Source organism: Variovorax sp. dw_308, assembly GCF_019207085.1.
Taxonomy (GTDB): Bacteria; Pseudomonadota; Gammaproteobacteria; order Burkholderiales; family Burkholderiaceae_C; genus Variovorax.
This window is the reverse complement of record NZ_JAATOM010000001.1, coordinates 509,943-567,123: the sequence shown is the minus strand read 5'-3', so window position 1 is coordinate 567,123 and position 57,181 is coordinate 509,943. Positions and strand designations below refer to the sequence as shown.

Here is a 57,181-nt window from a genome sequence, read left to right as displayed (position 1 = left end):
GGGCCCGAAGCGATCTCCACGGTCTCCGGGCGCGGCTACCGCTTCAACTTCGACGTCCTCCGCGACACGGCCGCGCCAGCGCGCGCCTCGCAGCCAAGGCACAACCTGCCCCAGCCCCTGACGAGTTTCATCGGCCGCGAGCGGGAGATCGCGGAGGTCAGGCAGTGGCTGGCCACCACGCGGCTGCTCACGCTCGGCGGTGCGGGCGGCTGCGGCAAGACGCGGCTGGCGTTGCAAGTTGCCGCCTCGATGCTGGAGCGGTATCCGGATGGCGTCTGGTTCGTCGAGTTGGCCCCGCTGGGCGACCCGTCGCTGGTGGCCCAGGCGATGGCCAAGGCCCTCGGCATCACGGAGCAATCCGGCAAGGACCTCATGGAGACCGTGGCCGAATGGCTCGCGCCGCGGCAGCTGCTGCTGTTGCTGGACAACGCGGAGCACCTGCTCGAGGCATGTGCGCGGCTCGCCGACACATTGCTGAGGCGCTGCGCAGGGCTCACCCTCCTCGTCACCAGCCGGGAGCGCCTGGGCATCGAGGGCGAACTCACCTACCGCGTGCCATCCCTGTCCGTCCCGCAGGCGCAATCTGACGCGACAAGCGAGGACGTCCTGTCTTGCGAGGCCGCACGCCTGTTCATCGATCGCGCGCGGCTGCAGCGACCGGACTTCGAGGTGGCGGCGAAGGACGCCGCGGCCCTGGCGTCGATCTGCCGGCGCCTGGACGGCATCGCGCTGGCCATCGAACTGGCTGCACCGCAGGTGCGCGTGATGTCGCTGCAGGCGTTGAGCCATCGCCTGGACGACCGCTTCGGCATGCTCACCGGCGGGTCTCGCACGGCGCTGCCGCGCCACCGCACGCTGCGCTCGCTGATCGACTGGAGCCACGAACTGCTGGGCGCGGCCGAGAAGGTGGCGCTTCGGCGAGTCTCGGTGTTCGCCGGCGGCTGGACGCTGCAGGCGGCCGAAGCCGTCTGCAGCGGCGGGGACATCGATCGCGCCGAAGTGCTGGAGCACCTGGCCTCCCTCGTCGACAAGAACCTCGTCACGATCGAGATGCAGGGCGACGAGACGCGCTTCGGCCTGCTCGAGACCGTGCGCCACTATGCGCAGGACCGGCTGCGCGAGAACGGCGAGGACGAGCCGCTGCGCGACCGCCACGTCGAATACTTCCTGGCGATGGCGGGCAGGCTGCTCGACCCGCTGCAAACCGATTCCGAACTCCAGGCCAAGCTGCTGCAACTCGACCAGGAACACGACAACGTGCGCGGGGCGCTGGCATGGTGCGGAGCCTCGCCCGCGCGATCCGAGAATGGCCTGGCGCTCGCGGGGCAGCTCCACTGGTTCTGGAGAATGCGCGGCCACTACAGCGAAGGGCGCGACTGGATCGCCCGCCTGCTGGCCATCGCGCCCGATGCGAAGCCGGGCGAAGCGCACGCCAGCGCGTTCCATGCAGCGGGATCGCTGGCCTATCTCCAGGGCGACTACGCGGTGGCGGAGCGGCGCCATCGGGCAGCACTCGCCATCTGGAGCCGGCTGGGCAACCGCCGGGGCAACGTCCGCTCGCTCATCAGCCTCGGGAGCATCGCCGATGCGCGGGGCGAGCCCGCGGCCGCGCGCGGGCTCTACGAGGACGCCCTGGCCATCGCACGCGAGATCGGCGATCGGCGCAGCATCTCCATGGGCCTGCACTGCCTGGGCGCGGTCGCCCACAACGCGGGCGATTACGCCGCGGCGCAGGCGCTGCTCGAGGAATGCGTTGCCGTCAGCCGCGACATCGGGGCTTGGCGGGCGGCGGTGGCACTGTCGGTGCTGGGCGAGGTACGCCATGCGCAGGGTGCGCTCGACGCGGCCGAGTCCCTGCTGCAGGAAGCGCTGAAGGGGCACCGCGAACTGGGGGACCGGCCCGGCATGGCCAAGACCCTCGTCGGACTGGCGACCGTCGCTCACGATCGCGGCGACATCGCCGCGGCTCGGTCCCGGCTCATGGAAGCGCTGGATCTCGTGCCGACCGGCGACGCCCTGTCCCATGCGACGTGGCTGGATGCCTTTGCCGGCCTCGCGCCAGCGTTCGCGGGCGCGGACTGCGCGGCGCGACTGTGGGGCTGCGCGCAGCGATCGCGCGAGGAGATCGGCGCGCCGATGTCCACGCCGGAGCGTGCGCGGCGCGACCGCATGGTGACCAGCGCGCGCGGCGCACTCGCGGACGATGCCGCGTTCGACCTCGCGTGGAACGCAGGGCGCTCGTGGACGGTGGACGAAGCGCTGCGGCATGCGCTGACGCTCTGATCGCGTCCCCGGCCAGCCGGACTCGCCAAAAGGTACGAGGACCGGACTGGACCTCTTTCCGATGCGGTGTGACGCGCCGCCCGGCACGCTATCCCGACCCTCCATGGAGATCGACCATGAACGACCCTGACCTCACGCCGGACCTGCCGACCACACGCCGCGGATTGCTCGTCGGCGGCGTCGCGGCCGCAGCGGCGCTCGGCTTCCCGCTGGTGGCTGCCGCCACCGACCCGCCCGCCGCGCCCCGACCGGGCACGCGGCGCAACCCCAACCTCCACAGCGAAAGGCGAACCATGAGCACCTTCAACACCAGGGACGGCACCCAGCTCTACTTCAAGGACTGGGGCTCGGGCCCCGTCGTCAGCTTCAGCCACGGCTGGCCGCTGAATTCAGACGCCTGGGAGTCGCAGATGTTCCACCTGGCATCGAACGGCTTTCGCTGCATCGCACACGACCGCCGCGGCCATGGCCGCTCCAGCCAGCCCTGGAACGGCAACAACATGGACACCTATGCCGATGACCTGAACGAGCTCTTCACGGCGCTGGATGTGAAGAACGTGACCATGATCGGCCACTCCACCGGCGGCGGCGAGGTGGCGCGCTACGTCGGGCGGCACGGCAACGGCCGCGTCGCGCGCGTGGTGCTGATGGGCGCGGTGCCGCCGATCATGGTGAAGACCGCGGCCTATCCCGGCGGCCTGCCGATGGAGGTCTTCGACAACTTCCGCAAGTCCTACCTGGCCGACCGGTCGCAGTTCTTCCTCGAGATCGCCAGCGGCCCCTTCTTCGGCTTCAATCGTCCGGGTGCCAAGGTGTCGCAGGGAATGATCCAGGCCTGGTGGGCGCAGGGAATGACGACGGGCCACAAGAACGCCTACGACTGCATCAAGGCCTTCTCGGAGACCGACTTCACCGAGGACCTGAAGAAGATCGACGTGCCGACCTTGATCATCCACGGCGACGACGACCAGATCGTGCCCATCGCCGCGTCCGCACTGCTGTCGGCCAAGCTGGTCCGGGGCTCGGTGCTGAAGATCTATCCGGGCGGCTCGCATGCCCTGGGCGACACCGACCGGACCAAGCTCAACGCGGACCTGCTGGCCTTCGCGAGCTCCGCCCACACCCCAAGGAGTTCATCATGAACCAGTCCATGTCGGCAGAGAAGATCCCTTCGGCGAACAGCACCGGCGCGCCCTACGTCGCCGGCAACTTCGCGCCCCTCAAGAGCGAGGTCACGGCCTTCGACCTGGAGGTGATCGGCCGAGTCCCCGAGGAACTGAACGGACGCTTCCTGCGCATCGGCCCCAATCCGATCGACGAGCTGGACCGTGTGCAGCTCGTGCGCCATCACTGGTTCGCGGGCTCGGGCATGGCGCACGGCTTGCGCCTGCACGGCGGCGAGGCGGACTGGTTCCGCAGCCGCTTCGTGCTGGACCGGGATGCCGCCAGGGTCCTGAGCCGCAAGCCGATTCCGGGTCCAGGCGAAGGCACGCGCGACGGCAACGTCAACACCAGCCTCATGAACGTGGGCGGCAAGCTGTGCGCGGTCGTCGAGGCCGGCAGCATCCCGGTCGAGCTCGACTACGAACTGTCCAGCGTGCGGCGCACCGACTTCGACGGCACGCTCGAAGCCGGCTTCACCGGCCACCCCAAGTTCGATCCGGTCGCGGGCGTGCACCACGCCCTGGCCTACGAACCCTTCCAGCCGATCCGCTACATCTCGGTCGATGGCGACGGGCGTGCCACAACGAAGGCGCGCATCGACCTGCCGCACATCCCGCTGATCCACGACATGGCGTTCACGCAGGGCTTCATCGTCGTGCCCGACTTCCCGGTGACCTTTCAACCCGAGTTGTCCCACACCGACTTCCCGTGGCTCTGGGACGAGCGCCGGGCCTCGCGCATCGGACTCCTGCCACGCGACGGCGATGTGTCTGCCATCCAGTGGTTCGAGGTGCCGCGTTGCTTCGCCTTCCACTTCGTCAATGCCTACGACGAAGGCGATCTCACCATCGTCGACCTGGCACGACACGAGCGGATGTTCCACACAGACCAGAACGGGCCCAACGAAGGCGCGCCCGTGCTGGTGCGCTGGACCTTCCACCGGCCGTCCGGCCATGTGAGCGAGACCGTGATCGACGACCGCGGCATCGAGTTCCCGCGGATCAACGGGCGCCATGCCGGGCTGCCCTATCGCTACGCCTACACCGCCTTCTGGGGCGACGACGTGGCCTTCGGCCCTGCGATGAAGCACGACATGACGCGCGGGACGACCGAGGTGCATGACTACGGCGCGGGCATGATGACCTCCGAGCCGGTCTTCGTTCGCAAGCCGGGCGCCGCCGCCGAGGACGAAGGCTGGGTGCTGTCCTATGTCTACGACCCGAAGCGCGACCTCAGCGACGTGGTCATCCTGGATGCCCAGGACTTCGCCTGCGAGCCGGTCGCGACGATCCGCTTGCCCGTTCGCGTGCCCTTCGGCTTCCACGGGGGCTGGGCGCCCGACAAGGTGACCGTCGTCGAGTGAGTGTTCAGCCGGGCGGGTCTGCCTCATTTCGGCCGTCGTTCGAGCGGCCGCTGTCGTGGCGGGCAATCCTGACGTGGGTCGCGGTGCCCGAAGCGTGGACACATGAAGGCGTCCCTGCAGCTCGCGTGCCGCATATCTCGCATCGATAAGATGAGGATGGAAGCTGGGTATGCACAGCTTGATGGCCCTCATGACATCGAACGCCGACTCCCCGCAACTCACGCAACTCACGCACCTCGCCAGCACCGGGCGGCTGGTGCGCGGGGCGCGCACGGCATTGCTGCTTGGAATTGCCCTGCTGCTCACGGCGTGTGCGGGCCTGCCATCGATCCCGCGCCCCGCTGCGACTTCCGCCATCGACGACTACGGACAGACGCCACTCGCGGCAGTCACGCAGAAGGCGCTGCCAGGCGATGGCCGATCCGGCTTCCGCCTGCTGCCCTACGGGCCCAACTCGTTCGCGACACGCATCGAACTCACCAAGGTGGCGACCCGAAGCCTCGACGTCCAGTACTACCTGCTGCAGGGAGACAACACGGGCCGCGCGCTGATGCGCGCGCTGCGCGACGCGGCCGCCAGGGGTGTGCGCGTCCGCGTGCTGATCGACGACCTGTACACGGTGGGGGAAGACGAACTGCTGCTGGGCCTCGCCAGCTATCCGAATGTCGAGGTGCGCCTGTTCAACCCCTTTCCCGCGGGCCGCGGCCACGACGCAACGCGCTTTGTCCGCTCCGGCTTCGACTTCAGCCGCGTGAACCGGCGCATGCACAACAAGCTCTTCATTGCAGACAACGTCGCCGCCGTGGCGGGCGGGCGCAACATGGCCGACGAGTATGTGATGAACGCCGCCGGCAGCAACTTCATCGACATGGACACCTTCGTCGCCGGTCCGCTGGTGCGAGACCTGTCCCACGCATTCGACGCGTACTGGAACAGCGAGGTCGTGTTTCCGGTGCAGAGCATCGCGCACAGCGACGCCGCGCCCGCCCAACTGCAGCAGGCGTTCGAACGCAGCACCAGCAACGCAAAACCGCCGCGGGCCAGCGAGATTCCGGCCGACGGCAGGCCGCTCGATCCCACAGGCGGCGAGCCGAGCGCGTTGCCGCTGGATCTTGTTCCTATGTTGAACCTGCCATTCGAGCTTGCGGCCGGGCGCTTGAGCCCGTTGATCTGGGCGAATGCCCGTGTCGTGTTCGATCCGGTCACGAAGACCGAAGGGCTCAACGATGCGCAGGACTCGATCAGGGGCACGGTGACCGAAGCGGTCATCAACTGGTTCAGGACCGCGCACAGCAACATCAAGATGGTGTCGCCCTACTTCGTGCCGACCGACAGCGGGGTGGCGAGCCTCGCCAGGGCCACGCAGGAAGGCATCGGTGTCGAACTCATCACCAATTCGCTCGCGTCGACCGATGAAGCGTGGGTCTACGTGGGGTACGAGGCGCACATCAAGGCGCTGCTGAAGGCAGGCGTGAGGGTGTGGGAACTGAGCCCTTCGCTCAGCGTCAAGCGCCACAAGCTCGGCATCTTCGGTCACCGCACGGGCGCCTTGCACATGAAGAACGCCATCGTCGACCACCAGCAGGTTTTCCTGGGATCGATGAACCTCGACCAGCGCTCGGCGAAGCTGAACACCGAGCTTGGACTGATCATCGACAGCCCGGAGATGGCACGGCAGCTGGACAGTTTCGGCGACGCCAGCAGCTCCTACGAACTGCGCTTGAGCGCCGATGGACGGAACGTCGAATGGCTGGAGGAAGGGGACGACGGCACGCAGATCGTCCACGACCAACCGCCCGAGACAACCACCTGGCAGCGTTTCTGGTTGAGCCTGATCGGGCCGTTCATTCCCGAGAAGGAACTGTGATCGGCCGTGCTCGTTGCACGACGGGCGCATAGGTGCGGGCGCTCGGAATCAAGCAGCACTCGACGGCTCCCGCAGCGGCCCGAGCTGCCCCAGCGATCACGAATCTGGTTTCAGCGCCCTTGCCAGACCGCTGTGCGCTTCTCGGCAAACGCCGCCGCGCCTTCCCGCGCATCGGACGACCGGTTGACGACCTGCGCCACCGCACGCTGCCGCTCGAACATCTCGTCGTCGCTCCAGGTCCTCGAGCCCTGGATGATCCGCTTGCTCGCCGCCACCGACAGCGGCGCATTGGCATCGATGCGCGCGGCCAGTGCCATCGCCTCGGCCAGCGCATCGCCCGGCTCGACGAGCCGATTCACCAGCCCCCAGCCTTGCGCCTGCGCCGCAGTGATCGGATCGCCGGTGAGCGCCATCTCCATCGCCAGGCCGATGGGAATCCGATGCGGCAGGCGCATCAAGCCGCCCGCGGACGCGACCAGTCCACGCTTGACCTCCGGCAAGCCGAAGCTCGCCGAGCGGCTGGCCACGATCAGATCGCAGGCCAGCGCGATCTCGAAGCCCCCCGCGACGGCATGCCCTTCGACAGCCGCGATCAAGGGCTTCCTCGGCGGCGCTTCACAAAGGCCGGCGAATCCCCTGCCCTCGATCACGGGCTCGACGCCTTCGAACGCAAAGGCCTTGAGGTCCATGCCCGCGCAGAAGTTGCCGCCGGCGCCGGTGATGATGCCCACGTGCAATGCCGGGTTGGCATCGAGTTCGGCCATCGCCGCGGCAAGGGCTTGCGCCACGGCCAGGCTGATCGCGTTGCGCACCTGCGGACGGTTGATCGTGACCACCATCACGTGGCCTTCGATGCGGACGAGAACAACGGGTTCCTGCAAGTCGCTCAAAGCACCTCCCGCGTGGTCGAGCGCAGCTTGCCGACGATGCCGCTCGGAAAGAAATAGACCGACAGCACGAACACCGCGCCGAACCACAGCAGCCAGCGGTCAGGATGGAACAGCTTGGCCAGCAGCGGCACCGACTCCAGCGAGCCGCTGACTCCGCCCATCAGGCTCTGCAGGTAGTTCTCGGCCACGACATACAGCGCCACGCCGACCACCGAGCCGTACACCGTGCCCAGCCCGCCAATCACGGCCATCAGCAGGATGTTCAGCATCACGTTGAAGCCCACCGTCGTCTGCGGGCCCACATAGCGCAGCCACAGCGCCATGAGGATGCCCGCGCAGGTCGCGAGCGCGGCCGACAGGCAGTTGATGGCGACGCGGTAGAACAGCGTGCGGTAGCCGATGGCCTCGGCGCGGAACTCGTTCTCGCGGATCGCTTCGAGCACGCGGCCGAAGCGCGAGTTGACCACGCGCAGCATCAGCAGGAACAGCAGCACCGACGACAGCAGGATCAGGTAGTAGGTCAGCACCTTGCCGTTGATCGTGGTGCCGAACACGTCGTTCTCGAACAGGCGGAAGGCCGGCGTCAGCAGTTCCGGCAGCTTGAAGGTGCGGCCATCGTCGCCGCCGGTGAAGTTACTCAATCGCATCACCAGCGCGCCGAAGGCGGAGGCCACGGCCAGCGTCATCATCGTGTAGAAGATCGCCTTCACGCGCAACGAGACCAAGGCGATGAGGAAGGAGAGCAGCACCGAAACGCCCAGGGCCGCCGCGCTGCCGATGGCCATCGCGCTCCAGGTCGGCCCCAACTTGTACATCGCGATCGCCACGCCATAGGCACCGATGCCGTAGAACATCGCGTGAGCGAAGGACACCACGCCGCAGTAGCCCAGCAGCAGGTCGAAGGAAGCGACCAGCACGACGAACACGCAGATGGTGGCCGCCACGTTGAGCGAACGCGCGCCGGAGAACAGGAACGGCGCGGTCGCGAGGTAGAGCAGGATCAGCACCAGCAGTGCCGTGAGCACGCGACTGCGCGGGAAGTCGCCGGAGAGTATTCGGTTCAGCATGGCGTCGTGGTCCGCGTCAATGTTTGTTCACGGGGTACAGCCCCTGCGGCCGCCACAGCAGCACGGCCATCATCACGAGGATGTTCGACACCAGCGCCAGGTCCGGCAGCACGAAGCTCACGTAGTTGGTGCTGAGCGCGATCAGCATCGCGCCCGCGAAGCAACCGGTGACCGAGCCGAGCCCGCCGATGATCACGATGATGAGCATCTGCACCAGCACCTCGGCGCCAATGGCGACGGTGAACTGCTCGCGGTAGAAGCCCCACATCACGCCGCCCAGCCCAGCCAGCGCCGAGCCGCCGACGAACACCGCGACGAAGATGCCGCGCACGCGATAGCCGAGCGCCTCGACCATCGAGCGGTTCTCCACGCCTGCACGGATCAGCAGCCCGACCCGCGTGCGCGTCAGCAGCAGCACCAGGCCGGCGTAGACCAGCAACCCGATCACCACCGCCACCAGCCGATAGCGCTCGATGGCCACGTCCCCCATGACGAAGGAGCCGCGGAAGGTCTCGGGCAGCGGCAGCAGCATCTGGTTGGCGCCGAACAGCACCAGCACCAGCTGCTCGATGATGATCATCGCGCCGATGGTGATGAGGATCTGCTTCAGGTGGTCGCCATACACCGGCTTGATGAAGAGCCGCTCGTAGACCCAGCCGAGCGCGGCCGTGACGAGCATGGCCACCAAGATGATCGCGGCGATGGCGACCAGGCTCAGGCCCACCTGCCCCGACTCCAGCAGGCCCTTCAGCGGCGCGACCATCAGCGTCGCGGTGTAGGCGCCGACCGCGACGAAGGCGGCATGGCCGAGATTCATCACGTCCATGAGGCCGAACACCAGCGTGAGGCCGCTGGCCATGATGAACAGCATCATGCCCATCGCGAGCGCGGCGACGGTGAGCGTGATCCAGGTCGGCACGCTGCCGACCACCGGCAACGCGAGCGCGATGAAGGCGAGGATGAGGATGCCCGGCACGAGATCGCGCTTGCGGCCCGGCAGCGCTTCGAGCGCGGCGGATTCGGGGGGTGTGGACGCGACGGGCAATGCCGACGGTGTTGCGATGGATTCGAGAGCGGCCATGTTCTTCCTAGTGCACCGCGCCGGCATGCAGGCCGAGCAGGCGCGCCTGCATCGATTCGTCGTCGGACAGCGCCTGCATGCTGCCGGCATGCACGATGCGCCCGTCGTCCATCACCGCGACGTGGTCGCCGAGCGCGCGCACGAAATGAAAGTTCTGCTCGACCAGCAGGATCGTGGTGTCATGCGCCTTCAACTCAAGGAAGGCCTGCGACAGGTTGTCGACGATGGCGGGCGCGAGGCCCTTGGTCGGCTCGTCGATCAGGAGCAGCTTGCGCGGCTCGATGATGGCGCGCGCGATGGCGACCATCTGCTTCTGCCCGCCCGACAGCGTGCCGCCCGGCCGCAGCCAGAAGCGCTTGAGCGCCGGGAACAGGCCGAACATCCAGTCGAGCCGCTGCTCGTCGAAGCGTCCGCCGATGGCCGCGAGGCGCAGATTCTCCTGCACCGTCAGGCCAGAGAAGATGCCCATGTCCTCGGGTACGAAGGCGATGCCGCGCCGCGAGATGTCGGGCGTCAGTTCCTGCGTGATGTCGTAGCCGTCGAAGCGCAAGGCACCGGCGCTCGCGTGCCATAGGCCCATGATGGTGCGCAGCGTGGTGCTCTTGCCGGCGCCGTTGCGGCCGAGCAGCACGGTGAGCCCGGCGCGCGGCACGACGAGGTCGACGCCCTGCAGGATGTGGTACTCGCCGATGTGCGTGTGCACGCCTTCGAGCGTGAGCAGGGGCGCGGCGCCGGGCAGGGTGTTGGGTGCGTCAGGCATGGGCGGGCTCCGCGCTCTTGTCGCTCATGTCGCTCATGTCGCTCGTGTCGCTCTTGTTCGTGGCCGGGCGCTTCACGCCCAGGTAGGCCTCCTGCACGATGGCCGAGGCCATCACCTCGGCCGGCGCGCCGTCGGCTACGAGCTTGCCGTTGTGCAGCACCACAATGCGGTCGGCCAGAGAGTGGATCACGTCCATCTTGTGTTCCACGAGCAGGATGGTCTTGTCGCCGCGTGCCTTGAGCCTGCGGATGAGTTCGAGGATCACCGGCACCTCGTCCACGCTCATGCCAGCCGTCGGCTCGTCGAACATCAGGATCTCCGGCTCCAGAGCCATGAGGATCGCAACTTCGAGCTTGCGCTTGTCGCCGTGAGGCAGCTTCGATGCCGCGTCGGCGCGGCGATGGGCCAGGCCGACTTCCGCCAGGTAGTGGTCGGCCTGCTCGATCAGGTCGCGGCGGCCGCGCCACATCGCCAGCATGTTGAAGCCCGCGCTGTGACGGCTCTGCACCGCCAGGCGCACGTTCTCTGCGACGGTCAGGCGCGGGAACAGGTTGGTGAGCTGGAATGCGCGGCCGATGCCGCGGCTGGTTCGCTGCGCCGCGCTCAGCCGCGTGATGTCCTCGCCCTTGAGGTGCACCGTGCCCGAACTTGCGCGCAGCTGGCCCGACAGCAGGTTGAAGTAGGTCGTCTTGCCGGCGCCGTTGGGGCCGACGATGGCCGTGAGCGTGCCCGCGCCGAACGCGGCCGTCACGCCATCGACGGCCGCGTGTCCGCCGAAGCGGATGCCCAGGCCGGTGCTGGCCAGCGCTGCGGTCGTCATGGCGCGCGCCCGGCGTTCAACGCTTGACCGTGACCGGCACCGGCATTTCCGAAGCCGGGATCTCACGCACCAGTTCCAGCAGGTCCCATTCGCTCGCCGGGTTCTTCTTCATCCTGAACTGGTACTGCGCCTGCATGGCCTGGTGGTCTTCCTTGCGGAAGGTCATCTTGCCCTTGGGCGTGTCGAAGTCCATGCCTTCCATCGCCGCGATGAGCTTGGGCGTGTCGACCGAGTTGGCCTTCTTGATGCCGGCCACGATGGCTGCCGCACTGACGAAGCCGCCCGCGGTGAACAGGTCTGGCGGCACGTTGTAGCGCTTCTGGTGCTCGGCGACGAGCCAGTCGTTCATCGCGTTCTTCGGGAAGCCGTAGTAGTAGAAGGTGCCGCCGGTCACGTCGAGGCCCTTCCACGGCTTGGTGTTCTCGAGGTTCGCGCCACCGATGGACATGAACTCGATGCCGTAGCGGCCCGGGTTCAGCTCGGAGATCTTGCGGATCGGATTGGGCGCACCCCAGATCACGACCAGGTACTTCTTGCCGGTGACGTTCTTCATGCCGTCGAAGATGCGCTGCATGGGCGCGGTGAAGTCGGTGGTGGCCAGCGGGATGAACTCCTCCTGCACGACCTTGGCCTTGCTCTTGGTCTGCGCCATCGCGTCCTTGAAGGCCTTCACGCCGTCGCGGCCATAGACGTAGTCGGGCGCGAGGAAGGCGATGTTGTCGCCGTCCTTCAGGCTGGCCGCGCTGGCCAGCGCATCCTGGAACGAGTTGCGGCTGGCGCGGAACATGAACTTGTTCCAGGCCGCGCCGGTCAGCGAGTCGGCAATGGCCGGCTCGACCATCAGCAGCTTGCCGTACTCCTCCGCCACCGGCGCCATCGCCAGCGCACCGCCCGACCACGAGGTGCCGATCGCGATGTCGGCCTTGTCGTCGGACAGCGCCTCGGTGAGCATGGCCTTCGACAGCTCGGGCTTCATCTGGTCGTCCTTGACCACGATGTCGACCTTGCGGCCGATCAGCGTCATCGTGCCGCCGGTGAGGTATTCCATGCCCAGCCGGAAGCCGCGCTCGGTGTCGCGCGCATAGGCCTCGGATGGGCCGGTCTTGCTCGCGATCAGCGCGATCTTGATCGGCTTGTTGTCCTGCGCGGCGGCGGGCAGCGCGAGGCATGCGGCCAGCGCCAACGCGGCGCCGGCCATCAATCTCTTCGTCAGCATCATCTCGTGGTCTCCTTTGAATCAGGTTGGGGTCACGCCACAGCGCGTTGCTGGTTGTGCCAATAAGGGGCGCGCAGGATGCGCTTGAGGATCTTCCCGCTCGGGTTGCGCGGCAATTCGTCAACGACATCGACGCTCTTCGGGCACTTGTAGTGCGCGAGGTTGGCGCGCATGAAATCGATGATGTCGCGCGCATCGGCCGTGGCGCCGGGCCGCAGGACAACGCACGCCTTGACCGCCTCTCCCCAGGTCTCGTCCGGCACGCCGATGACGGCGCCGTCCATCACGTCCGGGTGGCGCATCAGCACGTTCTCGACCTCGGCCGGATAGATGTTCTCGCCGCCCGAGACGATCATGTCCTTGATGCGGTCGTTGATGTAGAGGTAGCCGTTCTTGACGTAGCCGCCGTCGCCCGAGCGCAGCCAGCCGCCGTTGGCATTGCGGCCTTCGGGGTAGGCGGCAGTGGTGGCTTCGGGGTTGCGCCAGTATTCCTTCAGGTTGCGGTCGGACTCGATCCAGATCTCGCCGGTCTGGCCATCGGGCAGGTCCTGCATCGTGATCGGGTCGACGATGCGCAACCGTCCGCCGCCAATGGGCCGGCCCGCCGAGCGCAGCAGTTCGGCATCGCCCGAGCGATGGTCCTCGGGGAACAGGAAGGTGGCCGGCCCCGAGACTTCTGTGAGCCCGTAGACCTGCAGGAAGTCGCAGCCGAACAGGTCGAAGGCCTGCTGGAGCGTGGTCTCGCTGATGGGCGAGCCGCCATACGCGATGAGCTTCACGCCGGCATAGTCGTTGGCCTTGGCACCGGGCACCTGCAGCATGAACAGCAGCATCGCCGGCACGACGAAGCTGTGGGTGATGCCGTGCGTGGAGAAGGCCGCGAGGTACTGCACCGGGTCGAAGTCGGCGAACACCGTCGTCAGGCCGCCGTTCTGCAACGGCATCAGCAGCATCGTCATGCCCGCGACGTGGAACACCGGCAGCGGGTTGCCGAGGATGCTCGACTGCTCGAACTTCCATTCGCGCTCGACCACGCAGCTGGTCGACAGCAGCCCCGCATGCGAGAGCACGATGCCCTTGGGCAGGCCGGTGGTGCCGGACGAATAGAGCTGCAGCGCGGCGTCGTGCGTGTCGAGTTCGACAGGCGTCAGGTTGGGACTGGCATCGGCATACCACTGCGCGAGCGAGGGCACGTCGCCTTGCTGCGATTCGGTGCAGACCAGTCGGCGGACCAGCGGCAGCTTGGCGGCTTGCTGCACGGTCGGCATGAAGGCCGCATCGGCCATGAGGAACGGCGCCTCGCCGTTGTTGACGATGTACTCGACCTCGTGCGGAGCTAGGCGCCAGTTCACCGGCATGCAGACGGCGCCGAGCTTGCACGCGGCCAGCGTGACGAGGATGCACTCGATGTGTTGCTTGGTGAGCACCGCGACGCGGGTGCCGCGGCCGACGCCCATCGCGGCCAGTGCGTTGGCGATGCGGTTGGTGTGGATATCGACGTCGCGGAACGTGAGCCAGCGGTCGCCGTTGCGGTAGGCCGGCGCGTCGGGGCGGATCGTGGCCTGGCGTTGCAGGCATTGGACGAGGGTCTTGTCTTCCATGTCAGGTTTCCAGTGCGCGGGTTGCATGCGTTGCGCGAAGTCCGTTCGGGGCGCGTGCCGAGGGCACTGGGTATCCCCCTCCGCGAATGTCCCCCGCCTTCGGCTCCTCCTTTATTTCGCTGCGGGGGACACCCAGCACCCTCGGCACAGGACACGGTGCGTCGTGCCAGCCGATCAACAACTGCGCGTCTGGATCACGTCGATGGCGTGCTCCCCGCAGCGAAATAAAGGAGGAGGCGGCAGTCGAAGACTGACGGCGGGGGACATTCGCGGAGGGGAGTACGCCGTCGGCGTGATCCCGCCCCAAACCCAAAGCAGAGGGCTGCAGCGAGCGGCGGAAGCATCGATGCTGTTTCATGCTCAGGCGGCGCGCCAATCGGAAATGCGCTGTCCTCGCTGCGCCAGGTCGGCGAGCAGGGGCGACAAGGTCCAGTAGCCGAACTCGTTGCCGCGCACCTGCGCGTAGTGCTCCAGGCGTTCGGCGATCACGCCCAGCCCGATCTGGTCTGCCATGAACATCGGGCCGCCCTTGTGGTCCGGGAATCCGTAGCCGGCCGTCCACACGATGTCGATGTCGCCGGGCCGGTAGGCGATGCCCTCCTCCAGGATCTTCGCGCCCTCGTTGATGAGCGGATAGAGCAGTCGCTCGACGATCTCCTGCTGGCTGATGTCGTTACGTTGGGCGATGCCGTGTGCCGTCGCCAGCTCTTTCGCCAGCCGCGTGGTCTCCGGGTCGCCGACCGGCTTGCGGCCGTCGTAGCGGTAGTAGCCCGCACCGGTCTTCTGGCCGAAGCGGCCCAGTTCGAACATCGTGCGCACCATGGCGCGGTAGCTGTCGTCGGGTGGCAGGCCGCCGGCCTTGCCGTACTCGATCACCGTCTTGGCGCCCACGTCGATGCCGGCCATGTCGAGCATGCGGCACGGCCCCATCGCCATGCCCAGCGCTTCCACGGCGCCGTCGATCTCGGCCGGCGCGGCGCCTTCCATCATCAGGAACTCGGTCTCGCGCATGTAGACCTCGGCCATGCGGTTGCCGATAAAGCCGTAGCAGACGCCCGACACCACCGCCACCTTGCCAATCTTGCGGGCCAACTGCATCACGGTGGCCAGCACCTCGGGCGCGGTCTTCGCGCCGCGCACGACTTCGAGCAGGCGCATCACGTTGGCCGGGCTGAAGAAATGCATGCCGACCACGTCGGCCGGGCGGCCGGTGGCCTCGGCCAGCACGTCGACATCGAGCGTGGAGGTGTTGGTCGCGATGATCGCGCCAGGCTTGCAGACGCCGCCGAGCTTCGTGCAGACCTGCTTCTTGAGGTCCATGTTCTCGAAGACGGCCTCGATGACCAGATCGCACGGCGTCAGCGCGTCGTAGTCGAGCGTGCCGCGCAAGAGGGCCATGCGTTGCTCGACCTGTTCGGCAGTCAACCGCCCCTTGGCCGCGCTGGCTTCGTAGTTGGCCCGCACCAGAGCCAGCCCGCGATCGAGCGCCGCCTGCGAGGTCTCGACCAGCACCGCCGGGATGCCCGCATTGGCGAAGTTCATCGCGATCCCGCCGCCCATGGTGCCCGCGCCGACGATGCCGACCGACGCGACCGGTCGCAGCGCCACGTCCTTCGAGAGCCCGGGGATCTTGCCCGCCTGGCGCTCGGCGAAGAACAGGTGGCGTTGCGCCTTCGACTCGGGCGACGTGCGCAGTTCCTCGAACAGGCGCGCCTCCACCGCCTCGCCCTCGGCGAAGGGCAGTGTCGAGGCCTGCACCGCCATCACGATGTTGCGGGCCGAGGGGTAGAAGGCCTTCTTGCGCTTCGCCTCGTCGAGGGCACGTTCGAAGTAGTCCGGCGGCAGGCCGACCTGCGACACGTTCATCTCGCTGACGCGGCGCGGCCCGGCGCCACGCGCCACCAGCGCCTGCGTGAAGGCCAGTCCCGCGTCGAGGGGATCGCCCTCCTTGAGCTCATCGACGATGCCGGCCTTGAGCGCAGCGGCCGCCTTGATGGAGCGCCCGCTGGAGATCATGTCCAGCGCCAGCTCGACGCCGGCCACGCGCGGCAGGCGTTGCGTGCCGAGCGAGCCGGGCAGCAACCCCAGCTTGACCTCCGGCAGGCCGATCAGTGTGCCTGGCAAGGCGACGCGGTAGTGACACGCCAGCGCCAGTTCGAGGCCGCCGCCGAGCACGGTGCCGTGCAGCGCCGCAATGACCGGGCGGTCTTGCGATTCCAGCCGCATCAGCGTGCCGTTGTAGAGCGCGGCGGTGAAGCCGGGACTGTCGAAAGAGGTGATGTCCCCGCCCGCCACGAAGGTGCGGCCCTCGCAATGCAGCAGCAAGGCGGCGTAGCTGCGGTCGGCCTCGAAGGCATCGACGGCAGCGGCCAGGCCGGTCACCACCTGGAGCGAAAGCGCGTTGACGGGAGGGTTGGCGATGCGCAGCACGGCGACGTCGCCATGGCGGGCGAGGGAGACGAGTTCAGTCATTGGGGCAGGCTAGCAAAGGGCTGTTCATCTCTCTTGCGTCCACACGCTGTCCGGATGGGGTCTGACCCGCGCCGTGGGCATCACCAGCAGCTTGATCTGCGTGGTGGGCCGTCGCAGCGCCTCGAAGGCCTCGGGTAACTGGTCCAGGGTGACGGTGTCGGTGACCATCGGCGCCGGGTCGACCCTGCCCGCGTCGAGCAGGTCCAGCACGCGGCGCCAGTCGGGCTTGCCGTAGCCCATCACGAACTGCAGGCTCAGTTCCTTCGCCATGGCGCGCTGCGGCAGCACCCGGTCCTCGGTCGGGCAGACGCCGACCACGACGACGCGGCCACGCGGCTTCGACAGGTCCACGCATTGCTGGATCAGGTCCGGTGCGCCGACGCATTCGAAGATCACGTCGGGTGGCGCGCCTGTGCTGCGGGCAAAGGCTTCGGCAATCGGTTCGGACTTGGGGTCGATGACCGCGGTCGCGCCGAAGCGTGCGGCCGTCTCGCGGCGGGCTTGGGCGTACTCGCTCACCACGACGTGCGTGGCGCCGGCCTGTCTTGAAAAGGCCGTGACGGCCAGCCCGATCGGCCCGGCGCCGATCACCAGCACCCGGTCGCCGAGCCCGACCCTGCCCGCCTCCACCGCGTGCAGGCCGACGGCCAGCGGCTCGATCATCGCGCCCTCGCGGTCGCCCACGGCATCGGGCAGGCGCAGTGCCTGGCCCACGGGCACCTTGACGTATTCGGCCAGCGCGCCGGGGCGATTGGGGCTGAAGCCGGTGAGCCGGTTGTGCGGGCAGATCATGCCCAGGCCCTCCCTGCACTCCCGATGGCCTTCCGAGGTACAGGCGGTGCAGGCGTTGTTGGGCAAGGCGGTCACGCGCTGGCCCACCTTCCAGCCGCCGGCGCCGCTCTCGACGATCTCGCCGGAGAACTCGTGGCCGAGCACGGTGCCGTCCTTCACGGTGAAGAGGCCGGGGTGCGTCGAATGCAGGTCGGAGCCGCACACGCCGCAGCAGAACACGCGCAGCACCAGTTCGCCCGCGCCGGCCTGCGGCAGCGGCACATCTTCGATCGACAGCAGGCGGTCGACCCCGCGGAACACAGCAGCTTTCATGGATGCCGAGGCTAGTGGCGCGGGGGCCGGCTGGCTTGCGTGCAGGCGCTGCGCTCGCGCGTCGGGCCGACGTTTCAGCGTGTGCGCGCAAGATCGAGAGGCAGTACCTGCCTACGATCGGCTTCAATGAACCTGCAGGACAAGGTTGTCGTCGTCACGGGCGGCGCGAGCGGTATCGGCGCCGCGATGGCGCAGCGCTTCGTCGCGGAAGGCGCGCGCGTCGTGGTCGTGGCCGATCGCGATGGCGCGCGGGCTCGCGAGATGGCCGACCGGATCGCTGCTCCGGGCACGCGGCGCGACGGGCCGCGCGGCGCCGTCGCGGCCACGCTCGACGTGGCCGACGAGTCCGCCCTCACCACGCTGATCGATGAAGTCGAAAACACGCACGGCCCGATCGACCTCTTCTGCAGCAACGCCGGCACCACCATCCGCGGCGGCCCCGAGTTGCCCGATGCCGACTGGCGCCATGTGCTCGACATCAACCTCATGGCCCACGTGCACGCCGCCCGCGCCTTGCTGCCGCGCATGCTGGCGCGCGGCGGCGGCTACCTGTTGCAGACCGCGTCGGCCGCGGGCCTGCTGTCGCAGTTCGACGCGCCCTATGCGGTCAGCAAGCATGCGGCGGTGGCCTTCGCCGAGTGGCTGTCGATCACCTACGGCGACCGCGGTATCCGCGTGAGCTGCCTCTCTCCCGGTGCGGTGGACACGCCCTTGTTGCAGGCAGAAAGCCAAGCGCGCCGCGCGCTGATGTCACAGGGCGTGATCGACGCCGACGCGGTCGCCGGCATCGTGGTGCAGGGGCTGGCCGAGGAGCGCTTCCTGATCCTGACGCATGACTTCGTGCAGGCGCAGGTCGAGCGCAAGGCGGCGGATCGGGAGCGCTGGATTCGAGGCATGCGGCGCTTGCACGCGCAGGTCTGAAGGCAGCCGCGCGCTTGGCAGGGCACGACTTCAACATGCGTATCGCACCGATCAGCCGAGTGCGGAACGGAAAGCCGCAACCACTACCAGCGCGCCAGATCCGCGAGCAACCGCTCTTTCACGTCCGCATTCGCAAAGCTCGCCGTGATCGAATCGCACGCCACATCGCGCAACACCTCCTCCGACCAGCCGAAAGTCGTGCTGCAAAGCGCATATTCGCCCACAAGGCTCGCACCGAGCAGCACCGGATCGTCCGTGTTGAGCGACACCACGACCCCAGCCCGCCGCAGCCGATCGACCGGATGCGCCTCGATCGACGGATAGACCCCGAGCACCAAGTTCGACGTGGGGCAGACGCCGAGCGGAATGCGGCGCTCGGCCAGCAGTTCCACCAACGCCAGGTCGTCGATGGCCCGCACGCCATGGTCGATGCGGTCCGCGCCGAGGAGCTCGATCGCATCGCGCACACCTTCGGGTCCGCTCGACTCGCCGGCATGCACGGCGCGCCGCAATCCAGCCGCGCCGGCACGGCGAAAGGCTTCGGCAAAGCGCGGTCCGGTGCGGCCGGCCGCGGCTTCGTTGCCGTCGATGGAGAGCGCCACCACGCGCGGATGCCGCAAAGCAACGAGCGCATCGACCAGTTCCGTCGCCTCGTCCGCCGTCTGCGTGCGCAACAGGCTGACGCACAGGCCCACCGGCGGCAGGCCGTCCTGCTCCGCAGCAGTGAAGCCGGCGTCCATCGCATCGATCATCGCGGGCAAGCGGCCATGCCATGCCTTCCAGTGCGTCGGGTTGAAGATCACGTCCGCATAGCCGGCGCCGTTGTCGGCAAGCCGTTTCGCATAGCCGTAGCTCAGTTCGGCCAGCCGCTCGCGCGTCGAGGCCAGGCCGCAGGCCCAGTCGAGGAAGTGCAGGAAGCCGGCGAGGCCTTCGAACTGGAACAGCCGCTCGCGCGGGCGCGGCATCGCAATGCCGGCCTGCGTGGCCCATGCTTCGAGCACGGCGGGTTCGAAGCAGCCTTCGAGGTGGGCATGGACCTCGGCCTTGGGAAGGGCACGCAGGCGATCGAGATCGGGAGGCATCGTTACACCCAGCGGCGCACCGCCTCCGCCGTATCGCTCGGCTTCGTGTTGAAGCAGATCTTCGCCGCCGGCGCGTGCGCATGCACGATGTTGATCAGCCGCTCGAACAACAGGAAGTACGCCGGCAGCGTGCGTATGCCCGCGCCGATCGCGATGCAGTCGAAGGGCTCGCCGGAGAGCACCTCGGTCACCACCTGCCCCGCCGTCTCGCCCAGGTCCGTCAGGCACAGGTGCGCGTCGTAGCCGAGGCCGTTCAACGTGGCCTGGTCGGTCGCAAGGCCGGTGCGCACCTTGTCGGCATTCATGTCCGGCATCGCGCTGAAGTCGACCAGGCTGGGCTCCAGGCCGATGACCAGCACACGCTTTCTTTTCGCATCCATGCATCGCTCCTGTTCGGGATTGGAGACCCGGATTGAATCACTGTTACGAAGCACTGCGGGGATTCGTCTGATCCGACGATCCATGCATGCCGGTGGCGTGCCACCATGACTGCCACCCCTGCGCAGCACTGCACACCATGCCCATCGACTTCCATCCAACCTGGCTCGACGAAGAGCTCTCCATGTACCGCGACACCGTCGCGCGCTTCGTCGACACGGAGATGCTTCCGCAGGACGAGGAATCCCGAAAGCGCGGCCATGTCGGCCATGATCTGTGGCGCCGCGCGGGCGAGCTCGGCCTGCTGTGCTCCGACATTCCCGAGGCCTATGGCGGAGGCGGCGGTGACTTTCGCCATGAGGCCGTGTTCTACGACGCCATGTCGCGCCGCGGCCTGACCGGCATGAGCCCTTCCGTGCACAGCATCGTCGCGCACTACCTGCTCAACCACGGCACCGAGGCACAGAAGCAGCGGTATCTGCCACGCATGGCGCGCGGCGAGATCGTCGGCGCGATCGCGATGACGGAGCCAGGCGCCGGCTCCGACCTGCAAGGCGTGCGCACACGCGCCGAACGCCGCGGTGACAGCTACGTGATCAACGGCTCCAAGACTTTCATCACCAACGGCTACCTCGCCGGGCTGGTGCTGGTGGTGGCCAAGACCGATCCTTCGCAGCGCGCCCGCGGCACCTCGATCCTGATCGTCGAGCCGAAGGAGGTCGAGGGCTATCGCGTCGGCCGCGTGCTGGACAAGATCGGCCTCAAGGCGCAGGACACCTCGGAGCTGTTCTTCGACGACGTCACCGTACCGGCCGACAACATCCTCGGCGGGCAGGAGGGCCAGGGCTTCTTCCAGCTGATGTCCGACCTGCCGTACGAGCGCACCATCATCGGCGTGATCGCGGTCGCGGCCATGGAAGGCGCCTACGAGGCGACGCTCGACTACGTGCGGCAACGCACCGCGTTCGGCAAGCCGATCGCGGATTTCCAGAACACCAGGTTCAAGCTGGCGGAGATCGCCACGACCATCAAGGTCGCGCGCACCTTCGTCGACCGTTGCGTGTCGGACCTGGTGGCCGGCACGCTCGACACCGCCACCGCATCGATGGTGAAGCTCTGGACCTCGGAGCAGCAAGGCAAGGTCATCGATGAGTGCCTGCAACTGCATGGCGGCTATGGGTTCATGACCGAGTACCTCATCGGCCGCATGTACGTAGACTGCCGCATCCAGCGCATCTATGGCGGCACCAACGAGGTCATGAAGGAAGTCATTTCCCGCGCAATGTGAGGCACCGAAAGCAATGCAATACGAACACCTCGAAGTCGACATCCAAGGCGCCGTCGCCTGGGTCACGCTGAACCGGCCGGAGCGGCTGAACGCGCTCAACCCGAAGATGATCGCGGAACTCACTGCCTTCTTCGGCGGGCTCCGGGCCAGCTCGCCGGTCCGCGTGGTGATCCTGCGCGGCGCGGGCCGTGCCTTCTGCGCCGGGCTCGACCTGAAGGACTTCCAGTCCGGCGGTGCGCGCAAAAGCGTCGGCGAGATGCTGGAGTTCCAGAGGAAGGTGCGCGACATCATGATTGCGATGCGGCGTTGCCCGCAGCCGGTGATCAGCATCGTCAACGGCTCGGCCAGCGGTGGCGGCTTTGCGCTGGCGCTGGCCTCCGACATCCGCCTGGCCACCACCGATGCGCGCATGAACGCATCGTTCATCCGCCTCGGTCTCAGCGGCTGCGACGTCGGCGTGAGCTACTTCCTGCCGCGCATGGTCGGCGCATCGGTGGCGGCCGAGCTGATGCTGACCGGGCGCTTCCTCCACGCGCAGCGCGCACTGGCATTGGGGCTGGTCAGCCATATCGGATCGCCCGACGAACTGGAAGCCGAAGCCGCCGCGCTCGCCGACGAGATGCTGCGCGCCACGCCGCTCGGCCTGCAACTGACGAAGGACGCGCTCGGCATCGCGATCGATGCGAATTCGCTCGAAGCGGTCATCGCGCTGGAAGACCGCAACCAGGTGCTGTGCACGCAGGGCGAGGACTTCGCCGAGGGTGTGGCCGCCTTCCTGGAGAAGCGCGCGCCGAGGTACGGTGCCCCATGACGAACGACGCTTCTGGCCTCGTGACGGTCGAAAGGCCCTTTGCGGGCTGCGCCGTGGTCACCCTCAATCGCCCGCGCGCGATGAACGCCCTGTCGGTCGCGCTGCGACGCGAACTGGTGTCGACTTTCGAAGCCCTGCGTTCCGACGCGGATGCACGAGTCATCGTGCTGACCGGCGCCGGCAATGCGTTCTGCGCGGGACTCGACCTGAAGGAGTTGGGCGCCGCCGCGGAACCAGGTGCGGCCGTGGCGCCTGCCGCCGACGAAGACCCGATGCTCGCCATGTTGCGCCTGCAGGCCCCGGTGATCGGCGCGATCAACGGCCCGGCCATCACCGGCGGCTTCGAACTCGCACTCGCATGCGACTTGATGATCGCCTCGACGCGTGCGAGCTTCGCCGACACGCATGCGCGCGTGGGCGTGATGCCGGGCTGGGGACTGTCGCAACGCTTGCCGCGCCTGATCGGCCCCGGCCGCGCGAAGGAACTGTCCCTGACCGGCAATTTCCTCGACGCCCGGCAGGCCGAGGCGTGGGGCCTGGTGAACCGCGTCGTCGAACCCGACGCCCTGCTGCCCGCCGCGCTGAAACTGGCGAGCGACATGCTGTCGGTGCTGCCGGAGATGCTGGTCGCCTACAAGCGCCTCATCGACGATGGCCTGCGGACCGGCCTTGCCGAAGGACTGGAACTGGAGCGCGAGCGCTCGCGTGCATGGGCCGCCGGCTTGCGCGGCGCCGACATCGAAGCGCGACGCCGGCAGATCGCGGAACGCGGCCGCGCGCAAGGCAAACCAGCGAGCTGACCCCCGCCCGCGCGCCGCATCAGGTGGCCAGCGCCATGCGCGAATCGCCAGCCACCGGAAAGTCCCCGAGGTGCGCATCGATGCCCATGACCGCCGCCCGCCGCCGCACCTCCGCGACATACAGCGCGACATTGCCGGCCTTCACGTCCTCATAGCCGCGCACCATGTCCGGCAGGCCGGCGAGTGCGACCATCTGCGCATGATTGGCCTCCGTGAGACTGGCTGCCATCGTGTCAACCAGCGATTCGTAGTGCGTGACCAGCATGCGCTCCATGCGTCGGCCCGGCGTCGCGCCGAACACGTCGAAGGCGGTGCCGCGCAGCCGCTTGCCCCAGCGCAGCAGCTTCAGGACCGGTGCGAACCAGGGTCCCAACTGGATCTTGTTCTTCACCCCGAGCTTGCGCAGGAACGTGGGATGCATGTGCCACGTGATGCGGGCGTTCGCACCGAACGTGCGCTGCAGCCGCGCCTGCTCCGTGCCGTCGAGCAGCAGGCGCGCAACCTCGTACTCGTCCTTGTAGGCCATCAGCTTGTAGAGGTTCTTCGCGACGGCCATAGTCAGCGCTTCGCTCAGCGCCTCGCTCAGCGCATCGCCTTCTCCGCCGAGCCTGCGCTCTGCCTCACGCAACGCCTTCACGCGCCCGACATAGCGCGCGGCGCAAGCGATGTCCTGGAACGCGATCAGTTCCGGCACGCGCACTTCAAGCACGCGCTGCAATTCGCCCGTTGCGCCGACGCGGTCGATGAGTTCACGTGCCTGCTGCGACATGGGCGCGGGTGACGCACGCACATCGCGTTCGTCCTGCGCCAGCGCCGCATCCACGCGCGCGCGGTCGGCCACCACCAGCCGTCCCCAGCGGAAGGCCTCGAGGTTCATCTCGACCGCCGTGCCGTTGAGCCGGATCGCATCCTCGATGGCATCGCCCGGAATCGGCAAGGCGCCCGCCTGGTAGGCCACGCCGACCAGCAGCATGTTGCTGGCCATGTGGTCACCGAACAGGCGCTCGGCCGTGTGCTGTGCATCGATGAAGACGTTGTGCGCGCTGCGGCTGGCCGCGTCGATCGCCTCGCGCAGGCTGTCGGGCGCGGGATAGTGCTTGTCCTTGTTGGCCACCATCTCGCCGGTCGGCACCTGCGTGGTCGAGACGATGGCCACGGTGCGCTCCGGCGAGGCCAGCGCGAGGTTCTGCGCGCTCACGCCGACGAGCGGGTCGAACACCAGGTAGAGGTCCGCGCTCGCGGTGCCCACGGTCGGCGAGCCCTCGACATCCTGCGGCATCACCTTCAGGTGCGACACCACCGGGCCGGCCTTCTGGCTGGAGCCGGTGTGGTCATAGGTCTGCACCTTCATGCCGCTGCGGAAGGCCGCCGTGCCGAGCACCTGGTTGACGGTGACCACGCCGGTGCCGCCGATGCCGGTCAGGCAGATCGAGAACAGGTCTTGCGGCACGACCATCACTGGTTCGGCCAGCACGACGTCCGACGGGAAAGGCGCATGCCGCGCCACGCGTTTCTTCTGTACGCCCTCGAGCGGCTCCACCGTCACGAAGGACGGGCAGTCGCCCTTCAGGCAGGACAGGTCCTGGTTGCACGAGGACTGGTGGATGGCGGTCTTGCGGCCGAACTCGGTCTCCACCGGCTGCACGCTGAGGCAGTTCGACTTCTTGCCGCAGTCGCCGCAGCCTTCGCAGACCCGCTTGTTGATGAAGGCCGAGCGCGGCCGGTAGTCCATCTTGCCGCGCTTGCGCAGCCGGCGCTTCTCCGTCGCGCACTGCTGGTCATGGATCAGCACCGTCACGCCGTCCGTCCCCGCCAGCAGTCGCTGGGCCTCGAGCAGGCGATCGCGATGCCACACCTCCGCGCCATGCACCTTGCCTTGCGCATACTTCTGCGGCTCGTCCGACGTGATGAGGATGCGCTTCACACCCTCGGCCTCGAGCGACTTCACCATGTCGGGCACGCTCATCCCGCCCAGCACGTCCTGCCCGCCCGTCATCGCGACGGTCGAGTTGTAGAGCAGCTTGTAGGTGATGTGCGTGTTCGTAGCGACTGCGAAGCGGATCGCCAGGCTGCCCGAATGCGCGAAGGTGCCGTCGCCCAGGTTCTGGAAGAAGTGCTTGGTCTCGGTGAAGGGCGCGAGGCCGACCCATTGCGCCCCCTCCCCGCCCATCTGCGTGTAGCCCTTGACCTCGCCATGGCCCGGTCCCATCCACAAGGCCATGATGTGGCAACCGATGCCCGCGCCGACGATCGCGCCATCGGGCAGCTTGAGGCTGCTGTTGTGCGGGCAACCAGAACAGAAGAAGGGCGTGCGCGCCGTGCCGAGCATGATCGGCGCGCGCTTCGTGGCATCGAGCATCAGCGCGCGTTGCCGCACCTGTGGCGTGTCGGCCAGCGGACCGAGCCGCTTCGCCAGCGCCTGCGCGATCGCATCCGGCGACAACTCGCCAAACGCCGGCAGCAGTTGCACGCCACGCTCGTCCTGCTTGCCGACGATGCGCGGACGATGCGCCTCGCCATACAGGATGTCCTTGACGAAGAGTTCGAGGAAGGGCCGCTTGTCCTCGATGACGACGATCTCCTCCAGCCCCCGCGCGAACTCGCGCACGATGCCCGGCTCCAGCGGAAACAGCATGCCGATCTTCAGGATCGCGATACCGCGCGCCAGCAGGGCCTTGTCGTCCAGCCCGATCGCACGCAGCGCCTCGCGCAGGTCGTAGTAGGTCTTGCCACTGGTCAGCAGGCCGATGCGCGCATCGGGCGGTCGCACCACGATGCGGTTCAGGTGATTGGCCGCCGCATAGCGTCGCGCCACTTCCAGTTGCTCGTCGAAGATCATCCGCTCGGCCTCGAGCATCGGCGGCCCGGCCACGTTGGTGCGGATCACCGGCTTGAGCGGCTTGCTGCCGAACTGCAGGTCCGGCATCACCGGCACCACGCGCCGCGGCCCGACCCATGCCACCGCGGCACTGTCGGCCACGTCATTGACAAACTTGAAGCCCACCCATAGCCCGCAGGCGCGCGACAGCGCATAGCCATGCAGGCCGAAGTCGATCACCTCCTGGATGTTGCCGGGCGCCAGCACCGGCATGTAGAACTTGTAGAACGCGGTGTTGGAATCGCTCGGGAAGATCGTCGAACGCGCATGCGGGTCATCGCCGGCCACGGCCAGCACGCCGCCGTTGCGGCCCACGCCGCGGAAGTTGTGGTGATGGAAGGCATCGCCGGTGCGGTCCACCCCCGGAGCCTTGCCGAACCACATCGAGAATACGCCGTCATAGCGCGCACCGGGAATGTCGTGCAGCACCTGCGTGCCGAAGGCAGCCGTGGCGGCCAGCTCCTCGTTCAGGCCCGTGCGATGCACGATGTGGTGCTCTTCGAGCAGCGCCTTGTTGCGGTCCATCTCGCGATCGACATTGCCCACCGGCGAGCCCGGGTAGCCGCAGACGAAGCCGGCCGTATTGAGCCCGTTGCGCAGGTCGAGCCGCCGCTGGTCGAGCATCACGCGCAGCAGCGCCTGCGTCCCGTTCAGGTAGACAGGCCCTTCCTCCAGCGTGAAGCGCCGCTCCAGGCTGAATGGGTCGACAGCGGCGTCGACGGCGCGTGCTTCGTGGTCCATGGTGGCCTAGATCTCCGCCACCTTGTAGCGCTCGACAAGGTCCCAGTCAATGCGCGCGCCGATGCCCGGCCCCGGCGGCACATGGGCAAAGCCTTCCTTGTCGATGTGGATCTTCTCGACGCCGGCCAGCGTGAACAGCGGTTCGGGCACCAGCTGCTCGAAGTACTCGGTGTTGGCGATCGAGGCGATCACGTGCAGGTTGGCCGCGTCGATGATGGTGTTGGCATTGGTGTGGATCTCCAGGTTCATGCCGAAGGCTTCGCACAGCCCCGCGATCTTCTTCACCGGACCGATGCCGCCCTTGAAGGACACGTCCGCGCGCACGATGTCGACCGCGCGCGTGGTGATGTACTCCGGCGTCGTGTACATCGATCCGCCCACCACCTCGACGCCGGCGATCTGGATGTCGAGCTTGTCCGACAGCATGCGGTAACCGTGCAGGTCGAAATCGCGCAGCGGCTCCTCGTACCAGTGGTACTTCAGTTCCTCCAGCACCTTGCCCACCATCAGGGCCTGCGCGTGGTTGTAGTTGCCGGCCACGTCGATCATCAGCGGCCACTCCTTGCCCACGGCCTCGCGCACCGCGATGCACAGGTCGATGTCGCGGCGCGCATCGCCCCAGACGTGCAGCTTGTAGCCCTGGTAGCCCATCTCCTTGTACTTCAGCGCCTCCTCGACGAAGAGATCGACATTCGCATGCTCCATCGAGCTGGCATACACCGGCACCTTGTCGCGCACGCCGCCGAGCAGCTGGTACAGCGGCGCATTCACGCTCTTGGCATAGAGATCCCACAGCGCCACGTCCACCGTGCCGATCGCGAACTGCGTGGTGTAGAGCAGCCGGTCCCGGCGCCACATGTCCTGCCAGATCGCCTCGCGGTAGGCCGGGTCCTTGCCGATCAGCAAGGGCCGCAGGCGGTCGGCGATCGAATGCGCGAGGCTCAGGCCCCCATAGGCGCTCACCACTTCGCCGGAAACGCCTTCGTCCGTGTTGATCTGCACCGCAAGGAAGTCGGTGACGTAGGCGCCGATGGACTGTCCGCCATACAGCGTGGGCGTCTGGAAGCCCTCGGGCATCGGCGGGCGGAACGAGGTCAGCTTGACTTCGGTGATCTTCATGCTCAGATTTCCTTGACGGTCAGGGTCTTGATGGCATCCCAGTCGATGTCATAGCCGAGCCCGGGCTTGGTCGGCGCCTCGACAAAGCCGTCGCTGGTGCAGCGGATCACGTCCGTCATGCCGACGTCCAGGATGCCCTGCGGCACCGGGATCTCGAACAGGTCGCAGTTGTGGATCGCCAGCATCACGTGCAGGTGGGCCGCCTGCACGAGCGTGGTGCCATAGCTGTGCGGCTCGTACTTGGTGTTGAAGGCCTCGCACAGGCCGGCTGCCTTGCGCATCGCGCTGATCCCGCCGATCCAGTCGCCGACCGAGCGGATGCTGTCGACGACGTGTCCCGACAAATACTTCGGATAGCCGCGCAGGCCCTCGGCCACGCTTTCCACGGCGGTGATCGGGATCTTGAAGCTGCGCGTCAGGTCGGCCAGGCCATTGAGGTCGGAGTCGGCAATGGGCGCCTCGTACCAGTAGAAGTCGAGTTCCTCCAGCACCTTGCCCACCTTGAAGGCGCCGAGCCGGTCATAGGCATTGACCGGGTCGAGCATCAGGTCCATCTTTCCGTTGAAGACCTTGTGCACGGCGCGGCAAACCTCGATGTCCTTGTCGGGCACGCCGAAGGCATGCAGCTTGAAGGCCCGGAAGCCCTGGTCGTAGGACTCCTGGGCGATCTGGATGTACTCGGGCACCGTGTCGTACATGATGGTGCTGGCATAGGCCTTGATGCGCGGTCGCGCGGCGCCGAGCAGGCGGTAGATCGGCTCCTTGTGGTACTTGCCCATGAGGTCCCAAAGGCAGATGTCGACCGTGCTGGCCACCGCGCTGGGCGAGCGCAGCGAATCAGTGAGCTTGTACGAGATGGCCTCGACCTCGTGCGGATCGCGGCCGATGAGCAGTTCGCGCAGGCCGGGCAGCGCTGTCTCGATCGCGCCGGGGTCCAGCAGCCAGGTGATGCACACGCCCTCGTGGCCCTCGTCGGTGCCGATGCGCAGCAGCACATGGTGGATGGTCATCGGCGCCCATTCCTCTTTCCAGCGGAACTTGCGCTCGTTGGGCTTCAGCACATGCGCCTTCACGCTCGTGATCTTCATTGGAGTTCTCCGGTTTGGATGGCCCAGGCGGGCCGGGGTGGCAAGGCGGCGGCACGTGAGCCGGCCCAGGATTCGGGTGCGACCAGGCCGGGCGGGCGCAGGCCGCGCAGCGCGTGGTCGATGTCGGTTGCCGCAGCCAGCGACAAGCGCCGGTAGGCGCCGCGCGTGATGCCGGCGCAGTGCGGCGACACGATGACGTTGGGGAGCGCTAGCAGGGGGTGGTCGACGGGCGGCGGCTCGGGGTCGAACACGTCGAGCGCGGCGCCAGCCAGGCGACCCTGCACCAGCGCCTCGTGCAACGCGGCCGCATCGACGACGCCGCCGCGCGAGGTATCGACAAGCCAAGCCGTCGGCTTCATGCAGGCGAGTTCGGCCCGGCCGATGAGCCCGCGCGTGGACGGCGCCAGCGGCACGTGCACCGAGACGATGTCGGCCGCCGCCAGCGCATCGCCCAGCGGCACCGTGCGCAGCACGTTGCCGTCTGTTGCCGGTTGGCCATCGCGCGTCACGGCGATGACGTCCATGCCGAAACCCAGCGACGCAATGCGCGCCAATTCGCGGCCGATCGCACCGAAGCCGACGATCGCCAGCGTGCGGCCGGAGATCTCCTCGTAGGGGTTGTCCAGGCGCGGACCGAAGCGCCCGCCATCGCGCACCGCGCGGTCCAGGTGCACCAGCCGCTTGGCCAGGCACAGCATGTGGCCGATCGCGTGCTCTGCCACGGACAGCGCACCGGCGCCGACCGCATGCGTCACCACGATGCCATCGGCGCGGGCTGCGGCCAGGTCGATGTGGTCGACCCCGCTGCCCGCGGCCGCGATGACCTTCAGCCGACGCGCGTTGGCAATCATCGGCGCCGTCACCTTCAACGGCGGATAGGCATACAGGGCGTCTGCCCCGGCGATGCGTTGCGCCACTTCGGCAGGGTCGTCATGCTCGACGAGCCGGTAGTGCGCACGCAGCGCCTCGCGCCCCGCCTCGTGCAGCAAGGGCAGCCCGAGCACCAGCGCACGATCGGTCATGCCGCGGCCTCCGCAGCAACGGCCGCGTCGCCCAGGTAGGCCCTGCGCACCACGTCGCTGGTGGCCAGTTCGGCGGGCGTGCCCTGCGCCGTCATGCGTCCGCTCTGCAGCAGGTAGGCATAGTCGACAAAGCCCAGCGCCTTCTCCACCACCTGCTCCACCAGCAGCACCGCCACGCCGCGCGAGCGGATCGTGGCCAGCGTCTGCAGCACCTCGTCGACCAGGTTCGGCGCGAGGCCGAGCGAAGGCTCATCCAGCATCACGAGCGCCGGCCGCCGCACCAGCGCCTGCGCAATCGCCAGCATCTGCTGCTGGCCGCCGCTCAGGCCACCGGCGGTCAAGCGCGCCTTCTCGCGCAGCACCGGGAACAGTTGCAGCACCTCGTCGATGCGCGCCTGCGCCTCGCCCTTGCCCAGCTTGATGCGGTACATGCCGAGCAGCAGGTTGTCCATCACCGTCTCCCGGCGAAAGATGCGGCGGCCTTCGGCGACATGCGCCAGCCCCCTGGGCACCAGCGCCTCGGCACTGCTGCCGACGATGTCGGCGCCGTCGAACGTGGCCACGCCGGCGCTCGGCTTGAGCAGGCCCGACAAGCCCTTGAGCAGCGTCGACTTGCCGGCGCCGTTCGCGCCGAGCAGCGCCACCGCTTCGCCGCGGCCGACCTGGAGGGTCGCCTCCTGCACCACTGGCACGATGCCGTAGCCGACCGACAGGCGCTCCGCGCGCAGCAATGCGTCGGGCCGGCTCATCGCGCACCTCCGGTATAGGCATGGACCACGGCCGCACTGCTGAACACCTGCTCGGGCGTGCCCTCCGCGAGGATGCGCCCTTGGTCCAGCACGGTCACCGTGTTGGCAATGCTCGCGACCAACTCGATGTGGTGCTCGACCATGATCAGCGTGGTGCCCATGCGGCGGATCGTGCGCATCAGGTCGCCGAGTTCATCGAGCTCGCCCATCGACAGGCCGGCCGCCGGCTCGTCGAGCAACAGCAGCTTGGGCCGCCCGATCAGCGCACGGGCGATCTCCACCAGCCGCTGCTGGCCATGCGGCAGCAGCGCGGCATGTTCATGGGCCCGGCCCGCCAGCCCGACCAGCGCCAGCAGGCGCAATGCCTCCGCATCCAGCGCCGCTGCCTCGTGCCGTGCGCGCGGCAGCCGGAACGCGATCTCCAGCCCGCTCGAACGCTCGCGTGCATAGGCGCCGAAGCGCACGTTCTCCAGCAGGCTCAGTTCGCCGAGCAGCTTCGGCGTCTGGAAAGTGCGCTGCACGCCGAGCCGCGCGATCGATGTCGGCCCGCGCCCGACCACCTCGGCCCCATCGAGCAGGATCGATCCTGCGCTGGCCGGATAGAAGCCCGAGATCATGTTGAGCAAGGTCGTCTTGCCCGAGCCATTCGGCCCGACGATCGCGTGGATGCTGCCCGGCTGCACGTCCAGCGAGACGCCGTCGAGCGCACGCACGCCGCCGAAGTCTTTGGCCAGGCCGCGGATCGCGAGCGCCATGCCCCGCACCGGCTCCACCGTGGCTGCGCCGGCATCCCGCGGCAGCGTGGCCGCAGGCGAAGTGGCACGACGTGCCTGGCGCCGGTCGTCGAATCTGGCGATCGCGCCCGCCAGGCCTTCCGGCAGGAACACCGAGAACGCGAGCAGCCCGACGCCGTAGGCGATCATGCGGTACTCCTTCAGGCTGTCCAGCAACTCCGGCAGGACGTAGAACGCGGCCACGCCCAGCATCGGTCCCGACAGCCGCGCCGGCCCGCCCAGCACCACGACGAACAGGAAGAAGATCGAGAAGTCGAAGCTGAAGTCCTCCGGCGTCACCACGCCCTTGGCACTGGCGTAGAAGGCGCCGGCCAGCCCCGCCACCGCCCCCGAGAAGGCGAAGGCGAACAGCCGCAGCCGCGCCGTCGAGACGCCGTTGGCCCGGGCCCGCACGTCGCCCTCGCGGATCGATTGCAGCGCCCAGCCGATGCGAGAGTCGATCAGGTTGTGCATCACCCACCACAGCAGCGCCGCGACGCCGCCCACAAGCGCGAACAGCCCGAAGCCATCGAACCTGACGCCCGCCAGCGACGGCTTGGGAATGCCGACGATGCCGCCGTAGCCGCCGGTGAAGCCGCGCAGGTCGTTCAGCATCGCGGTCACCGCCAGCGTGAAGGCAATCGTGATGAGCACGAAGTACCAGGACGACAGCCGCAGCGCAGGCAGGCCGAGCACCACGCTGAAGCCCAGCCCGACGCTGGCCGACAGCACGGCAGATGGCCAGAAGCCCCAGCCGTAGCGCACGCTGGCGATGGCCGTGGCATAGGTGCCCACGCACACCAGCGCACCGTGTGCAATCGAGACGATGCCCGCATAGCCCGTCAGCAGGTTGAGCCCCATCGCCGCGACCATGTAGATCGCAGCGAAGGTCATCAGCAGCAGGTAGTAGGAGTTGACCAGCGCGGTGCCGGCGGCCACGAGCACCATCAAGGCGCAGGCCACCAGCGACAGCGAAGGCATGGCGAGCCCCGGGCCTGCGCGCTGCGGCGAGACGAGCGATGTCGCGATCAGCGGCTTCACCTCAGACCTCCCGCAACGCACCGCGGCCGAACAGGCCGAAGGGCTTGACCAGTAAGACCACCAGCACCACGCCCAGCAGCAGCAACTGCCGGTAGCCGGGCGTGAGCTGCACCGAGCTGATGCTCTCGACGCAGCCCAGCATCAGCCCGGCTGCCAAGGCACCCCAGTTGCTGCCGACGCCGCCGATCGCCAGTGCCATGAAGCCCTTCACCAGCAGTGCCATGCCGATCGAGGTGCTGGCCAGCAGCAGCGGCGCGGCCACCACGCCGGTCAGCGCCGCATAGGCGGCCGCGATGGCAAACGACGTCATCGTGAGGCGCGACGGGCTGATGCCGTTCAGCCGTGCGGCATCGCGGTCCTCGGCCACGGCCAGCACCGCCTTGCCGGCCAGCGTGTGGCGGTACACCCACTCCACGATCGCGATGCTCGCGACCGCGATCGCGAACACCGCGACCTGCTGCGTCGAGAAGGTCAGCGAACCGATCTGCACCGTATCCATCGTGGCGCCCGGCACCGGCGGCACGACCTGCGGGTCGGTGCCCCAGATGCGGTCGCCGACGTTGATCAGGATGATCGAGAAGGCCAGCGTGCTGATGATCCAGCCGTGGTGGCTGGAAGGCCGCTTGATCAGCGTCGCCACCGCCACCCGCTCCTCGAACAGCCCGACCAGCGCCACCGCCCCCATCACCACGACGAGCCCGACGATCCACGACAGGTGCTGCTGCGTCATCAGCGCCCAGGCGAACATCGCGCCCAGCATGACCAGCTCGCCCTGCGCCATGTTGAAGACGTTGGTCGGCTTGTAGGCGATGTTGAAGCTCACGGCCACCATCGCGTAGATGGCGCCCATCGTGAGGCCGGTGGTCAGCAATGCCAGCAGGTCTTCGAGCAGCATCTCAGACTCCCGGCGCGCGGCGGCGGAACAGGCCGTGGAACTGCTTGCTGAGCGGGTCTTCCATCGAGTTGGCCACCGCCATCGCCACCACTTCCGAGTCGTAGGCCGAGTGGCGCGACGACGAAAAGACCATCTTGCCGAACAGCCCGTCGATGCCGTTCGATGCGTCCAGCGTCTTCTTGATCTGTTCGGTGTCCCACGACTTCGATTTCTCCACCGCGTACTTGAGCGCGTAGATGAAGTCGTAGAAGGGCGTGGTCGCGGCAGGCCCGAGCAGCGAGTCGGGCACATTGCCCTTCAGCAACTTGCCGCAGAAGGCCTGCACGCGCTCGGGCGGCTGGTCCTTGTCGGTGTAGGTCAGCGCGCGGTAGGTGGCGGCATAGACATCGTTGTAGCGGGCGCTGTCGGGCACGGCGCCCGGCGTGCCGGCGAACAGCAGGCCGGTGTGGCCGGCGATCGGCGGCTTCCAGGCCATGCGCGACAGGCCGACCAGCAGTTGCGTGATGTCGACGTTGTTCGACACGTGCGCGGCGATGCCTTCGGCGCCGTCGCTGCGCAGCTTGCGCAGGAAGGGCGTCATGTCGGCCACCTTGATCGGGAAGGTCTGCTCGGACACGATCTGCATGCCGCTCGCCGGGATCTCCTTCAGCAGCGCGTCGCGCGTGGAGGCGCCGGCAGCAGAGTCCTCGATCAGCAGACCCACCTTCTTGATGCCCAGCTTGGCCAGCAGTTCGGCATGCCGCTTGGCTTGCGCGCCGGAGGTGAAGTTGAACTGGTAGTGATAGGGGAATCGCGTACCGTCTCCCATCTCGTTGGCCGACGCGTAGGAGGCCTGGATGATCTTGGCCGGCGTGGCCACTTCGAGCGAAGCCAGGGCCTGCGAGCTGCCGATCGGGCCGACGATGAACTTCACGCCGTCCTCGATCAGCCGCCGCGTCGCGATCGGGGACTGCGCGGGCGAACCCTGGTCATCGACCTCCACCTTCACCAGCTTCCGGCCGAGGATGCCGCCGGCCGCGTTGATCTCGTCCATCGCGATCTGCGCGGGCAGGTAGAGCGGCGCGAAGCTGCTGGCGAGAGGGCCGGTGATCGGCTTGACCCAGCCGATCTTCACGTCGTCCTCCGCATGCGCGTTGCGCGGCAACAGCCCGCCGCCGAGCGCCAGCGCGCCGAGGGCCGAGGCCAGCACCGTGCGCCGATCGACGCCTGCTTCGCTCGGGAGGGAGTGATTGCCTGGGTTCATTGCTTGTCTCCTGTGGTTTTGGGTTCGAATCGGACCGGCTGCCGCAGGCTATTCCCGCGGCCGTCGGAAGAATGTCAAGAGTTGACATTTATGGGGTATGCACTAGGCTTCTCCGGCCATGAAGACCACGGAAGCAACGACGATTTCCGCGGGCCTGGGCGCAGGCAGCGCGCGGATGCGCGTGCTCGAACGCAGCAGCTGGTTTGCCGCGCTCCCGCCCGCGCTCAAGCGCGAAATGATGGAACGTGCCGTGGTGCGCCGTTGTGCGGCGCGCTCGTTGATCTATGCGGCGGGCGCGGCACCCAGCGGCCTCTATGCCGTGCTCAGCGGCGAGGTGCGGCTCGAGCATTCGGCCAGGAGCGGCAAGTTCGCCTTCTACCAAGGCCTGCGCGCCGGGGATTTCTTCGGGCTGCTCAGCGAACTGGACCAGTCGCCACGCTTCAGCGACGCGCGCGCCTGGACCGAGACCACCGTGCTGCAGCTGCCCCATGCGGAATTCCAGTCGCTCTATCGCACCTCAGCCCCGGCACGCGAAGCCTTCGTGGCGCTGATCTGCGAGAACCTTCACACCACGCTGGGCATCCTGGTGGAGGAACACAGCGCCCCACCGCGCTCGCAGATTGCCCACATCCTGCTGACGCTCTCCAACCAAGAGCCTGACGAAAGTCGCGAACAACTCAAGCTCACGCACGAGGCCATCGCAGCCATGGCCGGCGTGTCGCGCCAGACGACGAGCAAGATCCTGCACGAGTTCCGCCAGCTCGGCCTGATCGCGATGCAGTACGGTCAGCTGTCGGTGCTCGACACGGCCCGGCTGCGCGCCATCGCAGAGGCGGCATGACGCGCGTGGCACCCCGCTGCATCGATCAAGGCTGCATGTAGTCCGTCACCGGCACCCACTTGCCATTGACGATGCGCGAGATTCGCACCGCCTCCGAGCCGAGCCGCTTGGTCTTGGTGAAGCTCATGGTGTCGAAGCCGAGCTTGTCGCGCGGGAAGGTCGAGGTTTCCATGGTCTGCACGAAGCGTTGCGTCGTCAGGTCCGGGCCGACCTTGTCGAGCGTCTTGATGACCCAGTCCATCGAGGCGTAGCCCATCACCGCGTACTGGCCCGGGTCCTCGTTGTACTTGGCCTTGTAGGCGGCGAACCAGTCGCGCAAGGCCTTCGACGCGTCGTCGGCATAGGGCTGCGAGCTGGCATGCGAGGACAGGAAGCCGTCCATCGTCGGGCCACCGAGCCTGGGCACCAGGTGCGAATACGAGGCCGAAGTGCCGATGAACTCCGGCGTGAAGCCGCTCTTCTTCGCCTCGGCGATGGTGCCGATGGTCTCGCGCAGCGTGGTGCCCAGCACGACGGTGTCGCAACCCGCGCTCTTCAGGCGGGCCACCTGCGACGAGAAGTCGGTCGCGCCGCGCTTGTAGGTGGTCTTCTCGATGACCTTGAGCTTCATGTCCGCGGCCTGCGCCTCGACGCCCTTCATCAGTTCCGAACCCAGGTCGTCATCCTGCGTGAGCGAGCACCACTTGCGGTCGGCCTTGATCTGCGTCAGCGCCTTGACGATCACCTTGCCCTGCTGGTAGTAGGGCACGGTGAAGCTGAAGGCCAGCGGCGTCGGCGGGTCGTACAAGCCGCGCGCCGATGCCAGCGGGAACGCATGGATCACGCCGCCGTTGGTGAAGATCGGCATCGTGGTGAGCGCGAGCGACGTGCCGATGTTGCCGACCGTGATGAAGATCTTGTCGTTCTGCACCAGCTTCTGCGCGGCCAGCACGGCTTTCTTGGTGTCGTAGCTGGAGTCCTCGACGATCAGCTTGATCTTGCGCCCGGCCGTGCCGCCCGCCGAGTTGGCCTCCTCGATGCGCATGTTCATGCCGTTGAGCGTTTCCTTGCCGAAGTTGGCGATCGGGCCCGACAGGTCCTGGATCGTCCCGACCAGCACTTCGGTCTGGGTCACGCCTTGCGTCGCATGCGCGAGCAGGGGCAGCGCCGCGCAGGCGCTGGCGCAGACACTGGCAATGAGCCAGCGCACGGACGGGCTCGTTGCACGCTTCTTCGTCATCTTGCTTCACTCCTTGGGTCGACCGCCGGCCGGAATCGGCCTGCAATGAGTCGGAGTGTGGCGAGCGGGGCGGGCAGCGTCTTGCGCCGAGTCGCTACGCGCCCGGCGGGAAATCCCTGCCTTCCCAGTTGCCCCCAGCCCGATCAGTCGCCCCGGCCCAGCGCCGTCGTCAGCATGATCTTGCCGGTGGCGCGGCGGTCAGCCACCACGCGCAGCGCCTCGGCCGCGCGCTCCAGCGGATAGTGCGCGGTGATGGTCGGGCGCAGCCGGCCGTCGGCGAGCCAGCCGACCAGTTCCTGCATGAAGGCGTCGTAGCGCGCCGGCTCGGCCTTGGCAAAGCCGCCGTAGAACACGCCGACGACGCTGCAGCCCTTGAGCAGCACCAGGTTCAGCGGCAGCTTGGGGATCTCCCCGGCGGTGAAGCCGATGACCAGGTAGCGCCCACGCCAGGCCATGCTGCGCAATGCCGGCTCCGCATAGTGGCCGCCGACCGGGTCGTACACCACGTCGACGCCGCGCCCACCGGTCAGCGCCTTGATGCGCTCGCGCAGGTCTTCGGTGGCGTAGTTGACGGTCTCGTCGGCGCCGCTCGCGCGGCACAGCGCCAGCTTCTCGTCGGTGGAGGCGGCAGCGATGACGCGCGCGCCCATCAGCTTGCCCAGTTCGATCGCCGAAATGCCAGTGCCGCCCGCCGCGCCCAGCACCAGCAGCGTCTCGCCGGGCTGGATCGCGGCGCGGTCCTTGAGCGCGTAGTGCGAGGTGCCGTAGGTGATGACCAGCGCCGCGGCGGACTCCATGTCGATGCCCTGCGGCAGGCGCACCAGCTTGTCGACCGTGGTCAGCACCTCCTCCGCATAGCCGCCCCAGCCGCACACGGCGATCACACGGTCGCCCGCGGCGAAGCCCTGCACGCCCTCCCCCACGGCCTTGATGGTGCCGGCCACCTCGCCGCCCGGCGAGAAGGGCAAGGCGGGCTTGAACTGGTACTTGTTCTCGATGATGAGCGTGTCGGGGAAGTTGACGGCGCTGGCATGAACCGACACCAGCACCTCGCCCCTTCCCGGCACGGGCGAAGGCACTTCTTCGAAGACCAGGCTCTCGGGTGGCCCGTGGCGGTGGATGCGTGCGGCTTTCATGGGCTGACTTTCAAATCATGGAGATGGACATGCCGCCGTCGACGGCCAGGCTTGCGCCCGATACGAAGGCGCCGGCGGGAGAGCTCAGGTAGAGCACCGCGTAGCCTATCTCCTCGGGCTGGCCGACGCGGTGCACCGGCGTCTTGCTGACGATGCGCTCGGTCGCGGCGGCGTCGAAGGCCTCGGCCAGCTTCGTCTCGATCACGCCCGGCAGCACCGTGTTCGCCCGGATGCCGAACTCGCCGTACTCCAGCGCGAAGGCGCGGCTCATGCCGATCAGCGCCGTCTTCAGCGTGGCATAGAGGCCCAGCATCTTCTCCGGATGCCAGGCCGACAGCGAAGAGATGTTGACGATGCTGCCGCCGCCGCGCGGCTTCATCAGCTTGACCGCCTCGACCGAGAGGAACCAATAGCCGCGCAGGTTGACGTCGACTGTCTTGGCGAACAGGGCGTGGTCGATGTCCTCGATGCGCCGCCACGGGCTCAGCACCGCGTTGTTGACGAGGATGTCGAGCCCGCCGTGCGTGGCCTGCAGGTGTGCGGCCATGGCGGCGATATCGTCGAGCTTGCCGATGTGGCAGGTGCGTGCCTCGGCAGAGAGCCCTTCCCCGCGCAACGATTCGGCGACACACTCGCAGTCGTCTGCCTTGCGGCTGCTGACGATGACGTGTGCGCCGGCCTGCGCCAGCACGCGCGCGGTAGCGGCGCCGATGCCTTGCGAGGAGCCGGTGACGAGCGCGACCTTGCCGGCCAGGCTGAATGGGTTGGGATTCATGCGAGCGGTTCCTGGGATTCGAGGATGTCGAGGCCGGTCTGCGCGAACACGTCCATGGTGTTGCCGAAGTGGAGCGCGCTCTCGGCCACCGCCGTCCCGAGCGCGGCGCGCCGCTTCAGGCCGGCCGACATGGCCGCCTGACGAAACATCGCGAAGGCCTTGAAGAAGCGCATGTCCGTCGCCCGGTTCATGCCCATGCCCTCGAAGTAGCGTTGCGCGAGTTGCGTTTGCGTCGGCAGTCCCTCGGCCGCGCGGCCGACGCCACGCAGTCCGGGCAGCAGGTAGTCGGCCGGCAAGTCCTGCACCGCCAGGAACTGCCCCAGGTCCGCGAGCGGATGGCCCAGCGTGGACAGCTCCCAATCGAGCACCGCAATGACGCGCTCGCCGCGCCGGTCGAACATCAGGTTGTCGATGCGCGAATCGCCATGCAACAGCGTCACCGGATGGTCTTCGTGCGGCAGCGTGGCATCCAGCCGTGCGATCAGCCGGTCCATGACAGGCGAGCCTTCCGGCATCGCCGTGCGGTACTGCTGCGACCAGCGATGCAATTGACGCTCGAAATAGTTGCCAGGCCGGCCGAAGTCGCGCAGCCCGAGCGCGTCGAGGTCGGTGCGGTGGATGGCCACGAGGCTGTCGATCGCCGCCGCGTAGACCTCGCCGCGCCGCTCGCGCGGCACGTCCGGCAGCCCGACCGATCGATGCACGATGCCTTCGACGAGATCCATCAGGTAGAACTGCACGCCAACGACGTCAACGTCGTTGCACAGCACGCGCAAATTCGGCACCGGCACCGGGCCGCCGTGCAGCGCCCTCAACACGCGCGCCTCGCGGTCGAGCGCGTGAGCCGACTTCAACAGTTCGCCGGCCGGCTGCGTGCGCAGGATGTAGCGACCGCTGTCGGCCTCGATGCGCCAGATCGGATTGGAGTTGCCGCCCACGAAACGCTCCGCCCTGCGCAGGCCGCGGAAGCCCTCGGCATGCACCTCCAGCCATGCGCCCAGGCGTGCCAGGTCGAGCGGCGGTGCGCTGACCACCGCGCGAGCTTCCATGTCGGCCGGTGTATTCATGGGAATGCGGACGCACGAAGTCGTGAAGATTTCGTGGCGAGGGCGTCAGCCTCGAGCCCGGTTCGCGGAGCGGAACTGCACTCACGCATGGTTGGCACCCAAGCGCCGAGGTCGGTGGCCGCAGCACAAAGATTCACGGCTTCATCAAGCGGAGAAGCGCTTCAGCAGCTGCTTGCCCACCGCCGACAAATGCACCTGGTCCGGCCCGTCGCCGATGCGGATGAAGCGGGCGTAGACGTAGGCCCGCGGCAGGAAGGTGTCCTGCGACACGCCCGCACCACCGTGGATCTGGATCGCCCGGTCGATGACGCGCGCGGCCATCGCCGGCACCACGATCTTTGCGGCGGCGATGAGGTCGCGCGCCGCCTTGTTGCCCTCGCGGTCCATCTTGTCGGCCGCGCGCAGCGTCAGCAGCCGGGCCTGCTCGATCTCGCAGAACGAATGCGCCACGTCCTCGCGCAGCGAGCCCTGCTCCGACAGCGGCTTGCCGAACGCAATGCGCGAGTTGGCCCGCTTGCACATCAGCTCCAGCGCACGCTGTGCGCAACCGATGAGCCGCATGCAGTGATGAATGCGCCCGGGCCCGAGCCGGCCCTGCGCGATCTCGAAGCCGCGCCCCTCGCCCAGCAGCATGTTCGAAGCCGGCACCCGCACGTTGTCGTAGACGATCTCCGGATGGCCGACCGGCGCGTCGTCGTACCCGAAGGTGGTCAGGTCGCGCACGATGCGCACGCCCGGCGTGTCCTTGGGCACCAGGATCATCGACTGCTGCCGATGCAGTTCAGCGTGATCCGGGTCGCTCTTGCCCATGACGATGAGCAGCTTGCAGTCTTCGTTGAGCGCGCCCGAGGTCCACCACTTGCGGCCGTTGATGACGTATTCATCGCCATCGCGCCGGATCTCGCACTGGATGTTGGTGGCATCGCTCGACGCCACGGCCGGCTCGGTCATCGAGAACGCCGAGCGGATGGTGCCGTCCATCAGCGGCGCCAGCCATTGCGCCTTCTGTGCGTCGGTGCCGTAGTTGGCCAGCACTTCCATGTTGCCGGTGTCGGGCGCCGAGCAATTGAAGATCTCCGGCGCCCACAGCACGCGGCCCATGATCTCCTTGACCGGCGCGTATTCGAGGTTGCTGAGGCCGCTGCCGTGCTCGCCGGAGAGGAACAGGTTCCAGAGGCCCTTCGACCTGGCGAGTGCCTTCAGGTCCTGCAACACCTTGGGCGTGCGGTAGGGATGGCCCGTCTCGCGGCCTTCCTCGTGGTAGCGGTCCTCGACCGGATAGACATGCGCGTCCATGAACTCGGCCACGCGTTGCTGCAGCTCGAGCGACTTCTCGGAATGGGTGAAATCCATCGAATCATCCTATGCAAGCGGTGGCCGGCGGGCTTGCGTCCACGCGCTGAAATGAGACCACGCCCGAAGCCGCGATCGGTGGGCGCAATAGAAGATTTCAGCGTCTCAAGCGGGTTCGACGGCTGCGCGCGTCAACGCCACGGCCAGCTCATAGGCCATGCTCGGATGCGCGATGCGCTCGTACGGCGGCTTGGGCCAATGCCAGCGCGAGGCCGGGAACAGCGCGCGCATCGCATGGATGTCGCAGTGATACGGCGGGCCGGTCACCGCGCCATCGGCGGACGACGGATCAGGCCGCTGCATGAACAGCGCGAACAGCTTGCCGTCCGGACGCACCCACGCCGCGAGTTGCGCCGCATAAGCCATCCAATGGTCCGGATGCAACGCGCAGAGGCAGGTCTGCTCATAGACCGCGTCGACCGGCAGCGGCGGGTTCCAGGCCAGCACATCAGCCTGCACCACCTCGGCCTCCAATGAGCGATCCGCGAGGCGATGGCGCGTGCGCGTGACCGCGCCCTCCACGTAGTCGATGCCTGTGATCGCCACGCCCGCTTCGGCCAGCGCCGCCACATCCCACCCACTGCCGCAGCCGGGCACCAGCACGCGCTGGCCGGCTGCGATGGCGCCCTCTGCAATCCAGCGTTCAAGTTGCGGACCGGGCGCGCCGCGGTCCCACGGCGTCGTCGAGGTGTCGAAGCGCTCTTGCCAGAAGGCGGGAGTCGGGCCGGCCATGCTTTGGTCCTTCAGGCGCCGGCTGCCGACTTCTCGCCGGCCGGCGCATTCTGCTCGCGCAGCTTCGCCTTCAGCACCTTGCCGGTCGGGTTGCGCGGCAGCGCTTCCACGATGCGCAGTTCCTTCGGCAGCTTGTAGCGGGCCAGCTTGTCCCCTGCGAAGGCATGCAGGTCTTCCAGCGTGACGGTCTTGCCCGGCTTGGGCGCGACCACGCACACCACGCGCTCGCCCCAGCGCTCGTCGGGCGCGCCGATCACTGCCACCTCGGCCACGTCGGGGTGGTCGTAGAGCACGCTCTCCACCTCGGCCGGGTAGACGTTCTCGCCACCGCTGATGACCATGTCCTTGAGCCGGTCGCAGATGTAGAGGAAGCCCTCCGCGTCGCGATAGCCCACGTCGCCGCTGCGGAACCAGCCGTCGTCGGTGAACACCGAGGCCGTGGCCTCAGGCCGGTTCCAGTAGCCGGGCATCACGTTGGCGCCGCGCACGCAGACCTCGCCGGTGGCGCCGGGCGCGGTGACCTCCTCGTCGTTCGGGCCGAGCAGCTTGATCTCGGTCAGGATCGGCGGCGTGCCGGCCGAGCCCAGCTTGTCGATCGTGCGGTCGGGGTGCAGGAAGGTGATCATCGATGCCGTCTCGGTCATGCCGTAGCCCTGATGCACCGGGATGTTGCGCGAGGCATAGAGGCGCAGCAGCGGCTCCGGCATCGGCGCGCCGCCCACCGCGATCGAACGCAGAGACGACAGGTCGGCCGCCTCGAAGGACGGATGCTGGCTCATGAACAGCAGCATCGCCGGCACGCCGAAGGTCACGCTCACGCGGTACTGCGCGATGGCGTCGAACACGGCCTGCGGCTCGAAGGCGCGCTGCAGCACCAGGTGGCCACCGGCCATCAGCGTGGTCAGCGTGCCGCACAGCAGGCCGCCGACGTGGAACATGGGCGCGAAGTTGAGCTTGACGTCCGACGACCCCAGATCCCACAGGAAGATCTCGTTGAGGTTGTTCGCCCAGAAGTTGCCGTGCGTGAGCATCGCGCCCTTCGGGTGGCCGGTGGTGCCCGAGGTGTACATGATCAGCGCCGTGTCGTCGGCACGCGCGGGCACGGCATCTGGCAAGGGCTTGCCCACGGCCGCAGCCATCAGCGCATCCGTCGACTCCCAGCCTTCGCAGCCGCCGGCACGATGCAGGTAGCGCGCGCAATGCAGGCCGCCGCGGACTTCGTCGATGACGGCCAGGTGTGATTCACCCACCATCAGCGTGTGGATGCCGGCGTCCTCGATGATGAAGGCCAGTTCATGCCCTGTGAGCCGGAAGTTGAGCGGCACGAAGATCGCGCCGACGCGCGCCGCCGCGAACAGTGCGACCAGCAGCATCGGATCGTTGAAGCCGAGGTAGCCGACGCGCATGCCTGCTTGAACGCCGCCGGCGGACAGCACGGACGACAGCCGTTCGATGCGGTCGATCAGCTCACCGTATTTCCAGGTCAGGCCATCGCAGGTCAGCGCGGGCTTGTGCGGCGCACGCGCGGCGCGGCGCCTGAGCCACTCGGCCAGGCCCACGGCATGCGCGCTGCCGGCAGTCGGGCTCACTGCCCTGTCCATACCGGCTTCCTCTTTTCATTGAACGAGGCCAGTCCTTCCTTCGCGTCTTCGGTGGTCGCGAGCAAGGCGATCTGGCCCTCAGTGAATGCGATGCCCTCGTCGAAGGACATCGACGACAGCGCCCGCATCGCGTACTTGCCGCGCCGGATGGCGGTCGGCGACTTGCCGGCGATGCGGTCGACCAGCCATTGCGTCTTCGCATCCAGCTCCCCGGCCGGCACGACGTGGTTCAGCAGGCCGGCTTCCTTTGCCTCCGCAGCGCCGAAGGGCTCGCCGGTCAGGCACCACTCGCGCAGCACGCGCCGCGGCACGATGTCCTGCAGCAGGCTCAGCACCTGCATCGGGAACAGTCCGATCTTCACTTCGGGCAAGCCGAACAGCACGTTGTCCGCCGCGATGGCCATGTCGGTCATGCACAGCAGGCCCATGCCGCCGGCCATGCAGACGCCGTTGATGCGCGCGATGCTCGGCAGCGTGCTGTTCTGCGCCTCGCGCAGCAGGTCGGCATAGTCGAGCGTGGGCTGCGAGAGGTCGAAGGAAAAGCCCGCGCCCGGCTGCAGGTCGCCGCCCGCGCAGAAGGCTTTGTCGCCCGCCGCGGTCAGCACGATCACGCGCACGTCGCGGTCGGCATGCGCGGCGCGCCAGCCGGCACGGATGCCCGCGACGACGTCCTTGTTGATGGCGTTGCGCTTGTCGGGCCGGTTGATGGTGATCCACATCGCGTGGCCGCGCTTCTCGTGAAGCACGGCCGGCTCGGCGGCGGTTGTCGTGTCGGTCATCGTTCTCGTGTCTCCTTCGTTGTCTTGCCGCACCGGTTCAAGCCGGCGCGGACTCCTTCGCCGCCGCCTCGATCTCCACCACGATGCGGCTTGCGGCGACCTGGTCGCCGGTCTTCACATGCAGCGCCGTCACCTTGCCGGCGACAGGCGCGGCGTGGATGTGTTCCATCTTCATCGCTTCCAGCGTGACCATCGGCTGGCCGGCCTCGACGATGTCGCCGACCGCCGCCATCACCGCGACCACGCGTCCGTTCATGGAGGCACGCAGCTTGCCGTCGCCACCGGCCTCGCCCTGCTTCGCGGACGCGGCGCGCGTCTTGTCCTCGATGCGCACCGGCCTGCCGCGGTAGTGCAGGAACAGCGCGGCGCCGTCGCGGAAGAACGAGACGCCTTCGAGCAGGCCATCGCAGACAAGGTGCGCCGCGTGCTCGCCCAGGTCGCGCAACTCGATCACGAAGGCCTGCTCGCCGATCGTCACGTCGAAGTGGCGCTGCCCCGAGAGCACCAGGCCCGCCGTCACCATCGCGCCATCCGCTTCGAAGCGCAGGGAGATCGGCAGGCTGTGCGTCATGCGCCGGCCCGGCGCGCGGGCACGCCGTTCGCCGGCGGTTTCGTGGAGCACGACCGCGGCGATGGCGGCAGCGCGTGCCTGCACGGCGGTGTCGGCCGCGAGCAAGGCGTCCTGGTTCTGCGCGATGAAGGCGGTGGTCGCGCCGCCCTCGGCAAACACCGCGTGGCCGAGGCAGCGGTGCAGGAAGGCCTGGTTGGTCGTCACGCCCAGGGCCACGGCGTCTTCCAGGCCCGACATCAGCTTGCGGCGCGCGGCCTCGCGGTTGTCGCCGTAGCTGATGATCTTCGCGATCATCGAGTCGTAGTAGGGCGGGATCTGCGCACCCGAGCGCATCGCGTGCTCGACGCGCAGGTGCTGCGGCATGTGCCACAGCGCCATCGTTCCGCTCTGCGGCATGAAGCCTTTGTCGGCATCCTCGGCGCACAGGCGCACCTCGATGGCGTGGCCCTTGAACTTCACGTCGTCCTGCGCGATGGGCAATGGCTCGCCCGAGGCCACGCGAAGTTGCAACGCGACCAGGTCCAGCCCGGTGATGGCCTCGGTCACGGGATGCTCCACCTGCAGGCGCGTGTTCATCTCCATGAAGTAGTAGTTGCCTTCGCTGTCGAGCAGGAACTCGAGCGTGCCCGCGCCCTCGTAGCGGATCGCCTTCACCGCCGCGACCGCGGTGGCGCCCATGCGTGCGCGCAGGTCGGCATTCACGGCCGGAGACGGCGCTTCCTCGATCAGCTTCTGGTGGCGGCGCTGCACCGAGCAATCGCGTTCGCCCAGGTGGATGGCGTTGCCATGGCGGTCGGCGAAGACCTGGATCTCGATGTGGCGCGGCTCGACGATGGCGCGCTCCAGGATCACCTCGGGATTGCCGAAGGCGCTCTGCGCCTCCGAGCGCGCACTGCGCAGCATCTCGGCGAACTCCCTGGCCGACGGCACCAGCCGCATGCCGCGGCCGCCGCCGCCGGCGGTCGCCTTGATCATCACGGGAAAGCCGACGCGCTCCGCCTCCCGCGCCAGCCGTTCCTCGCTCTGGTCCTCGCCCTGGTAACCGGGGATGCAGGGCACGCCCGCAGCCATCATCAGGGTCTTGGCGCCGGCCTTGTTGCCCATCGAGACGATGGCCTCGGCGGAAGGACCGATGAAGACCAGCCCCGCATCCTTGCAGGCCTGCGCGAAGTCCTCGTTCTCGGCCAGGAAGCCGTAGCCGGGGTGCACCGCGTCGGCGCCGCTGAGCCTTGCCGCATCGACGATGGCGGGGATGCGCAAATACGACTGCGCCGGCAGCGGCTCGCCGATGCACACCGCTTGGTCGGCCTCGCGCACATGGCGCGCGTCGGCATCGGCCGTGGAATACACCGCCACCGTGCGGTAGCCGAGGGCGCGGGCGCTGCGGATGATGCGCAGCGCGATCTCGCCGCGGTTGGCGATCAGGATCTTGCGGAACGGAGTCGCGAATGAAGTCGAGGGAGGATTCTGCGGTGCGGTCATGGAACGTGCGTCCGGTTGCGTCGTCGATAGGTGGTCAGGCCGTGCCCTTGAGCGGGAAGGTGCCCATGAACTTGCTGAGGATCTGCAGCATCACTTCGTCGGCGCCGCCGCCGATCGAAGTGAGCCGACCGTCGCGGAAGATGCGCGAGATGGGGCTCTCGTCCATGAAACCCATGCCGCCCCAGAACTGCAGGCAGCCGTCTGCTACCTGTCGAATCACGCGGCCGGCCTTGAGCTTGGCCATGGTGGCGGTGCGCGTCGCGTCCTGCCCGGCCACGACCTCTTCCACGCCCTGCCAGCAGATCGCCTTGAGGCAGGCCACCTCGGTCTGCAGTTCGGCCAGCTTGTAGTGCACCCACTGGTTGTCGAGGATGGAGCGGCCAAAGGCTTGCCGCTCGCGCGTGTACTTGACCGTGACGTCGATCGCGCGCTGCGCCATGCCCACGTTGTTGAGCGCGCCCCACAAGCGCTCGATCTGGAACTGCTCCATCTGGTACATGAAGCCCATGCCCTCCTCGCCGATGCGATGGCGCTGCGGTACGCGCACGTCGTCGAAGTGCAGTTGGGCCGTGTCGGACGCATGCATGCCCAACTTGACCAGCTTGCGCGCCACCTCCACGCCCTTGGTCTTCATCGGCACGATGATCAGCGACTTGTTGCGGTGCGCCGCGCCATCGGAGGTGTTGGCCAGCACGCAGCAGAAGTCGGCCTGCGTGCCATTGGTGGTCCACATCTTGCCGCCGTTGATGACGTAGTCGTCGCCGTCCTTGCGTGCCGTGGTCTTGATCGACGCCACGTCGGAGCCGCTGCCGACTTCCGACACGCCGAGGCAAGCCACGTAGTCGCCCGCGATGGCCGGCGCCAGGAACTCGTCGCGCAGTTCCTTGCTGCCGCGGTGCGCCAGTGCCGGCGTGGCCATGTCGGTCTGCACGCCGATGGCCATCGGCACGCCGCCGCAGTTCATGTGCGCGAGCGTCTCGGCCATCACGGCGCCGTAGGAGTAGTCGAGGCCCGAGCCGCCGTTCTCCACCGGCTTGGTCAGCCCCAGGAAGCCCAGGTCGCCCAGGCGCTTGAACACCTCGTGCGCGGGAAAGACCTCGGCCTTTTCCCACGCGTCGACGTGCGGGTTGATCTCCTTGTCGATGAAGCGCTTGAGCGTGTCGCGCAGCGTCTCGTGTTCGGGGGTGAGTTGCATACGGCGATCAGGGACGGGCCACGGAGAACTGCATCTTCTGCGGCTCGCGCAGTTCCGCGTCGCGACAGATCGACAGCACCTTGCTCAGCACCTCGCGCGTGTCGCGCGGGTCGATCACGCCGTCGTCGAGCAGGCGTGCGCTGGTGGTGAACACGCTCATCTGGCTGTCGAAGTGGTCGACGATGCGTTTCTCCATCACGTCGAGCTTGGCCTGGTCGACTTCGCCCTTTCGCTTCATCGCGGCTTCGGTGACGATGACCATCGTCTTGGCCGCCTGCTCGCCGCCCATCACCGCCGTCTTGGCATTCGGCCAGGAGAAGCAGAAGCGCGGATGAAAGCCGCGGCCGCACATGCCGTAGTTGCCCGCACCGAAGGACGCGCCGCAATAGATCGTGATCTGCGGCACCGTCGCGTTGGTCACGGCCTGGATCATCTTGGAGCCGTGCTTGATCATGCCGGCCTCCTCGTAGTCCTTGCCGACCATGAAGCCGGTCGTGTTGTTGAGGTAGAGCAGCGGCGTCTTCGACTGGCAGCAGGCCTGGATGAAGTGCGTCGCCTTGGTTGCGCCGGCCACGTCGATCGGGCCGTTGTTGGTGACCACGCCGAGCGGCATGCCCTCGATCTTGATGTGGCCCACCACCGTGGCGCTGCCGTAGTTCTCGCCGAACTCCAGGAACTCGGAATCATCGGCGATGCGCGCGATGACCTGCTTCATGTCGACCGGGCGCTTGTGGTCCATCGGCATGATGCCGAGCAGTTCTTCTGCGTCGTAACGCGGCGGCTTGAAGCTGCGCGCCGGCGCGGCCGGCATGTCGCGGTTCCAGTCGATGTTGGCAAGGATCTCGCGGGCGATGCGGATGGCATCGCGGTCGTCCTCCGCCAGGTAATCGCCCAGCCCCGAGATCGACGTGTGCATCACCGCGCCGCCCAGTTCCTCCTCGGTCGCGACTTCGCCGGTGGCCGCCTTCAGCAGCGGCGGCCCGGCCAGGAAGGCCCGCGAACGCCCGCGCACCATCACGATGTAGTCCGACAAGCCCGTCTGGTACGCGCCGCCCGCCGTCGACGAGCCATGTGTGACCGTCAGCACCGGCAGCCCGGCCGCGGAGATGCGCGCCAGGTTGCGGAACAAGCCGCCGCCGATGATGAACTCCTCGACCTTGTAGGTCATGAGGTTGGCGCCCGCGCTCTCGACCAGTTGAACGAGCGGCAGCTTGTTTTCCAGGGCCAGCTCATGGATGCGCATCTGCTTCGGGATGCCCATTGGCTGCAGTGCGCCGGCATCGATGCCGGAGTCCGACGCATTGACCATCACCCGCACGCCCGACACCCAGCCGATGCCGGCGATCACGCCGCCGCCCGGCACGCTTTTCTCCAGGTCGGGGTTGTCGAGACCCAGCCCCGCCAGGGACGAGATCTCGAGGAATGGCGTGCCCGGGTCGAGCAGCAGCGACAGGCGCTCGCGCGGCAGCAGCTGCCCGCGCTTCTCGAAACGCTCGCGCGACTTGGCCGAGGTGGCGATGCTGCGCCGCTCGAACGTGCGTACACGCTCGATCAAGGCCAGCATGCCCGTGCGGTTGGCCTCGAAGGCCTCGCTGCCGGGGGAAACGGTCGACTCGATGATTGCCATGGGTGGTGATGCCTTGCCGGGTCACGGCACGATGCGGATGGCGCAGCTTAGGCAATCGGGCGGGAGCGGTCTTGTGCGAAGTGGCTGCTTCGCGCGGTGGCTGCTCGTGGCCCGGTCGTGGCCTGCTCGTCGCCTGCTTGTGGGCGGCTCCTGAGCGGCTCCCGGGCAACTCTTCGGCGGCCAGAGACGCAGCTAGCCGCGACCGAGGTCCATGGCCCGCATCACCTGGTCGGCAGACGGATCGAGCGACGTGACGACCCGCAGGAAGCCGCCGGCGTCCACGATGAAGACCCGGTTCAGGTGCTCAGCCGCGTTGATCGCGCTGGATCCGACGCTGAACTCGGACAGCAGCCGGTCCGTCTCCTCGACGGAAGGCACGCATGCGGTCCAGCGCGCACCTTGCGCGCCGAAGCGGCCCAGCCACGCCGCCAGCACCTTCGGGTCGTCGCCCAATGCGTCGATGCTGATCGAGAGCAGGCGACGGTCGCGGCTTTGGCCGGCCAGCCTTTCCTGCAAGGCCGCGAAGAGCGCGCCTTGCATGAGGCAGGTGGTGCCGCAGCCGGTGAACATCAATTGCACGGCAGTCACCTGCCCGTCGACCAGCGTGCGCAATTCGGACGTCCCGCCACCGGCCATGCGCAGCCGCAGGCGGGCAACGGGTCGGTCGGGCCGCAGCAGCGTCTGCGCAGGCGATTCGCTCACCGGTGCGGCATGCCCGGCGTGCGCGAGCGCGATCGACGGAGCCGCGGCTGCCACGGCCATGCCGGACATCGCCGCCAGGAAGCGCCTTCGCCCCGGGCCGCCCGGGTGGTCTGACCGCGTCATCGCCCCGTGCTCCTTGTGGTTCATGGAATACGCGCGACGGTAAGCCCGCAACGTGGCCGCGCGTTAGCCGGATTTGGCAAGCGGCCCGCTCGGCCGCAAGCCATCCCGTGCTGACACCCGCAGCCAGCGAGTAGACGCAAGCCAGCCCATGGCAACGCACTTACCCTGCGGCGATGCACGCCAACCCCTTCACTGCTTCCACCTTGCCCCAGGCCCTCGAACGCGCTGCTTCGCTGCATCCCCAGATCGAGGCCTGGATCGACGGCGACACGGCCCATTCATTCGCCGACATGCACATGGCAAGCCGACGCATGGCCAGCGCGATGCAGGATGCGGGCCTTGCGCGGGGCGACCGCATCGCGGTGCTGTCGCACAACCAGATCGAGTGGCTGCAACTGTTCTTTGCGGCCACCCGCATCGGCGTGGCCGTGGTCGCGCTCAGCGCCCGCTACCGCGACGCGGAGATCGAATACATGCTGGCCGACAGCGAGGCCAGGATGGTGTTCACGCTCGACAAGGTCGATGGATTCGATTGCCTCGCGATGTTCGATCGCATGGCCGCGCGCCTCCCGGCGCTGCGCCAGGTCATCGCCATCGGCAGCGAAGCGTTCCGGAAGATGCAGTCCGCAGACGCCGACGCCGCGCGCTCTCAAGTCGATGTGGCTTTGCCATCTCGTCTCGATCCCCCGCAGGGGACGAGCCAGGGGCGGCCTGGCCCTGGGGGCGTGGAAACCGCCACTACCACCGTGCAGCCCGACGACCTGGCCATGGTCATCTACACCTCCGGCACCACCGGCCGTCCCAAGGGCTGCGCCCTGACCCATGCCAGCCTGCTCGCCTCGGCCGGCGGCCAGGCCCGCCACACGAAAGCGCGCGCCGGCGACCTGATGCAGCTGTCAAATCCGCTCAACCATGTCGGCGGCATCACCTGCGGCATCCTGTCGCAACTGCTCGTCGGCGGAAGCTGCGAGCTGGTCGCGAGCTTCAAGGCCAGGACCGTGCTCGACATGATCCGCAAGCGTCCGCCCCAGATCCTGGTGGGCGTGCCGACGATGATGACCCTGATCCTCATGCACCCCGAGTCGGAATCGGTCGACCTGTCGTCGGTGCGACTCATCATCACGGGCGGCTCCAACGTCGACAGCACGCTTCTCTCGCAACTGCAGCAGCGCATGCAGGGTGCGACGATCATGAACCTCTACGGCCTCTCCGAGGCCTCCGGCGCGCTGGTCATGACCCCGTGGGGCTGCGCCGACGAAGACCTCATGCAAAGCATCGGCAAGCCGCTCGAAGGCGCCGAGGTCCGTGCGGTCGGAGCGGACGACCATGCACTGCCGCCGGGCGAGATCGGCGAGCTGCATTTCAGGGGACTGGGCGTGGTGCGCGACTACATCGGCGCGGCAGCAGGCTCCGGCGCTTTCGAGGGCGGCTGGCTGCACACGGGCGACATGGGCATCGTCGATGCGCGCGGCTACATCACGCTCAAGGGCCGCATGAAGGACATGTACATCCAGGGCGGCTTCAACGTCTACCCCGCCGAGGTCGAGGCGCACATCGCGAAGCATCCGGCCGTGCTGATGGTCGCCGGCATCGGCGTGCCCGACAAGGTGCTTGGCGAGGTCGGCCGCTACTACGTCATCGCCCGCGAAGACAGCGACCTGACCGAGGCCGAGGTGCTGGCGCACTGCGCCGGCCAGATCGCCGACTACAAGATGCCACGCCAGGTCGTGCTGCGCACCGAACTGCCGATGACGCCGGCCGGCAAGATCCAGAAGGCCGCGCTGCGCGCCGAAGGGCGCTGACCGGGCGCCTCAGGCGCCGGGCCTGCGGTACCAGCGCGGGGAGAACTGCGCGATCGCCGAGCGCATGAAAGCCAGCGCTGGCAGCACGAGGTGAAGCCGTACTACACACGGCGCAGCCCAAGGATCGAAGCTGCCCCGACTGGCCGTCAACACAGAAGGAGCCCAGCATGATCCGCAAGCTCGCCTCCGGCGAATACCGCCTCTACTCCCGCAAGGTCGATCCCAAGACCGGAAAGCGACGCAACCTTGGCACCTTCGATTCCATGGCGCAAGCAAAGCAGCATGAACGTGAGGTGCAGTACTTCAAGCGCCAGGGCTGAAGTTCGGGTCCATTCGACACGGCGCGCGCTGACTGAAGCTGTACGGAAGCAGTTCCCGCGTCAGCTCCACGGCGCATCGCACCGACCCGCGAAATTGCTGTCGCTCCGGATCGCCTCATAGGCTGAATACGCGAGCGGCCCATTGCCGCAAGGTCACGCCGGCCGTACGGCGCCTTTATTCGCTCGGCGGCAGGACGATGCGGCGCTTCTTCTTCACCGTCACCACCACCGCCGGCGAAGGCGCGCGGGGGATGTTGACGATCGGCTCGCCCGGCTTGGTGCCCGTGGCGGCGCGCAATGCGAACTCGACGCGGCTGCGGTTCAGCGTCTCGACGATGTCGCCGTTGACCTGCGCATAGTCACCATCGGGCATCTTCGCCAGTGCACCGATCTGCATGCCGCGCTGCACGGTGCCAATCAATTGAAAGCCCTCACGCTGGTAGGTGAAAAACTGCCATCGGGGGCCAACGGTGATGCGGAGAGGTTCCTGGCTCATGGAGAAATCATTCGGGTCGGCGGTATTCAGCCATCTTCCGGGTTGTAGGTCGTGTCGGGACTTGCCAGCACTTTGTCGATTCGCCTGCCATCGAGCGCCGCCACCTCGAAGGTCCATCCCGCGCAATCGATGCGCTCGCCCACTGTCGGCAACTGGCCGGACACCGACATCAGCAGCCCGGCCACCGTGTTGTAGCGACCGCGCTCCTCGTCGGGCAATTCCTTGATGGCAAGTCGAGCCCTCAATTCTGACACGGGCATCAATCCATCGAGCTCCCAGGTGCCATCCTCCCGATGCGTCGCCCATGCATCGGTCTGCATCCCGGGCTGCAATTCGCCGGTAATGGCCTCCAGCAGATCCCGCGGCGTCATCAGGCCCTGGACCTCGCCATACTCGTCGACGACGAACACCAGCCGGCCGGCCCGCTCCCGGAACTGCTCCAGCAACTCCATGCCGGTCAACGTCTCCGGCACGAACGATGCCGGCTGCGCCGCCGATTCGATCACGCCCTCATGCTGCGGACCCAGATGCAACAAGCGCGCCACGCTGATCACGCCGACCACGTCGTCGAGCGAATTCCGGCAGACCGGATACCACGAATGCACGATGTTCAGCGCGCCGGCGTCCGCGACCTTCCGCAGGGCCTGGGCCACCGAATCGCTGGCCTCCAGCCATTCGATGTCGGCGCGTGGAACCATCAGTGACGACAGGCGCCGGTCGTCCAGGTGGAACACGTTGCGCACCATCTGGTGCTCATGGTGCTCGATGACGCCCGCATCCACGCCCTCTTCCAGGCTCGCCGAGATCTCCTCCTCGGTGACGACTCGCGCCGCGTTGGCATCGATGCGCAGGAAGCGCAGGATCATGGCGGTCGCGCCCGACAGCAGCAGCACGAAGGGCTTGGCGCCCGTGGCCACAGCACGCATCGGCCGCGAAACCCAGCGCGCCACCGGCTCCGGATACAACTGCCCGATGCGCTTGGGCACCAGTTCGCCCACGAGGATGGTGAAGAAGGTGATGACCGTCACCACCAGCCCCGTCGAGACCACGCTCGCGGCCCCCTTGCCCATGCCCAGCGTCTCGAACCAGTCGGCCAGCGGCGCAGCGAAGGCGGCCTCGCCCACGATGCCGCTGAGCATGCTGATCGAGGTGATGCCGATCTGCACCGTGGAGAGGAACTGCGTCGGGTCTTCCATCAGGCGCAGCGCGGCCACGGCGCCGGCATCGCCCGTTTCGGCCATTGCCGCGAGCCGCGCACGGCGGCTGGTCGAAAGGGCCATTTCGGACATGGAGAACAACGCGTTGAGCGTCGTCAGCACGGCCAGGAGGAAAACATCCATGAACGCGGGGGAGAATGGGAAGCATGGCACTTTACTTGATAGGCGACGTGCAGGGCTGCGACGAGGCGCTTGGACGGCTGCTGGACAAGATCGATTTCTCGCCGAGCCGCGACCGGTTGGTACTGCTTGGCGACCTGGTCAATCGCGGCCCCGGGTCGGCGAGCGTGCTCCGTCGCGCGCACGGCTACGGCGCGTCGGCGCGCAGCCTGCTCGGCAACCACGACCTGCACCTGCTGGCAGTCGCATCGGGCGCGCACAAGGCGGGCCGGCGCGACACGCTGGCGGGCGTGCTCGAGGCGCCGGACCGCGATGCCATGCTCGACTGGCTTCGCCACCAGCACATGGCGCTGCATGAAGCCATCGGCGGATCGGACCTGCTGATGGTCCATGCCGGCGTGCTGCCGCAATGGAACGTGGGCGATGTGCTGGCCTGCGCCTCGGAAGTCGAATCCGTGCTGCAAGGCTCCGCATACGGCGAATTCCTGCACGACATGTACGGCAACAAGCCGGCACAGTGGCGCGACACGCTCGTCGGCATCGAGCGCCTGCGCGTCATCGTCAACGCGCTGACCCGCCTGCGCTTCTGCGATGCCAAGGGCGTGATGGAGTTCGAGGCCAAGGACGATGCCGCTTCGGCCCCGCCCGGATTCATGCCCTGGTTCGACGTGCCTGGCCGGCGTACAGCCACGGCCACGGTGGCATTCGGCCACTGGTCCACGCTGGGCTGGCTGTCGCGTCCCGACCTGCTCTCGACCGATACCGGCTGCGTCTGGGGTGGATGCCTGAGCGCAGCGCGCATCGGCGCCACGCTGGCCGAGCGCGAGCACATCGAGGTGCACTGCGCCCAAAGTCAAAAGCCAGGCTGAACCTGGCTTTTTTGTCGTCGCGCGTCCGGCTTGAGCTTCAGTTGCTCGGCTCAGGGGTCTTGAACAGGGCGGCGACCTTGCGCTTGCTCTTGATGTTGGCCGAGATGCCGCGCACCGGGGGCGTGCTCTTCGCAGCCGCTTCCCATGCCGGTGCGGCCTCGCGCTGGCCCGGTTCGTAGGGCTGGTCGAAGAACGGATCGCGCGGCGCGGCGGGCGCACGGTGCGGACGACCACCGCCGCGCAACCCACGCAACTCGCCACCGCGTTCGCGCGGCGCGTCCAGCACGTCGCGCGCATCGCCGGCCTCGCCCTCTTCGCGCCAGTGGCGACGGCCGTCGTTGATGCGGCCACGCGGACGGTCTTCATCGAACTCGAGGGCTTCGAGTTCGATCTTGTTCTTGATCAGCTTCTCGATGTCGGCCACCAGGCGCGCATCGTTGCCGCCGCTGGCAAAGCTCACGGCCAGGCCGGAAGCGCCGGCACGGCCGGTGCGGCCGATGCGGTGGACGTAGTCCTCGGCGTTGAACGGGATGTCGAAGTTGAACACCGCCGGCACGTCCTTGATGTCGAGGCCGCGCGCCGCGACGTCGGTGCACACGAGCAGGTCGACCTCGCCCTTCTTGAAAGCGTCCAGGGCCTTCAGGCGCTCGTCCTGGCTCTTGTCGCCGTGCAGCGCCGTGGTCTTGAGGCCCTCGCGCTCCAGCGAACGCGCGAGCCTCGCGCAACCGAGCTTGCTGTTGACGAACACGAAGGCCTGCGTGATGCCGCGCTGACGCACGATCTGCTTGAGCGCGCGACGCTTGTCGTCGTCGCTCACGCTGTAGAAATGCTGCTCGACGGTGGAGGCCGTCTCGTTCGGCCGGGCCACCTCGATCGTGACCGGGTTCTGCAGGTAGCTGCCGGCCAGCCGCTTGATTTCCGGCGAGAAGGTCGCGGAGAACAGCAACGTGGTGCGCTGCTTGGGCAGGTAGCTGAGGATCCGCTGCAGGTCCGGCAGGAAGCCGATGTCCAGCATCCGGTCGGCTTCGTCGAGCACCACGTACTCGACCTGGTTGAGCACCGCGTTCTTGGCCTCGATGTGGTCGAGCAAACGGCCGGGCGTGGCCACGAGCACTTCGACACCCCTCTTGAGCTCCAGCGTCTGCGGCTTCATGTCCATGCCGCCGAACACGACCGCGCTGCGCAGGTTCGTGTACTTGGCGTACAGCTCGACCTGTTGCGCGACCTGCACGGCGAGTTCGCGCGTGGGCAGCAGCACCAGGGCGCGCACCGGATGGCGCGCCGGCGAAGTGGAAGCGTTTTCGTGCTTGAGCATCCGCTGCAGCAGGGGCAGCGCGAAGGCTGCCGTCTTGCCGGTCCCGGTCTGGGCCGCGCCCATCACGTCCTGACCCGCGAGCACCACCGGAATGGCTTGCTCCTGGATCGGGGTCATGGTCTCGTAGCCCATTTCGGCCACGGCGCGCGCCAGCGGTTCAGCCAGCGAAAGATTGGAAAAAGAACTGGTCATTAACCCTCGATTGTCGCACTGCCGCAAATCTGAGCAAAAAACCAGAGAAAAACCCCGCAATCCGGCGTGCCGGATCAGCGCCGGACCGCGCCGAAGAATGCCAGCGCCGACAGCAGGATCACGCCCGAGCCGAACTCGTACGCCGTGCGCGCGATGTCGCCCTGGTGCGCGACGTCGTAACCCGCGATCATCGCCGGCAGGCCCATCGCCAGGTACGAGATCACGAACAGCACCGCCAGCACGCCGGCGCGCTCCTGCGGCTGGATCAGCGCAACGATGGTCCGCAGCGCGCCCTGGAATCCTGTGCCGAAGCCGACGCCGGCCAGCGCCGTGCCGAGCAGGAACAGAGCCGGCATGCGCAGCGCCACGGCGGCCATGGCCGTGGACATGCCCACCAGCAGGGCACTCGCGCCGAGTCGCAGCAATGCATGAGGCTCCAGCGCCCGCGTCGCGAGGACGGACAGGGCGCCACTGCCGGCCAGCACGAACAACGCGCTGCTGCCCAGGATCACCGAGCCGGCGCCGCCGGTGAGACCGATCAGCAGGGTCGGCCCCAGGGACGCATAGAAACCGGCCAGGGCCCACACCGACACCAGCGCCGGCGTGACGCGCAACAGCGGCCCGCGCACGCCAACCGGCACCGACATGCGGGGCCGCAGCGACGCCAGCGCGCCGCCCTTCACGGCCGCGGTCTCCGCCATGAAGTACACGAGCGCCGCCTGCGCCACGAACACGACGCCCAGCACTGCGTAGACCAGGTGCATCGGCGCGGGCAGGTAGCGGATCATCAGCCCCGCGGCCAGTCCGCCGACGGCCGTGCCCATCATCGGCGCAAGCGAATTGGCCAGCGCGCCGCGACTCTTGTCGATGTCCAGCAGCCCGGCCCCGGCCGTGGCGATGGCCACGCCTGCCGAGACACCCTGCACCACGCGCGCCAGCAGCAGGTCCGACAAGCCATCGGCATTGGCGAAGATCACCATGCTTGCCGCCTGGGCCAGCGCCGCGCCGATCAGCACCGGCCGGCGGCCCACGTGGTCCGACAGCCGACCGCCGAACAGCAGCGCCAACAGCACCGCGATCGCATAGACGCCGAACGCGACCGTCAGCATCGTCGACGAGAAGCCCCAGGC

47 protein-coding genes (2 of these 47 only partly in view) are annotated in these 57,181 nt (G+C 67.8%); 12 read left to right on the top strand and 35 right to left on the bottom strand.

What is annotated here, in order from left to right; all coding sequences use genetic code 11:
- The 4 genes from HCU76_RS02485 to HCU76_RS02470 form a co-directional block, all read left to right on the top strand.
- Positions 1 to 2,283 carry the 3' portion of a tetratricopeptide repeat protein gene (locus HCU76_RS02485; protein WP_218508358.1) on the top strand. It extends 249 nt beyond the left edge of the window, so 2,283 of the gene's 2,532 nt are visible here — the last part of the coding sequence; its start codon lies beyond the left edge, outside the window; its stop codon occupies positions 2,281 to 2,283.
- Between the two features lie 116 nt (positions 2,284 to 2,399).
- Positions 2,400 to 3,425, top strand: a complete 1,026-nt coding sequence (locus tag HCU76_RS02480; RefSeq protein WP_218508357.1) for an alpha/beta fold hydrolase — start codon at positions 2,400 to 2,402, stop codon at positions 3,423 to 3,425.
- Positions 3,422 to 4,810: a carotenoid oxygenase family protein gene (locus HCU76_RS02475; RefSeq protein WP_218508356.1), complete on the top strand. Its 1,389-nt coding sequence runs from the start codon at positions 3,422 to 3,424 to the stop codon at positions 4,808 to 4,810. Before HCU76_RS02480 ends, HCU76_RS02475 begins: the two co-directional genes overlap by 4 nt.
- A 190-nt stretch (positions 4,811 to 5,000) precedes the next feature.
- Complete coding sequence (locus HCU76_RS02470; protein ID WP_218508355.1) at positions 5,001 to 6,677, top strand: phospholipase D family protein; 1,677 nt, start codon at positions 5,001 to 5,003, stop codon at positions 6,675 to 6,677.
- Between the two features lie 110 nt (positions 6,678 to 6,787).
- Here HCU76_RS02470 and HCU76_RS02465 read toward each other — a convergent pair whose 3' ends face one another.
- The 9 genes from HCU76_RS02465 to HCU76_RS02425 all read right to left on the bottom strand — a co-directional run bounded on the left by HCU76_RS02465 (position 6,788) and on the right by HCU76_RS02425 (position 17,688).
- Entirely contained in the window at positions 6,788 to 7,567 is a 780-nt protein-coding gene (locus tag HCU76_RS02465; RefSeq protein WP_256353922.1) for a crotonase/enoyl-CoA hydratase family protein, read from the bottom strand.
- Positions 7,564 to 8,634 carry a branched-chain amino acid ABC transporter permease gene (locus HCU76_RS02460; RefSeq protein ID WP_218508354.1) on the bottom strand — a complete coding sequence of 357 codons (1,071 nt, stop codon included), beginning with the start codon at positions 8,632 to 8,634 and terminating at the stop codon, positions 7,564 to 7,566. The genes HCU76_RS02465 and HCU76_RS02460 overlap by 4 nt, the downstream gene beginning before the upstream one ends.
- Before the next feature lie 16 nt (positions 8,635 to 8,650).
- Positions 8,651 to 9,715 carry a branched-chain amino acid ABC transporter permease gene (locus HCU76_RS02455; protein WP_218508353.1) on the bottom strand — a complete coding sequence of 355 codons (1,065 nt, stop codon included), beginning with the start codon at positions 9,713 to 9,715 and terminating at the stop codon, positions 8,651 to 8,653.
- Between the two features lie 7 nt (positions 9,716 to 9,722).
- Positions 9,723 to 10,475 carry an ABC transporter ATP-binding protein gene (locus HCU76_RS02450; protein WP_218508352.1) on the bottom strand — a complete coding sequence of 251 codons (753 nt, stop codon included), beginning with the start codon at positions 10,473 to 10,475 and terminating at the stop codon, positions 9,723 to 9,725.
- The gene (locus HCU76_RS02445; RefSeq protein ID WP_218508351.1) at positions 10,468 to 11,295 is read right to left on the bottom strand and encodes an ABC transporter ATP-binding protein; all 828 of its coding nucleotides are present in this window, start codon (positions 11,293 to 11,295) and stop codon (positions 10,468 to 10,470) included. The genes HCU76_RS02450 and HCU76_RS02445 overlap by 8 nt, the downstream gene beginning before the upstream one ends.
- A 16-nt stretch (positions 11,296 to 11,311) precedes the next feature.
- Complete coding sequence (locus HCU76_RS02440; RefSeq protein ID WP_371319742.1) at positions 11,312 to 12,514, bottom strand: substrate-binding domain-containing protein; 1,203 nt, start codon at positions 12,512 to 12,514, stop codon at positions 11,312 to 11,314.
- 29 nt (positions 12,515 to 12,543) lie between these two features.
- On the bottom strand, positions 12,544 to 14,112 hold the full coding sequence (locus HCU76_RS02435; protein ID WP_218508350.1) for a long-chain-fatty-acid--CoA ligase: 1,569 nt from the start codon (positions 14,110 to 14,112) through the stop codon (positions 12,544 to 12,546).
- 360 nt (positions 14,113 to 14,472) lie between these two features.
- Positions 14,473 to 16,584: a 3-hydroxyacyl-CoA dehydrogenase NAD-binding domain-containing protein gene (locus HCU76_RS02430; protein WP_218508349.1), complete on the bottom strand. Its 2,112-nt coding sequence runs from the start codon at positions 16,582 to 16,584 to the stop codon at positions 14,473 to 14,475.
- A 24-nt stretch (positions 16,585 to 16,608) separates the two neighbouring features.
- Positions 16,609 to 17,688, bottom strand: coding sequence for a zinc-binding dehydrogenase (locus HCU76_RS02425; RefSeq protein ID WP_218508348.1), 1,080 nt, complete (start codon positions 17,686 to 17,688; stop codon positions 16,609 to 16,611).
- Positions 17,689 to 17,814: 126 nt separating this feature from the next.
- Here HCU76_RS02425 and HCU76_RS02420 point away from each other — a divergent pair, with 126 nt between their 5' ends.
- The gene (locus tag HCU76_RS02420; protein WP_218508347.1) at positions 17,815 to 18,609 is read left to right on the top strand and encodes an SDR family oxidoreductase; all 795 of its coding nucleotides are present in this window, start codon (positions 17,815 to 17,817) and stop codon (positions 18,607 to 18,609) included.
- Between the two features lie 83 nt (positions 18,610 to 18,692).
- Here HCU76_RS02420 and add read toward each other — a convergent pair whose 3' ends face one another.
- Both add and HCU76_RS02410 read right to left on the bottom strand, forming a co-directional pair.
- Complete coding sequence (add, locus tag HCU76_RS02415) at positions 18,693 to 19,691, bottom strand: adenosine deaminase (RefSeq protein ID WP_218508346.1); 999 nt, start codon at positions 19,689 to 19,691, stop codon at positions 18,693 to 18,695.
- A gap of 2 nt (positions 19,692 to 19,693) precedes the next feature.
- Complete coding sequence (locus HCU76_RS02410) at positions 19,694 to 20,071, bottom strand: hypothetical protein (protein ID WP_213957837.1); 378 nt, start codon at positions 20,069 to 20,071, stop codon at positions 19,694 to 19,696.
- 137 nt (positions 20,072 to 20,208) lie between these two features.
- Here HCU76_RS02410 and HCU76_RS02405 point away from each other — a divergent pair, with 137 nt between their 5' ends.
- From HCU76_RS02405 to HCU76_RS02395, 3 genes are read left to right on the top strand one after another with little or no spacing between them, the layout of a single operon-like run.
- On the top strand, positions 20,209 to 21,357 hold the full coding sequence (locus HCU76_RS02405; protein WP_218508345.1) for an acyl-CoA dehydrogenase family protein: 1,149 nt from the start codon (positions 20,209 to 20,211) through the stop codon (positions 21,355 to 21,357).
- 13 nt (positions 21,358 to 21,370) lie between these two features.
- A complete protein-coding gene (locus tag HCU76_RS02400) occupies positions 21,371 to 22,168 on the top strand; it encodes an enoyl-CoA hydratase/isomerase family protein (RefSeq protein WP_218508344.1) in 798 nt (265 codons plus the stop codon).
- Positions 22,165 to 22,968: an enoyl-CoA hydratase gene (locus HCU76_RS02395; RefSeq protein ID WP_218508343.1), complete on the top strand. Its 804-nt coding sequence runs from the start codon at positions 22,165 to 22,167 to the stop codon at positions 22,966 to 22,968. The genes HCU76_RS02400 and HCU76_RS02395 overlap by 4 nt, the downstream gene beginning before the upstream one ends.
- Positions 22,969 to 22,987: 19 nt before the next feature.
- Here the strand turns inward: HCU76_RS02395 and HCU76_RS02390 are convergent, their stop codons facing one another.
- From HCU76_RS02390 to HCU76_RS02355, 8 genes are read right to left on the bottom strand one after another with little or no spacing between them, the layout of a single operon-like run.
- Positions 22,988 to 26,587: an indolepyruvate ferredoxin oxidoreductase family protein gene (locus HCU76_RS02390; protein WP_218508342.1), complete on the bottom strand. Its 3,600-nt coding sequence runs from the start codon at positions 26,585 to 26,587 to the stop codon at positions 22,988 to 22,990.
- Between the two features lie 6 nt (positions 26,588 to 26,593).
- A complete protein-coding gene (locus HCU76_RS02385) occupies positions 26,594 to 27,706 on the bottom strand; it encodes an enolase C-terminal domain-like protein (RefSeq protein WP_213957842.1) in 1,113 nt (370 codons plus the stop codon).
- A gap of 2 nt (positions 27,707 to 27,708) precedes the next feature.
- Positions 27,709 to 28,794 carry a mandelate racemase/muconate lactonizing enzyme family protein gene (locus HCU76_RS02380; RefSeq protein ID WP_218508341.1) on the bottom strand — a complete coding sequence of 362 codons (1,086 nt, stop codon included), beginning with the start codon at positions 28,792 to 28,794 and terminating at the stop codon, positions 27,709 to 27,711.
- Positions 28,791 to 29,816 carry a hydroxyacid dehydrogenase gene (locus HCU76_RS02375; protein ID WP_218508340.1) on the bottom strand — a complete coding sequence of 342 codons (1,026 nt, stop codon included), beginning with the start codon at positions 29,814 to 29,816 and terminating at the stop codon, positions 28,791 to 28,793. Before HCU76_RS02375 ends, HCU76_RS02380 begins: the two co-directional genes overlap by 4 nt.
- Positions 29,813 to 30,565, bottom strand: coding sequence for an ABC transporter ATP-binding protein (locus HCU76_RS02370; protein ID WP_218508339.1), 753 nt, complete (start codon positions 30,563 to 30,565; stop codon positions 29,813 to 29,815). The genes HCU76_RS02375 and HCU76_RS02370 overlap by 4 nt, the downstream gene beginning before the upstream one ends.
- A complete protein-coding gene (locus tag HCU76_RS02365; RefSeq protein WP_218508338.1) occupies positions 30,562 to 32,379 on the bottom strand; it encodes a branched-chain amino acid ABC transporter ATP-binding protein/permease in 1,818 nt (605 codons plus the stop codon). Before HCU76_RS02365 ends, HCU76_RS02370 begins: the two co-directional genes overlap by 4 nt.
- 1 nt (position 32,380) lies before the next feature.
- Entirely contained in the window at positions 32,381 to 33,274 is an 894-nt protein-coding gene (locus HCU76_RS02360; protein ID WP_218508337.1) for a branched-chain amino acid ABC transporter permease, read from the bottom strand.
- Position 33,275: 1 nt separating this feature from the next.
- The gene (locus HCU76_RS02355; RefSeq protein ID WP_218508336.1) at positions 33,276 to 34,517 is read right to left on the bottom strand and encodes an ABC transporter substrate-binding protein; all 1,242 of its coding nucleotides are present in this window, start codon (positions 34,515 to 34,517) and stop codon (positions 33,276 to 33,278) included.
- A 118-nt stretch (positions 34,518 to 34,635) separates the two neighbouring features.
- On the opposite strand from HCU76_RS02355, the gene HCU76_RS02350 reads away from it, so the two are divergent.
- On the top strand, positions 34,636 to 35,358 hold the full coding sequence (locus HCU76_RS02350) for a Crp/Fnr family transcriptional regulator (protein WP_218508335.1): 723 nt from the start codon (positions 34,636 to 34,638) through the stop codon (positions 35,356 to 35,358).
- Between the two features lie 25 nt (positions 35,359 to 35,383).
- Here HCU76_RS02350 and HCU76_RS02345 read toward each other — a convergent pair whose 3' ends face one another.
- From HCU76_RS02345 to HCU76_RS02290, 12 genes are all read right to left on the bottom strand, one after another.
- The gene (locus HCU76_RS02345; protein WP_218508334.1) at positions 35,384 to 36,577 is read right to left on the bottom strand and encodes an ABC transporter substrate-binding protein; all 1,194 of its coding nucleotides are present in this window, start codon (positions 36,575 to 36,577) and stop codon (positions 35,384 to 35,386) included.
- A gap of 143 nt (positions 36,578 to 36,720) precedes the next feature.
- Entirely contained in the window at positions 36,721 to 37,713 is a 993-nt protein-coding gene (locus HCU76_RS02340) for an NADPH:quinone oxidoreductase family protein (protein ID WP_218508333.1), read from the bottom strand.
- A 10-nt stretch (positions 37,714 to 37,723) separates the two neighbouring features.
- Positions 37,724 to 38,488, bottom strand: a complete 765-nt coding sequence (locus HCU76_RS02335) for a glucose 1-dehydrogenase (protein WP_218508332.1) — start codon at positions 38,486 to 38,488, stop codon at positions 37,724 to 37,726.
- Positions 38,485 to 39,555 carry a phosphotransferase family protein gene (locus tag HCU76_RS02330; protein ID WP_218508331.1) on the bottom strand — a complete coding sequence of 357 codons (1,071 nt, stop codon included), beginning with the start codon at positions 39,553 to 39,555 and terminating at the stop codon, positions 38,485 to 38,487. The genes HCU76_RS02335 and HCU76_RS02330 overlap by 4 nt, the downstream gene beginning before the upstream one ends.
- A 144-nt stretch (positions 39,556 to 39,699) precedes the next feature.
- A complete protein-coding gene (locus tag HCU76_RS02325; protein ID WP_218508330.1) occupies positions 39,700 to 40,908 on the bottom strand; it encodes an acyl-CoA dehydrogenase family protein in 1,209 nt (402 codons plus the stop codon).
- Between the two features lie 105 nt (positions 40,909 to 41,013).
- Positions 41,014 to 41,640 carry a methyltransferase domain-containing protein gene (locus HCU76_RS02320; protein ID WP_213957855.1) on the bottom strand — a complete coding sequence of 209 codons (627 nt, stop codon included), beginning with the start codon at positions 41,638 to 41,640 and terminating at the stop codon, positions 41,014 to 41,016.
- 11 nt (positions 41,641 to 41,651) lie between these two features.
- Positions 41,652 to 43,229, bottom strand: a complete 1,578-nt coding sequence (locus HCU76_RS02315; RefSeq protein WP_371319741.1) for a long-chain fatty acid--CoA ligase — start codon at positions 43,227 to 43,229, stop codon at positions 41,652 to 41,654.
- A complete protein-coding gene (locus HCU76_RS02310) occupies positions 43,226 to 44,020 on the bottom strand; it encodes an enoyl-CoA hydratase/isomerase family protein (protein WP_213957857.1) in 795 nt (264 codons plus the stop codon). The genes HCU76_RS02315 and HCU76_RS02310 overlap by 4 nt, the downstream gene beginning before the upstream one ends.
- Before the next feature lie 37 nt (positions 44,021 to 44,057).
- A complete protein-coding gene (locus tag HCU76_RS02305) occupies positions 44,058 to 46,073 on the bottom strand; it encodes an acetyl-CoA carboxylase biotin carboxylase subunit (protein WP_213957858.1) in 2,016 nt (671 codons plus the stop codon).
- A gap of 34 nt (positions 46,074 to 46,107) precedes the next feature.
- Complete coding sequence (locus tag HCU76_RS02300; protein WP_213957859.1) at positions 46,108 to 47,268, bottom strand: acyl-CoA dehydrogenase family protein; 1,161 nt, start codon at positions 47,266 to 47,268, stop codon at positions 46,108 to 46,110.
- Positions 47,269 to 47,275: 7 nt separating this feature from the next.
- Positions 47,276 to 48,895 carry an acyl-CoA carboxylase subunit beta gene (locus tag HCU76_RS02295; RefSeq protein ID WP_213957860.1) on the bottom strand — a complete coding sequence of 540 codons (1,620 nt, stop codon included), beginning with the start codon at positions 48,893 to 48,895 and terminating at the stop codon, positions 47,276 to 47,278.
- 192 nt (positions 48,896 to 49,087) lie between these two features.
- Positions 49,088 to 49,720 carry an SCO family protein gene (locus HCU76_RS02290; RefSeq protein ID WP_218508328.1) on the bottom strand — a complete coding sequence of 211 codons (633 nt, stop codon included), beginning with the start codon at positions 49,718 to 49,720 and terminating at the stop codon, positions 49,088 to 49,090.
- A 173-nt stretch (positions 49,721 to 49,893) separates the two neighbouring features.
- Here HCU76_RS02290 and HCU76_RS02285 point away from each other — a divergent pair, with 173 nt between their 5' ends.
- Both HCU76_RS02285 and HCU76_RS02280 read left to right on the top strand, forming a co-directional pair.
- A complete protein-coding gene (locus tag HCU76_RS02285) occupies positions 49,894 to 51,522 on the top strand; it encodes a class I adenylate-forming enzyme family protein (protein WP_218508327.1) in 1,629 nt (542 codons plus the stop codon).
- Positions 51,523 to 51,689: 167 nt separating this feature from the next.
- Positions 51,690 to 51,842 carry a hypothetical protein gene (locus HCU76_RS02280; RefSeq protein ID WP_213957863.1) on the top strand — a complete coding sequence of 51 codons (153 nt, stop codon included), beginning with the start codon at positions 51,690 to 51,692 and terminating at the stop codon, positions 51,840 to 51,842.
- A 175-nt stretch (positions 51,843 to 52,017) separates the two neighbouring features.
- Here the strand turns inward: HCU76_RS02280 and HCU76_RS02275 are convergent, their stop codons facing one another.
- Together HCU76_RS02275 and HCU76_RS02270 are read right to left on the bottom strand one after the other, a co-directional pair.
- Positions 52,018 to 52,338, bottom strand: coding sequence for a hypothetical protein (locus HCU76_RS02275; protein ID WP_218508326.1), 321 nt, complete (start codon positions 52,336 to 52,338; stop codon positions 52,018 to 52,020).
- Positions 52,339 to 52,364: 26 nt separating this feature from the next.
- Positions 52,365 to 53,678, bottom strand: a complete 1,314-nt coding sequence (locus HCU76_RS02270; RefSeq protein WP_213957865.1) for a hemolysin family protein — start codon at positions 53,676 to 53,678, stop codon at positions 52,365 to 52,367.
- 23 nt (positions 53,679 to 53,701) lie between these two features.
- Between HCU76_RS02270 and HCU76_RS02265 the strand changes: the two genes are divergently transcribed.
- A complete protein-coding gene (locus tag HCU76_RS02265) occupies positions 53,702 to 54,544 on the top strand; it encodes a symmetrical bis(5'-nucleosyl)-tetraphosphatase (protein ID WP_218508325.1) in 843 nt (280 codons plus the stop codon).
- Between the two features lie 37 nt (positions 54,545 to 54,581).
- Here HCU76_RS02265 and HCU76_RS02260 read toward each other — a convergent pair whose 3' ends face one another.
- Entirely contained in the window at positions 54,582 to 56,051 is a 1,470-nt protein-coding gene (locus HCU76_RS02260; RefSeq protein ID WP_218508324.1) for a DEAD/DEAH box helicase, read from the bottom strand.
- Positions 56,052 to 56,125: 74 nt separating this feature from the next.
- Positions 56,126 to 57,181, bottom strand: the 3' portion of a protein-coding gene (locus HCU76_RS02255; protein WP_218508323.1) for an MFS transporter. 159 nt of this gene lie beyond the right edge of the window; 1,056 of the gene's 1,215 nt are visible here — the last part of the coding sequence; the start codon falls outside the window, past its right edge; the stop codon is at positions 56,126 to 56,128.

Bases quoted from the DNA above. Each gene is read 5' to 3' on its own strand.
- HCU76_RS02480 (WP_218508357.1), top strand. From the start codon at position 2,400: ATGAACGACCCTGACCTCACGCCGGACCTGCCGACCACACGCCGCGGA.
- HCU76_RS02475 (WP_218508356.1), top strand. From the start codon at position 3,422: ATGAACCAGTCCATGTCGGCAGAGAAGATCCCTTCGGCGAACAGCACC.
- HCU76_RS02470 (WP_218508355.1), top strand. From the start codon at position 5,001: ATGACATCGAACGCCGACTCCCCGCAACTCACGCAACTCACGCACCTC.
- HCU76_RS02460 (WP_218508354.1), bottom strand. From the start codon at position 8,634: ATGCTGAACCGAATACTCTCCGGCGACTTCCCGCGCAGTCGCGTGCTC.
- HCU76_RS02455 (WP_218508353.1), bottom strand. From the start codon at position 9,715: ATGGCCGCTCTCGAATCCATCGCAACACCGTCGGCATTGCCCGTCGCG.
- HCU76_RS02450 (WP_218508352.1), bottom strand. From the start codon at position 10,475: ATGCCTGACGCACCCAACACCCTGCCCGGCGCCGCGCCCCTGCTCACG.
- HCU76_RS02445 (WP_218508351.1), bottom strand. From the start codon at position 11,295: ATGACGACCGCAGCGCTGGCCAGCACCGGCCTGGGCATCCGCTTCGGC.
- HCU76_RS02440 (WP_371319742.1), bottom strand. From the start codon at position 12,514: ATGATGCTGACGAAGAGATTGATGGCCGGCGCCGCGTTGGCGCTGGCC.
- HCU76_RS02435 (WP_218508350.1), bottom strand. From the start codon at position 14,112: ATGGAAGACAAGACCCTCGTCCAATGCCTGCAACGCCAGGCCACGATC.
- HCU76_RS02430 (WP_218508349.1), bottom strand. From the start codon at position 16,584: ATGACTGAACTCGTCTCCCTCGCCCGCCATGGCGACGTCGCCGTGCTG.
- HCU76_RS02425 (WP_218508348.1), bottom strand. From the start codon at position 17,688: ATGAAAGCTGCTGTGTTCCGCGGGGTCGACCGCCTGCTGTCGATCGAA.
- HCU76_RS02420 (WP_218508347.1), top strand. From the start codon at position 17,815: ATGAACCTGCAGGACAAGGTTGTCGTCGTCACGGGCGGCGCGAGCGGT.
- add (WP_218508346.1), bottom strand. From the start codon at position 19,691: ATGCCTCCCGATCTCGATCGCCTGCGTGCCCTTCCCAAGGCCGAGGTC.
- HCU76_RS02410 (WP_213957837.1), bottom strand. From the start codon at position 20,071: ATGGATGCGAAAAGAAAGCGTGTGCTGGTCATCGGCCTGGAGCCCAGC.
- HCU76_RS02405 (WP_218508345.1), top strand. From the start codon at position 20,209: ATGCCCATCGACTTCCATCCAACCTGGCTCGACGAAGAGCTCTCCATG.
- HCU76_RS02400 (WP_218508344.1), top strand. From the start codon at position 21,371: ATGCAATACGAACACCTCGAAGTCGACATCCAAGGCGCCGTCGCCTGG.
- HCU76_RS02395 (WP_218508343.1), top strand. From the start codon at position 22,165: ATGACGAACGACGCTTCTGGCCTCGTGACGGTCGAAAGGCCCTTTGCG.
- HCU76_RS02390 (WP_218508342.1), bottom strand. From the start codon at position 26,587: ATGGACCACGAAGCACGCGCCGTCGACGCCGCTGTCGACCCATTCAGC.
- HCU76_RS02385 (WP_213957842.1), bottom strand. From the start codon at position 27,706: ATGAAGATCACCGAAGTCAAGCTGACCTCGTTCCGCCCGCCGATGCCC.
- HCU76_RS02380 (WP_218508341.1), bottom strand. From the start codon at position 28,794: ATGAAGATCACGAGCGTGAAGGCGCATGTGCTGAAGCCCAACGAGCGC.
- HCU76_RS02375 (WP_218508340.1), bottom strand. From the start codon at position 29,816: ATGACCGATCGTGCGCTGGTGCTCGGGCTGCCCTTGCTGCACGAGGCG.
- HCU76_RS02370 (WP_218508339.1), bottom strand. From the start codon at position 30,565: ATGAGCCGGCCCGACGCATTGCTGCGCGCGGAGCGCCTGTCGGTCGGC.
- HCU76_RS02360 (WP_218508337.1), bottom strand. From the start codon at position 33,274: ATGCTGCTCGAAGACCTGCTGGCATTGCTGACCACCGGCCTCACGATG.
- HCU76_RS02355 (WP_218508336.1), bottom strand. From the start codon at position 34,517: ATGAACCCAGGCAATCACTCCCTCCCGAGCGAAGCAGGCGTCGATCGG.
- HCU76_RS02350 (WP_218508335.1), top strand. From the start codon at position 34,636: ATGAAGACCACGGAAGCAACGACGATTTCCGCGGGCCTGGGCGCAGGC.
- HCU76_RS02345 (WP_218508334.1), bottom strand. From the start codon at position 36,577: ATGACGAAGAAGCGTGCAACGAGCCCGTCCGTGCGCTGGCTCATTGCC.
- HCU76_RS02340 (WP_218508333.1), bottom strand. From the start codon at position 37,713: ATGAAAGCCGCACGCATCCACCGCCACGGGCCACCCGAGAGCCTGGTC.
- HCU76_RS02335 (WP_218508332.1), bottom strand. From the start codon at position 38,488: ATGAATCCCAACCCATTCAGCCTGGCCGGCAAGGTCGCGCTCGTCACC.
- HCU76_RS02330 (WP_218508331.1), bottom strand. From the start codon at position 39,555: ATGAATACACCGGCCGACATGGAAGCTCGCGCGGTGGTCAGCGCACCG.
- HCU76_RS02325 (WP_218508330.1), bottom strand. From the start codon at position 40,908: ATGGATTTCACCCATTCCGAGAAGTCGCTCGAGCTGCAGCAACGCGTG.
- HCU76_RS02320 (WP_213957855.1), bottom strand. From the start codon at position 41,640: ATGGCCGGCCCGACTCCCGCCTTCTGGCAAGAGCGCTTCGACACCTCG.
- HCU76_RS02310 (WP_213957857.1), bottom strand. From the start codon at position 44,020: ATGACCGACACGACAACCGCCGCCGAGCCGGCCGTGCTTCACGAGAAG.
- HCU76_RS02305 (WP_213957858.1), bottom strand. From the start codon at position 46,073: ATGACCGCACCGCAGAATCCTCCCTCGACTTCATTCGCGACTCCGTTC.
- HCU76_RS02300 (WP_213957859.1), bottom strand. From the start codon at position 47,268: ATGCAACTCACCCCCGAACACGAGACGCTGCGCGACACGCTCAAGCGC.
- HCU76_RS02295 (WP_213957860.1), bottom strand. From the start codon at position 48,895: ATGGCAATCATCGAGTCGACCGTTTCCCCCGGCAGCGAGGCCTTCGAG.
- HCU76_RS02290 (WP_218508328.1), bottom strand. From the start codon at position 49,720: ATGACGCGGTCAGACCACCCGGGCGGCCCGGGGCGAAGGCGCTTCCTG.
- HCU76_RS02285 (WP_218508327.1), top strand. From the start codon at position 49,894: ATGCACGCCAACCCCTTCACTGCTTCCACCTTGCCCCAGGCCCTCGAA.
- HCU76_RS02280 (WP_213957863.1), top strand. From the start codon at position 51,690: ATGATCCGCAAGCTCGCCTCCGGCGAATACCGCCTCTACTCCCGCAAG.
- HCU76_RS02275 (WP_218508326.1), bottom strand. From the start codon at position 52,338: ATGAGCCAGGAACCTCTCCGCATCACCGTTGGCCCCCGATGGCAGTTT.
- HCU76_RS02270 (WP_213957865.1), bottom strand. From the start codon at position 53,678: ATGGATGTTTTCCTCCTGGCCGTGCTGACGACGCTCAACGCGTTGTTC.
- HCU76_RS02265 (WP_218508325.1), top strand. From the start codon at position 53,702: ATGGCACTTTACTTGATAGGCGACGTGCAGGGCTGCGACGAGGCGCTT.
- HCU76_RS02260 (WP_218508324.1), bottom strand. From the start codon at position 56,051: ATGACCAGTTCTTTTTCCAATCTTTCGCTGGCTGAACCGCTGGCGCGC.